Below are 56,685 nucleotides of genomic sequence, written 5' to 3'. Positions count from 1 at the left end.
GCCTTCCCAGTGGACGAGTCGCACGATCTCGGCGTGCCTGCTGTCGAGCGCGTTGATGGCGTCCCTCACGTCGAGTCCAGCGTCGGCTGCGGGTGCCGGGTCGGTGCTGGCAAGAACCGTCCGGACCCGGTCGGCAAGGCGAGTGCGTCTCTGGATACCGCGCCGGTGGTTCAGCAGCGTCTTGTGCGCGACACCGAACAGCCAGGCGCGGGCCTCGCCGGGGTCCTGTGGGAGCACGGGTGTTCGACGCCAGGCGGTCATGAGAGTGTCGGCGAGCAAGTCAGGTGCGTCATCGTCGCCGACTCGCCGCCGGAAGTAGCGCAATAGATCGTCAGCGTTCTCGGTGAGCACGGTGGTAGCGCGGTCAGTCACTTCTTGAACTCCGGCTGCCACGCCGGGATGGCGGGGTCAGGGTTGTCCCCGGTGCACCGGAGTTCGCCGCTGTAGGAAAGTTCGTAGTCCGCGTAGTCGGTGTAGCCCTCGTCCAGCAACTTGGCGTGCACGGCGTCGAAGGTGGCTTGTTGCATCGCGGTGACGTACTCGTAGTCGGCGTCGTAGTTGGAGGTGCCGTAGCCGAAGGTGAGGTCGGAACTTCTGTCCAGTCCACCGAACTGCCAGGCTTGCGGCCCTTCCGCGCGGGTGGTGGCGATGGCGGCGTCGATGTCGGCGATCTCGTTCAGGGTGTGATCGTTCAGCCAGTCGTGGATCATCTCGTTGGCGTCGGGGTTGGCGACCTTGAGGTCACCGATGCGCTGCTCGCAGACGCCGCCGCTAGGAAGGGTGAACGACAACGTTCCAGTCGGGTCATCCGCCCAAAGTGCGTCCCAGTTCCCGAAGATGGAGCCCGACACGGCGGCTGCCGCTCCTCCGCCGAGGAGCACGACAGTGGCCGCGGACGCGGCGAGGATGGCGCGCCGAGGCCGCCTGTTGCGGGCGACAGAGGTGCGAGAACCGCGCCTGGCGGCGTCGCGGGTGGTGGCGACGAGGTCGTCCAGGGCCGCGGTCATCGGCTCGCTGGTTCGGCCGGTGTCGGGTGCGGATTCGTTCAACAGGTCATCGAGAGAACGCACGGTTCCTCCAGTGCTCGCGGTCATGTTCTATCCCGTACATGTCCGGTCCGACGCGAAATGTCCTGAGTACGTCGGGAAACTTCTAGCGGCTAGTGGCCGCTTCGATCTTCGCGCCCCTGGCATCCGGATCCGCGGCGATGAGCGCGGCTCCCAGGCGGTCGTCGAGCAAGGCGTCGCCGCTGGGGCCGAGGCGGGACCAATCAGTCCTCCGGCTCCGGCGGCGCCTCCGCGCCCTCGGCCTCGTCGCGGTCGGCCCACTGCAGGAGCGGGGCGATGTCGAAGGGGTGTGCGTCGATGTCGGCGTGGAGGTCGCCGAGATCGGCAAACCGCTCCGGCATCGTGAAGATCGTGAAGTCGTCCGGCTTGCAGCCGTCGACCTCGTCCCAGCGGATCGGCGCGGAGACCCGCGCCTGCGGCACGCCGCGTACGGAGTACGCCGCTGCGATCGTGTGGTCGCGGGCGTTCTGGTTGTAGTCGACGAAGAGCTGGGCGGGGTCGCGGTCCTTGCGCCACCATGCCGTCGTGACCTCTCCCCCAGCCCGACGCTCGACCTCGCGCGCGAAGGCGAGCGCGCCACGGCGTACGTCCTGGAAGCCGTGGTCGGGCGGGATCCGGACGTAGATGTGCAGCCCCGAGCCGCCGCTGGTCTTGGGGAACCCCGCCGCGCCGAGCTCGTCGAGCACCTCGTGGGCGACGTGGGCGACCCGCTGGACCGTCGGCCAGTCGCACTCCGGTCCGGGGTCGAGGTCGATGCGCCACTCGTCGGGCTTCTCGGTGTCCGCGCGACGGCTGTTCCACGGGTGGAACTCGACGGTCGACATCTGTACGGCCCAGATCACGCTGCCGAGCTCGGTGACGCACAGCTCGTCGGCGGTGCGCTTCCACCGCGGGAAGAACAGCTGCACCGTCTCGATCCACTCCGGCGCCCCGGCGGGCAGCCGCTTCTGGTGCACCTTGTCGCCGGCCAGGCCCTTGGGGAAGCGGTGCAGCATGCAGGGCCGCTCGAACAGCGCGTTGACGATCCCGTCGCCCACGGAGAGGTAGTACTCGACCAGGTCGAGCTTGGTGGCCTCGGGCTGTCCGTCATGCGCAGGGAAGTACACCCGATCAGGGTTGGTCACCTTGACGACGCGGTCGTCGACCTCGATCTCGGTGAACGGTGAGGGCACAGCCAGACCCTAGTCGGGCGTTCTACTTCTTCGACGCACCTGCGGGGGCACCCTCGGGCTTGGTGGCCGGCGCTTCGGTGACGGTCACGGTGACCGGCTCCGACCAGCCCTCGTCGGCATACTGGCTCTCGGGCCGGTGCCAACGGAACTCGGTGGTCTCGGTGACGGGTACGTCGACGCGCGCCACACCGCCCGCGTTGCCGAGGACCATGCCGCCGGTCGAGGTCCACTCGCCGCCCGGGACGCGGGACTCGAGGACGAGCGGGTCGCCGGTGACCCGGCCGCCGGGGTCGGTCACCCGGCCCGTGACGGTGACCTGCTGGCCCGCGTCCACGGCCTGCCGATCGAGCGCCGCGGAGGTGGTGAGGGACGTGCCCTCGAAGTCGAACGTCGAGCCCGAGGCGCGGATGGCGTCGAGGTTGAAGGACGAGCCGTCGCAGCCGAAGCCGGTGATCGCGAATCCGGCGCCGTCACCGTGGGCGGCCGCGAACGCCGCCGTCGTGGCGGCCTCCGGCTCACCGAGCGGCGACAGGGTCGCCAGGTCGACGAGGGTCCAGTCGTAGGTCAGTGCGGCGGCGGACACGGTCGTCCACGAGTCGGCGGCCGCGGAGAGCGGGGCGCGTCCCTGCCAGGCGGTGCCGGGCAGGTTGTCGGGCGTGATGCTCATGACCCACGCCACGCCCTGGCTGCCGGCCGTCGAGGCCACGGACACCGAGGCGTCGAAGGACGCGAGCGAGTCGAACCGGGCGAACGGACCCGAGGCCGTGCCCGCGGCGGGCGGGACGAGGCCGAGCGAACGCCGGCCGAGCGGAGCCGTGTACGGGCCGAGGTTGAGCCGCGACTGCGGGGGCTGCGCGGCACCGAAGAGGTTGTCGCAGCCGACAAAGGTGAGGAACACGTCAGGGTCGCCGGTGCTCGGCCCGGACAGCGTGCTGCTGGCCTCGGCCTGCGCCGGGGCCGTGCCCAGTGCGGTGAGTGTCGTCGCAAGCGCGACGATCGTCATCGTGGTCCGCAACCGCATCCGTGTCCTGCTCCCCATTGACCCGGCGCACCCCCTCGGCGCGCCGCGCTCAACCCATCATGCTTGGTGGTGCGGCACTTGGGAACAGCAGACCCCTCGATGTCGTCGCATTGTTGCCTCGGATTCACCTCCCGGGGTGATGGGTGCGGGCGACTAGGTTGTCGCCATGCCGATGAGGGGTGACGACGTGCCTCGCCACCCCGTACGCCGGGTCGAGGCACGCGCCGGTCACGAGCTCCGGCCCGGCTCCTATCCCGCCTCGATCCCCGCCATCGCGCAGGTGCTCGCCGACGGGCTCGACCTCGGCCCCGGCGTCACGTTCCTCGTCGGCGAGAACGGCTCCGGCAAGTCCACCCTCGTTGGGGCGATCGCCACCGCCTACGGTCTCTCGCCCGAGGGCGGCAGCACCCACAGCATGCACTCGACAAGGCCGACCGAGTCGTCGCTCGGGGACGCGCTCCAGCTCGTCCGCGGTGCTGGGTCGACCAAGTGGGGGTTCTTCCTCCGCGCGGAGACCATGCACGGCTGGTACTCCTACCTCGAGGACCACCCGAAGACGAGCGGCGAGCCCGACCCGGTGTTCCACGAGATGAGCCACGGCGAGTCGTTCCTCGCCCTGCTCGAGTCCCGGTTCGGGGGCAAGGGCTTCTTCTGCCTCGACGAGCCCGAGGCGGCGCTTTCCTTCTCCTCCACCTTGGGACTCGTCGCCACGCTGCAGCGGGTCGTCAAGCGGAGGGGCCAGGTGCTGTGCGCCACCCACTCCCCCGTGCTCGCGGCGATGCCGGGCGCCCGCATCCTCGAGACGGGTGAGTGGGGGCTGCGCGAGGCGGCCTGGGAGGACCTCGACCTCGTCGACCACTGGCGTCGCTACCTCGCCGAGCCGTGGGCGTACCTGCGGCACCTCGCCGACGACTGAGCCCGACCGGGATCAGGCGAGCGGCCGCCGGCGCAGGGTGGCGGCGAACATCGCGTCGGTGCCGTCGCGGTGCGGCCACAGCTGGAACCGGTCGACCTCCTCGGTGTCGCCCCGCCTGCCGAGCACGGCTGCCACGACCTCGGTGGTCTCGGCGAGCACCGGCGAGCACGTCGCGTAGACGACGATCCCGCCGGGCCGCACCGAGTCGATCGCCACGTCGAGCAGCACCTGCTGGAGACCGACCAGCACCTGGACGTCCTCGGGCGTACGCCGCCAGCGCGACTCGGCGCGTCGCCGCAAAGCACCGAGGCCCGAGCACGGAGCGTCGACGAGCACCCGGTCGAAGGTGCCGGGGACCCACGGCGGCCGGGTGCCGTCGCCGGCCAGGACGTGGGCGGTGCCCGCGGGCACCGCTCGCAGCGCCGAGGCGACAAGGGTGGCGCGGTGCGGCTGGCGCTCGTTGGCGACGAGGTGGGCGCCCCGCTGGGCGGCGAGGGCAGCAAGCAGCGCGGCCTTGCCGCCCGGTCCGGCGCACAGGTCGAGCCAGCGCTCGTCGCGGCCCGTCAGGGGTGCCTCGGTCATGGCGATGGCCACCACCTGGGAGCCCTCGTCCTGGACCCCCGCGCGACCCTCCGCCACCGCAGGGATGCCCGCCGGGTCGCCACCCGCGAGCTCGACGGCGTACGGCGACCGGCCGGTGCGCGCGCCGCCCGCAGCCTCCAGCTCGGCGACGTCCGACAGGCCGGGGCGCGCGGCGAGTGTGACGCGCGGGGGCGCGTTGTCGGCGGCGAGCAGGGCCTCGAGGTCGTCGTCGTCGCCCAGCGCCTCGCCCAGCGCGTCGACGACCCAGCGCGGGTGGGAGTGCGCCACGGCGAGGTGGCCGTGGAGGTCCACGGACCGGTCCGGCGTCACCTCCGCGACCCAGTCGGCGAGGGTGCGCCGGCTGATCTTGCGGAGCACGGCGTTGACCAGACCGGCCGGTCCCTGGCCGACGCTGCCGCGGACGAGGTCGACGCTGGTGGAGATCGCGGCGTGGTCGGGGACCCGCATGGACAACAGCTGGTGGGCGCCGAGCCGCAGCACGTCGCGGACGCCGGCCTGGAGCTTCGGCTTCGTCAGGGACGCGTCGATCACCGGGTCGTACAGGCCCTGCATCCGGATCGCGCCGGACGCCAGCTCGGTCGCCAGGGCGGCGTCGCGGCCCTCGAGCCCGTGCTTGCGGAGCACCTGCGGCAGGACGAGGTTGGCGTACGCATCCTCCACGCGCACGGCGGTGAGGACGTCGAGCGCCGCCCGCCGGGGTCGGTCGACCGGGCGGCGGCGCTCACTCACCGAAGTGCTCCCGCACCAGCTTCTTCGGGGCCTTGGCCGCCCACGCCTCGGTGATGACCTCGGCCAGCTCGCTCCGGCTGATCTCGTCGAGCCGGGACTGCTGGACCAGGACGGCGGCGTAGCCCTTGAAGTGGTCGATGGTGAAGAACGGCGTCGAGTCGTCCGCGACCAGCGCGTTCTTCTCGACCTCGGTCGCAGTGGTGACGACGACGAGGTCGTCGTACATCTCCCCCGACTCCGGGTCGATCGCCGTCTTCCCAGGTGCGCGGTAGAGGACGAACCCCTTGCCCTTGTCGCCGCGCGGCACCTTCCAGGTCGGCCGGTCACCCCACGAGGTGCCGAGCTCGGTCTCGGGCAGGCTGCCGCAGATCTCGTCGATGTCCTCCGGGCGGGCCGGGCGGTCGGCAGGGGTGGTCATGGCACCCAACCTAGTCGCCAGAATCGAACCGGACGCCCGACTCCAGGCGTACGCCGCGGGCCCAGTCGGCCGCAGCCATCTGCTTCTTCCCGAACGCCTTCACGTCGCCGAGCCGGACGGGCGTGGTGGCCGTGCCCACGAGGACGGCGTTCTTCGAGACCTGGAGGACACCCGGCTCCAGCGCCGGCTCGTCGGTGTGCGCGACGGCGCCGATCTTGATCCGCTCCCCCTCGAACGTGCTCCAGGCGCCGGGTGCCGGGGTGCAGGCGCGCACCTGCCGATCGATCGCGACCGCGGTGTGCGTCCAGTCGATGCGAGCGTCATCGACCCGGATCTTCGGGGCGAAGGACACCCCGTCCTCCTGCTGCTCGCGCGCCTCCAGCGAACCGTCCTCGATCCCGTCGAGCGTCTGCACCAGCAACCCGGCACCGCCCTCGGCGAGTCGCGCGAGCAGGTCCCCGGCGGTGTCGTCGGCACGGATCCGCTCCGTCATCACCCCGAACACCGGACCGGCGTCCAGCGCCTTCACGATGCGGAAGGTGGTGGCACCGGTGAACTCGTCGCCGGCCCACAGCGCGTGCTGCACCGGGGCGGCGCCGCGCCAGTGCGGCAACACCGAGAAGTGGAGGTTGATCCAGCCGTACTGCACGAGGTCGAGCGCCGACTGCGGCAGGAGCGCGCCGTACGCCACCACCGGGCACGCGTCGGGGCGCAGGTCGGCCAGTGCGGCCCGGAAGTCCGGGTCGCGCGGGTGCTCGGGCTTGAGGACGGGTACGCCGAGCTCGTCGGCCCGCTGCGCGACCGGACTGGCGACCAGCTTGCGGCCGCGACCACTGGGCGCGTCGGGACGCGTCACGACGCCGACCAGCTCGTGGCGGCTGGCGGCGACGGCGTCCAGCGCGGGTACGGCGACCTCGGGGGTGCCGGCGAAGACGACCCGCATCAGAGGCCGAGGCCGTTGGTCGCGTGGGGGCTCACCCGGACGGTCGGCTGCTCGAGGCCGAACCACTCGGACTCGCGGATCTCCTTCATCGCGGCCTTGCGGGCGGCCGTGTCGAGCTTGTCGATGAAGAGGATCCCGTCGAGGTGGTCGGTCTCGTGCTGCATCGCCCGCGCCAGGAGCTCGGACGCCTCGATGCGCTGCGGCTCGCCGTGCATGTCGAAGCCGGTCGCGAGGACGCGCAGCGCGCGCAGGCAGTCGTAGGTGAGCTCAGGCAGGGACAGGCATCCCTCCGCGCCGTCCTGGGTCTCGTCGGAGAGCTCGAGGGACGGATTCACCAGGTGGCCGAGCTCGCCCTCGACGTGCCAGGTGAAGACCCGCAGGCCGACCCCGATCTGCGGTGCCGCCAGCCCGGCGCCGGGCGCAGCGACCATCGTGTCGGTGAGGTCGGTGACGAGCTGGCACAGCTCACGGTCGAAGCTGTCGACCTCGAGCGCTCGCTGGCGGAGCACGGGATCACCGAAGAGGCGGATGGGCTGGACGGCCATGGCGCGAGTCTAGGGATGCGCGAGCAGCCCTCATCCACCGGTCGACGCGGTCGCGCAGCAGGCGAGAGATCGGCGGATGAGGGCTAGACCGTGAGCGGGTCGACCTGGATGCGGACCGGGTCGAGCTTGCGCGCCGAGCGCACTCGTTGGAGGTCGCCCAGGGCGCCGGACAGGCGCTCCCCGCCCGCGCTCGGGACCCGGAGCAGCACCCGGTGTTCGCTCTCGCCCTTGCCGAACGGCACCGGACCGAGGACCTCGGTGCCCTCGGGCAGGTCGAGCAGGTGGAGGACGTCGTCCAGCGCCCCGAGGTCGCCGGTCACTATGGCCATCCGGGCGGCCGGGGGCAGGTGCGCCTGCGACCGCTCCTCCACCTCGCGCCGCGCGAAGCCGGCCGGGTCCCACCGCACGAGCGCCTGCAGCGCCGGGTGGGCGGGGTCGCCCACCGCCACGACGTGCCCGCCCGGCCGCACCAGGGCCCCGGCGTTGAGCCAGCGGCGCAGTGCCTCCTCGGATGCGCGGAGGTCGTCGCGGGCCAACGTCAGCCAGGTGTCGAGGATGAGAACGGCGGCATAGCCCTCGGCGGCCACGGGCTCGGCCCCGACGGTCGCGACGACGATGTCGGGCGTGGCACCGACCCGCTCGAGGACCCGCTCGCCCGAGCTGCTGCGTACGGTCGTGCCCGGGAACATCCGGCCGAGCTCCTCGGCCGTACGGGCCTCGCCCCGGACCGGTGCGCGCAGGCCGCGGCCCCGACAGGCGCTGCACGCCCAGGCCGCCTCCACATGGCCGCACCAGCGGCACTGGGGCGGCACGGTCGGTCCGGACACGACCAGCGGGCCGGTGCAGGCCGAGCATCGGGCGGGCGTACGGCAGGTGTCGCAGGCCAAGGACGCGGCATAGCCCGCGCGGGGCGTCTGGACGAGCACGGGGCCGGACTCCAGCCCGCGCCGGATGGCGTCGTACGCCGCCCGGGGGATGCGGGTGCCGACCTGCCGGTCCTCGGCGGCGACGGCCTCGGCGCGGACCCGTCGCCGGACGACCTCCCGCGAGGCCGCCAGCTCGTGCGCCCACCCCGTGGTGAGGAGCTGCTGCGCCTCGGGTGTGCGGGCCACGCCGCCGAGCAGCGCGGCCGTCGACTGCTGCTCGGCCCGCGCGAGGAGAACCTCGCGGGTGTGCGGATAGGGAGCGCGCGGCTCGGCATGCAGGTCGTCGCCGTCGTCCCACAGCACGACGAGGCCGAGGTCGTGGACGGGCGCGAAAGCCGCCGACCGGGTGCCGACCACGACCCGCCTGGCGCCGCGCGACACCGACAGGAAGTCGCGGTAGCGGGCCGCCGGCCCGCCGTCGGCGGTGAGGCAGACGTGGTGGCCCTCCCCGAGCAGCTCGAGAAGCGCGGCGTCGACCCGGGCGACGTCGCGGTGGTCGGGGACGCAGACCAGTGCGCCGCGCCCGGCGGCGTACGTCGTCGCGACGGCCTCGGCGATCATCCGCGGCCAGTCGTCGGCGGGCGCGGCGGACCACACCGCCCGGGGCGTCTCACCGGCGGCGAGCCGGCGGAGGAAGGGCTCGGCGTGCTCGACCTCACCCCACGACTGCGGCGCCACGTCGGGCGGCGCCGGCGCGGGAACGGAGGGCGCCTTCTCGGCGGTGGCGTGGCGGGGCGGGACGGCCAGCCGCAGCACGTCGGACCGGGCGCCGGCGTACCTCCGGGCGAGCGTGCCGCTCAGCTCGGCGATCTCGGGCGCGAGGACGGGCTCGGGACTCACCACCCGCCGCAGCGGCTGGAGGGTGCCGGTGTGGTCGGTCTCGGCGGCCCGCTCGACGACGTAGCCGAGGACCTCCTGACCGGCGAAGCGCACCTTGACCCGCGCCCCCGGCACCGCCGTGTCGGACATCGTCCGCGGCACGGCGTAGTCGAACGGGCGGTCGAGGTGGGCCAGCGCGAGGTCGACCAGCACCCGCGCCACCGGGTCGACCTCGGCGGGCTCCCAGGCGGCCGCCGTACGGCGGCGGGTCGCCGCGGCCTTGGCCTTCGCATCGTCCACGGCAGCACGAAGCCCCGGGAGCATGTCTGCTTCCGGGGCTTCGTGGGACGTCATGGCCGCGATTGTGTCAGCGGGCTCGGACAGCCGTGCCCGCCGGTGGAGGAGGTGTGCGGACTCCTGCGCGGTTGGGCCGTTGCAACGGCCTACCCGCGCGGGAGTCCCCGCTCAAGCGGTGACTCCTACAGCACAGGATCAGATGCCGACGGCGGCCTTCAGCTTGTCGGCGCGGTCGGTGTTCTCCCAGGTGAAGTCGGGGAGCTCGCGGCCGAAGTGGCCGTAGGCCGAGGTCTGGGCGTAGATCGGGCGCAGCAGGTCGAGGTCGCGGATGATCGCGGCCGGACGGAGGTCGAAGACCTCGAGCACGGCGTCCTGGATCTGCTCGTCCGGGACCACACCGGTGCCGAAGGTCTCGATGAAGACACCGACGGGCGCGGCCTTGCCGATGGCGTACGCCACCTGCGCCTCGCAGCGGCGGGCGAGGCCGGCGGCCACGACGTTCTTGGCCACCCAGCGCATCGCGTACGCCGCGGAGCGGTCGACCTTCGAGGGGTCCTTGCCGGAGAAGGCGCCGCCGCCGTGGCGGGCCATCCCGCCGTAGGTGTCGACGATGATCTTGCGACCGGTGAGGCCGGCGTCGCCCATCGGGCCGCCGATGACGAAGGTGCCGGTCGGGTTGACCAGCATCCGGTAGCCGTCGGAGGGCAGGTCGAAGGCGCTGAGGACCGGGTCGATGACGTGCTGCTTGATGTCGGCCTCGAGCTGCGCGTGCTCGACCTCGGGGCCGTGCTGGGTCGAGAGGACGACGGTGTCGATGCGCACCGGGCGGTCGTCCTCGTCGTACTCGATGGTGACCTGGGTCTTGCCGTCGGGACGGAGGTAGGCGAGCGTGCCGTCCTTGCGGACCTCGGTCAGCCGCTGCGCGAGGCGCTGGGCGATCGTGATCGGGAGCGGCATCAGCTCGGGGGTGTCGTCGCAGGCGTAGCCGAACATCAGGCCCTGGTCGCCGGCGCCGCGCTTGTCGAGCTCGTCCTCGGACGTGCCGACGCGGGACTCGTGGCCGGCGTCGACGCCCGCCGCGATGTCGCTGGACTGGGCGCCGATCGCGACCTGGACGCCGCACGTGGTGCCGTCGAAGCCCTTGTCGGAGGAGTCGTAGCCGATCTCCAGGATCGCCTTGCGCACGATGTCGGCGACGGGGGCGTACGCCGTGGTGCGCACCTCGCCCGCCACGACGACGAGGCCGGTCGTCAGGAGGGTCTCGACGGCCACGCGCAGGTTGGCGCGGTCGGGGTCCTCGGACATGAGGTAGTCCAGGACGGAGTCGCTGATGCGGTCGGCGATCTTGTCCGGGTGACCCTCGGTCACGGACTCCGAGGTGAAGAGGCGTCCTGCCACGTTGCTCTCAATTCTTCCAGACACAGCTGATGGGGATCGGTCGAGTAAAAACTACCTGCTGCCCAGCATCCGGGACGCTGGTCTCAGTCGGCGAATCGCCGGAGGACCTCGTCCCAGATGACGTGGGCGAGCGCCGTCTTGCTGCCGTGGGGCACCTCGACGGACGCGCCGTCGGCGCCGAGGACGACGGCCTCGTTGTCGGAGCTGCCGAAGACCGCTCCCCCGCTGACGTCGTTGACGACGAGCAGGTCGCAGCCCTTGCGGGCGAGCTTGGCGCGGCCGAGCTCGAGCACGGAGCCGGTCGCGTCGCCGGTCTCGGCGGCGAACCCGACGATCACGGCGCCCGGGCGAGCGCGGTCGTGGGAGATCTCGGCGAGGATGTCGGGGTTCTGCTCGAGCTCGATGCCCGGCGCGGAGCCGTCGTCGGCCTTCTTGATCTTGGCGTCGCTCACCGCCGTCGGCCGGAAGTCAGCCGGCGCGGCGGCCATCACCACCGCGTCCGCGGTAGCGGTGGCAGCGACGACGGCCTCCCGCAGCTGCTCGGTCGTCTCGACGCGTACGACGCTCACGCCGGCCGGGTCGGCAAGCGACACGTTGGCGCTCACGAGCGTGACGTGCGCGCCTCGTGAGGCGGCGGCCCGGGCCAGGGCGTACCCCTGGAGCCCGGACGAGCGGTTGCCGAGGAAGCGCACCGGGTCGAGGTACTCGCGGGTTCCGCCGGCGGACACGACCACCTTGCGGCCGGCCAGGTCGGTCGACGACCCGGCGCCGCGGTCGAGCACGCCGCGCACCAGCTCGAAGATCTCGGTGGGGTCGGGCAGCCGGCCCTTGCCCGTGTCGGCGCCGGTGAGCCGGCCCTCGGCGGGCTCGATCACGATCGCGCCGCGCTGGCGCAGCGTCGCGACGTTGGCCTGCGTGGCGGGGTGCTCCCACATCTCGGTGTGCATGGCCGGTGCGAACACGACCGGGCAGCGCGCGGTGAGCAACGTGGTGGTCAGCAGGTCGTCGGCCAGCCCGTGCGCCGCCTTGGCGAGCAGGTTCGCGGTCGCCGGGGCGACGACGACGACGTCGGCGTGCTGCCCGATCTGCACGTGCGGGACGACGTGGACGTCGGTCCAGACCTCCGTGGACACGGGCTTGCCGGAGAGCGCGGCCCACGTGGGGGCGCCGACGAACTCCAGTGCGGAGGCCGTCGGCACCACGGTCACGTCGTGGCCGGACTCGGTGAAGCGACGCAGCAGTTCACACGCCTTGTAGGCCGCGATCCCGCCGGAGACGCCCAGGACGACCCGTGCGGTCATCGTGAGGCTCGCGTCACTCCGTGGCGCCACCGGCAGCGGCCTCAGCGGCAGCGGCCTCGGCGGCGGGGTCGATGTCCTCGCAGGTCAGGAGGTCGTCGTTGATCTCTCGGAGCGCGATCGAGAGCGGCTTCTCCTGCACGTGGGTGTCGACGAGGGGGCCGACGTACTCCAGCAGGCCCTCGCCGAGCTGGGAGTAGTACGCGTTGATCTGACGGGCCCGCTGGGCGCTGTAGAGCACCAGCTTGTACTTGCTGTCGGTCTTGGTGAGCAGGTCGTCGATCGAGGGGTTGGTGACGCCCTCGGCGGCGATGGTGGGAGAAGCCACAGTGATAATGCCTCGCTAGTCAGATGAGGAGGAATTGGATCCAACCATCAAGGATACCAACTGCTCGGCCGCAGCGTGAACTTCGTGGTTCACAATGGTCACGTCGAACTCGCTCTCGGCGGCCAGCTCGGCCCGCGCGGTCTCGAGCCGGCGCTCCCGCTCGGCCTCGCTCTCGGTGCCGCGACCGACGAGGCGGCGTACGAGCTCCTCCCACGATGGCGGCTTGAGGAAGACGAACAGCGCGTCGGGCATCGTCTCGCGCACCTGGCGGGCGCCCTGCAGGTCGATCTCCAGCATCGCGGGGTGTCCGGAGGCCAGGGCGAGGTCGACGGGTCCGCGCGGCGTGCCGTAGCGCGCCGCCTTGTGGACGACCGCCCACTCGAGGAGGTCGCCCTTCGCGATCATCGCGTCGAACTCCTCGTCGGAGACGAACCAGTAGTGGACGCCGTTCTCCTCGCCGGGACGCGGGGGCCGGGTCGTGGCGGAGACGGAGAGCCAGACCTCGGGGTGCGTACGGCGTACGTCGGCCGCGACGGTGCCCTTGCCGACGGCGGTCGGGCCGGCGAGCACGATCAGCCGCGAGCGACGGGTGGGGTTGCCCCGTCCGGACTCGATCACGAGGCGTCGGGGCCGAACTCGCGCTCGAGCGCCGCGACCTGGTTGACGCCCAGGCCACGCACCCGGCGGCTCTCGGCGATGCCGAGGCGCTGCATCACCTGACGGGCGCGTACGCGGCCCAGTCCGGGCACCGACTGGAGCAGCTCGACGACCCGCATCTTGCCGATGACCTCGTTGGTCCGGCCCTCCACGAGGACGTCGAGGATCGAGCCACCGGAGTTCTTGAGTCGGTTCTTGACCTCGGCGCGCTCGCGACGGGAGGCCGCTGCCTTGGCCAGGGCTGCCTGGCGCTGCTCGGGCGTCAGAGGGGGCAGGGCCACGAAGAAGATCCTTATGCAGAGGTGCGGGTGGGTCGTGCAGGTTGGTGCGGGTCAATCTAGTCAGAGCGCGACGCGGTGGGCAATCGCGCCCGCCTCAGCGCGAGAGCGGCGTGCCGCACACGTCGAGCGCGTGCTGCTCGACTGCCCCCATCGCGGTCACCGTCTGCTCGGAGCCGACCTCGCGGGCGGCGGCCTCGATCTCCCGGCGACCTGCGTCGTCGAGGTCGGCGGGCGGCTCGTCGGCGGCGTACGACGACGGGTCGACGCCGTGGTCCGAGAGCACCTGCTCGAGCTCGCGGAGCGGGTCGATCACCGCGTCCCAGTCGTCGGCGATGTCACGCGGCGCTTGCTCGCGCAGCTCGTCGTAGGTGTCGAGGGCGCCGAAGAGGGCACCGGCGTCCTCCGAGGCGGCGATCTCGGAGAGCTCGACCTGGTGCTCGGTGACCGTGTCGCAGTAGTCGGCCTGCGGGTCGTCCGAGCAGCCGGTGAGGACGAGGCAGGCCGGCAGGAGCAGGGGGACGGCTGCGAGGGCTCGGATCACGCGTCCAACCCTCGCACGGCGTCGTTGCCGCGTCGCGCGGCGTCGCGAAGTGCAGTGACGTCGGGGCCGGCGGCCAGCACCTCGCGCGAGGAGCTCGGCAGCGCCCAGCGTGCCGCGCTGCCGAAGATCCGGCGCAGGTCGTCGGTCGTGCCGCCCTGCGCGCCGTAGCCGGGGACGAGGAAGGGGCCGTTGATGTCGAGGTCCTCCTCCGTCGACCCGATCGTGGCGCCGATGACCGCACCGAAGGAGCCGATCGGCCGGGCGTCGGCGTTGAGGCGACGGAGGTGGTCGAGGACCACGCCGGCGACCGTGCCGTCCGCGCCGCGGGCGTGCTGGACCTCCGGGCCCTCCTTGTTGGAGGTGAGCACGAGGACGAACAGGCCGGCGTCGTGGCGGCGGCAGGCCTCGACCATCGGGTCGAGCGAGCCGAACCCGAGGTAGGGGCTCGCGGTGATGGCGTCGGACGCGAGCGGTGACGCGGGGTCGAGGTAGGCGTCGGCGTACGCCTGGCTGGTCGAGCCGATGTCGCCGCGCTTGACGTCGAGCAGCACCAGCGCGCCTGCCGCCCGCGACTCGGCGATCACGCGCTCGAGCACGGCGACGCCGCGGCTGCCGAACCGCTCGTAGAACGCGCTCTGCGGCTTGACCACGCCCACCACCGGCGCGACGGCCTCGACCACGGTCAGCGCGAACCGCTCGAGCGAGGCGACGTCGTCGGACAGGCCCCATTGCTGGAGCAGCGCCACGTGCGGGTCGATGCCCACGCAGAAGCGGCCGCGCTCCTCGATCGCGCGGGCCAGCCGGGTGCCGAAGTCGGTCATCACATCTCCTGGTGGGATCTCGAGAGGTCGGCCCGGAGCCGGGCCACGGTCGTCGGGTCGTGGAGCAGGGCGGTGCCCACCTGGACGCTGGTCGCGCCGGCGTCGAGGTAGGCGTTGGCCGAGCGGAGGTCGTGCACGCCGCCGCAGCCGATGAGGGGCAGGTCGGGCAGCGCGCGGTGCGCCTCGGCAACGCACCGCAGCGCGACGGGCGCGATCGCCGGACCGCTCAGTCCGCCGGAGCGACCGTCGGGGAAGGCGGCCGGGACGGCGTTGCCGATGACGACGGCGGTGGCGCCGGCCTCGTGGCACGAGCGGGCGCCCTCGACGATGCGAGACACGTCGGGGCGCAGCTTGGCGAGCACCGGGCGGTCCGCGGGGAACTCACGGCGTACGGCCGCGATCACGCTGGCCGAGTGGTAGGGCTCGCGGACCTCGAAGAGACCGACGCCCACCTCGTCGGGCGCGCCGACGTTGACCTCGAGCCCCGCGACGCCCGGGGCGCGGCTGAGCCGGCGCGCAAGGTCGGCGTACTCCCCCATCGTCGAGCCGGCGATCGACACGACGACGCGTACGCCCGCGCGCACCAGCCACGGCAGCTCGGTCGCCAGGAAGTGCTCGAGACCCGGGTTGGGCAGGCCGACCGCATTGACCAGCCCGCCGGGGACCTCCTCGACCCGCGGCCCGGGGCCGCCCATCCGGGCGTCGAGGGTGATCGAGCGGGTCACGAAGTCGAGGCCGTCGAGGCCGTCGGGACCGGAGTACGCAGCCAGCTCCCGGCCGGTGCCGCCACAGCCGGCGGCGACCATCACCGGTCCCGGGATCGGGGTGGTCACAGAGCGTCCCAACGCACGCGGTCGCCCCGGACGACGGGTCCCTCGGCGCAGGCGCGGACGACGCGGTCGACGCCGTCCTCCCCCACCACCGACAGCGGGCAGCCGTGGCACAGCCCGGTGCCGCAGGGCGTGGGCACCTCGACCGCGACCTGGCTCCACGCACCCGCACGCTCGGCGGCACCGGCCGCGGCGCGCAGGACGGACGGCGGGCCGGCGGCGTAGACGACGTCGGCCTCGCTGCGGCGTACGAGGTCGTCGAGGTGGTCAGCCGGGGTGCCACGCTGGCCGACGGACCCGTCGGCGGTGAGGACGGTGACCGAGCGCGCCGAGCGCCTTGCCTCCAGCGCGGACAGCAGGCGCGCCTCGTCGGGCGCCGACACGACCATCGAGACCGCGCAGCCGCGCTCCCGGAGCCGTTCGGCCAGCGGGAAGAGCGGCGCGGCGGCGTACCCCTCGCCGACCAGCAGGCACGAGACGGCCTCCTTGGGCAGCGCGAACGCGCGACCCAGCGGCCCGGTGAGGGCGATCCGCGCGCCGACCGGCTGGGCGGCGAGCCACGCGGTGCCGGTGCCGCGCACCTCGACCACGACGTCGAGGGTCGGGCCGAACGCGCTGGACGCGCGGACCCGGTGCACCCACAGGGCGCGTCGGGCGACGTGGCCGTCGACGGTCACCGCCACGAAGTTGCCCGCGCGGAAGCGCTCCGGCACGCCGGGCGCGGTGAGGGTCAGGTGGCGGTAGCCGCCGATGCGCTTGGTGGCGACCACCTCGGCCGCCACGTGCACCGGCCCCTGCACCTCAGACATCACGCGCCTGAGGCAGGGTCAGCCCCCGCACGATGCGTCGCGGCCACAGCGGGCCCTCGTAGACGAACGCGGTGTAGGCCTGCAGGAGGTTCGCGCCCGCCGCGAGGCGCCGGCGCGCGTCGTCGACCGTGGTGATGCCACCCACGCCGACCAGCGTCAGGTCGGGACCGACCCGCCCGCGCATGAGGCGTACGACGTCCTCCGACCGCTGCGTGAGCGGGCGCCCGCTGAGGCCACCGGCGCCGATCGCCTCGACGGCATCCTCCGGGCTGGCCAGGCCGGCGCGGCTGATCGTGGTGTTGGTGGCGATGATCCCGTCGAGGCCGGACGCCAGCGCCAGGTCGGCCACCGCGAGCACGTCGTCGTCGCTGAGGTCGGGCGCGATCTTCACCAGCAGAGGCACCCGGCGCTCGGGACTGGCCTCCTCGGCGCGACGGCGTACGGCGGCCAGCAGGGGCTCGAGCTTCTCGACGGCCTGCAGGTCGCGCAGGCCGGGCGTGTTGGGCGAGGACACGTTGACGACGAGGTAGTCGGCGTGGGGCGCGAGGAGTCCGGCCGACTTCTCGTAGTCGCGGACGGCCTCCTCCTCGGGCACGACCTTGGTCTTGCCGATGTTGACACCGAGAAGGGTCGAACCGCCCTGCGCGCGCCAGCCGGCGAGCCGACGCGCGACCACCTCGGCGCCGTCGTTGTTGAACCCCATCCTGTTGACGATCGCGCGGTCGGCCTTGAGCCGGAAGAGCCGCGGCTGGGGGTTGCCGGGCTGGGCCTCCCCCGTCACCGTCCCGATCTCGACGTGCCCGAAGCCCAGGGCTGCGAGCCCGTCGATGCCGACGGCGTTCTTGTCGAACCCCGCGGCCAGGCCGAGCGGGTGCGGGAAGGCGAGCCCCATCGCCTCGACCAGACCGGTCCGGGGTGCACCGATCAGCCGACTCGTCACGGGCTCGGCGGCCCGGATCGCCCGGAACGCGGCGTGGTGGATCCGCTCCGCGTCGACCCGGGTCAGTGCCTGGTCGAAGAGGAGGTCATAGGCCTTCACGCGTCCCGGGCCTCCGCTGTCAGCGTGGCCCAGTCCTGCAGCGACCGGACCCCGATGTCGCCGCGGCGCATCGCCTCCAACCCCTGCACTGCGGCACCCAGGCCCTGGATGGTCGTGATGCACGGGATGTCGGTGGAGACCGCGGCGGTGCGGATGTCGTAGCCGTCGGCGCGAGGCGAGCCGCCGCTGGTCGCGCCGTGCGGCGTGTTGATGACCAGGTCGACCTCCCGCGCCCAGATCCGCCCGACGATGGTGGGCTCGCCGTCAGGACCCTCGCCCTCGGAGTGCTTGCGCACCACCGTCGACCGGACGCCGTTGCGCCGCAGCACCTCGGCGGTGCCGGCGGTCGCGAGGATCTCGAAGCCCATGTCGGCGATCTGCTTGACCGGGAAGATCATGTGCCGCTTGTCGCGGTTGGCGACCGACACGAAGACCTTGCCCGTCAGCGGCAGCGACCCGTACGCCGCGGCCTGCGCCTTCGCGAACGCGGTGCCGAAGGTGGCGTCGAAGCCCATCACCTCGCCGGTGGAGCGCATCTCCGGTCCCAGCAGCGAGTCGACGGTGCGACCGTCGGCGGTCTTGAAGCGGTCGAAGGGCATCACCGCCTCCTTCACCGCGATCGGCGAGCCGTCGGGCAGGTGGCCACCGTCGCCCTCGGCGGGCAGCAGGCCGATCGCCCGCAGGTCGGCGATCGACTCACCGAGCATCACCCGGGCGGCCGCCTTGGCGAGCGGCGTGGCCGTGGCCTTGGAGACGAACGGCACCGTCCGCGATGCGCGCGGGTTGGCCTCGAGGACGTAGAGCACGTCTGAGGCGAGGGCGAACTGGATGTTGAGCAGCCCCCGCACGTCGAGCCCGCGGGCGATCGCCTCGGTCGAGCTCCGGATCCGGTCGATCTCCTCGCGCCCGAGGGTGATCGGCGGGAGTGCGCACGAGGAGTCCCCGGAGTGGATCCCGGCCTCCTCGATGTGCTCCATCACGCCGCCGAGGAAGAGCTCCTCGCCGTCGAAGATCGCGTCGACGTCGATCTCGACCGCGTCGTCGAGGAACCGGTCGACCAGCACCGGCTGGCGCTCGTTGATCAGCCCGTTGGCGACGTACTTCTCGAGGTAGGCCTCCAGCGCGCCGTCGTCGTACACGATCTCCATGCCGCGTCCACCGAGGACGTACGACGGCCGCACGAGCACCGGATAGCCGATCTCGTGGGCGATCCGCTGCGCCTGGGGGTACGACGTCGCCGTGCCGTGCTTGGGCGCCGGCAGGCCAGCGTCGGCGAGGACGCGACCGAAGGCGCCGCGCTCCTCGGCGAGGTGGATCGACTCCGGCGACGTGCCGACGATCTTCACGCCGGCGTCGGCGAGACCCTGCGCCAGGCCGAGCGGTGTCTGGCCGCCGAGCTGGCACACGACGCCCGCGATCGGGCCGGCGAGCGTCTCGGCGTGGACGATCTCGAGGACGTCCTCGAGGGTCAGCGGCTCGAAGTAGAGCCGGTCGGAGGTGTCGTAGTCGGTGCTGACGGTCTCCGGGTTGCAGTTGACCATGATCGTCTCGTAGCCGGCCTCGGCCAGCGCCATCGAGGCGTGGACGCAGCTGTAGTCGAACTCGATGCCCTGGCCGATGCGGTTGGGCCCGGAGCCGAGGATGATCACGGCCTCCTTGCCCTCGGCCCGCGGCTGCACCTCGGTCTCCTCGTCGTACGACGAGTAGTGGTACGGCGTCTGGGCGGCGAACTCGGCCGCGCAGGTGTCGACGGTCTTGAAGACCGGCCGGATGCCGAGCGCGTGGCGCACGCCGCGGATCACGTCGGAGCTCAAGCCCCGGATCTTGCCGATCTGCTCGTCGGAGAAGCCGTGGCGCTTGGCCCGGCGCAGCAGGTCGGGGGTGAGCTCGGTGGCGTCGATGAGCTGCACCGCGACCTCGTTGATCAGCGCGAGCTGGTCGAGGAACCACGGGTCGATCTTGGTGGCCTCGAAGACCTCCTCCGGCGTCGCGCCGGCCCGGATCGCGTCCATGACCTTCTTGAGCCGGCCGTCGTGCGGCACCGCGATCTCGGCGAGCAGGGCGTCCTTGTCGAGCTCGACGTGCTCCTTGTGCCAGTCGAAGGGCGCGTGCTTGCTCTCCAGCGAGCGCAGCGCCTTCTGCAGCGCCTCGGTGAAGTTGCGGCCGATGGCCATCGCCTCGCCGACCGACTTCATGTGGGTCGTCAGCGTCGGGTCGGCCTCGGGGAACTTCTCGAAGGCGAAGCGCGGGACCTTCACCACGACGTAGTCGAGCGTCGGCTCGAACGACGCCGGCGTCTCCCGCGTGATGTCGTTGGTGATCTCGTCGAGCGTGTAGCCGATGGCGACCTTCGCGGCGATCTTGGCGATCGGGAAGCCGGTCGCCTTGGACGCCAACGCGGAGGATCGCGAGACGCGCGGGTTCATCTCGATGACGATGAGGCGGCCGTCCGCCGGGTTGACGGCGTACTGGATGTTGCAACCGCCGGTGTCGACGCCGACCGCGCGGATGATGCCGATGGCGAGGTCGCGCATCGCCTGGTACTCGCGGTCCGTGAGCGTCATGGCGGGCGCGACGGTGATCGAGTCGCCGGTGTGCACGCCCATCGGGTCGAGGTTCTCGATCGAGCAGACGATCACGCTGTTGTCCATGCGGTCGCGCATGACCTCGAGCTCGTACTCCTTCCAGCCGATGATCGACTCCTCGAGGAGCACCTCGGTGGTCGGGCTGGCGGCCAGGCCGGAGCCGCCGATGCGGCGCAGGTCGGTCTCGTCGTACGCCATCCCGGAGCCGGTGCCGCCCATCGTGAACGAGGGCCGCACGACCATCGGGTAGCCGAGGTCCTCGGCCGCCTCGAGCAGGTCGTCGATCGTGTGGCAGATGGTGCTGCGGGCGCTCTCGCCGCCCAGCTGCTCGACGATCTTCTTGAACTGCTGGCGGTTCTCACCGCGCTCGATCGCCTCGATGGACGCGCCGATTAGCTCGACGCCGTACTTCTCGAGGACGCCGGCCTTGTCGAGCGCCATCGCGCAGTTGAGGGCCGTCTGGCCGCCGAGGGTCGCGAGCAGCGCGTCGGGGCGCTCCTTGGCGATGACCTTCTCGACGTACTCCGGCGTGATCGGCTCGACGTACGTCGCGTCGGCGAACTCGGGGTCGGTCATGATCGTGGCCGGGTTGGAGTTCACCAGGACGACCCGCAGGCCCTCCTCGCGGAGCACCCGGCACGCCTGGGTGCCGGAGTAGTCGAACTCGCAGGCCTGGCCGATGATGATCGGCCCCGAGCCGATGACCATCACGCTCTGGATGTCGGTGCGCTTGGGCATGTCAGGCCACCTTCCGCTCGGACATGAGATCGGCGAAGCGGTCGAAGAGGTACGCCGCATCGTGCGGACCGGCCGCCGCCTCCGGGTGGTACTGCACGGAGAAGCTCGTCAGCGCGCCGTCGGCGTCACGGAGCTCGAGGCCCTCGACGACGTCGTCGTTGAGGCAGACGTGGCTCACGGTCACCTCACCGAACTCGGTCGTGGTGCTGCCCTCGAGCGGCGCGTCGACCGCGAAGCCGTGGTTGTGCGCGGTGACCTCGACCTTGCCCGTGGTGCGGTCCATCACCGGCTGGTTGATGCCGCGGTGGCCGTACTTCAGCTTGTAGGTGCCGAAGCCGAGCGCGCGGCCGAAGAGCTGGTTGCCGAAGCAGATCCCGAAGTAGGGGATGCCGGCGCGCAGGGCGCCCTGGAGCAGCTCGACCTGCGCGGTCGTGGCCGCCGGGTCGCCCGGGCCGTTGGAGAAGAAGAGCCCGTCAGGGCCAATGGCCTGCACCTCGGCGAGCGTGGCGGTCGCCGGGAGCACGTGCACCTCGATACCGCGCTCGCTCATCATGCGGGGCGTGTTGGCCTTGATGCCGAGGTCGATCGCGGCGACGGTGAACCGGCGCTGGCCCTGGGCCGGGACGACGTACGCCTCGGCGGTGGAGACGGCCTCGCTCAGGTTCGCGCCGGCCATCTCGCCCGACTGCAGCACCCGCTGCAGCAGGAGCGTGGGGTCGGCCTCGGTGGTCGAGATGCCGACGCGCATCGCGCCGCGCTCGCGCAGGTGGCGGGTGAGCGCGCGGGTGTCGACGCCGCTGATGCCGACGACGCCCTGGTCGCGGAGCTCGTCGCCGAGCCCGCGGACGCTGCGCCAGTTGGACGGCACGCGGGCGGGGTCGCGGACGACGTAGCCGGCCACCCAGATGCGCGAGGACTCCGGGTCCTCGTCGTTCATGCCGGTGTTGCCGACGTGCGGGGCCGTCATCACGACGACCTGGCGGTGATAGCTGGGGTCCGTCAGCGTCTCCTGGTAGCCGGACATGCCGGTGGAGAAGACCGCTTCGCCGAAGGTCTCGCCCTCGGCACCGAAGGACTCGCCGCGAAAGGTGCGGCCGTCCTCGAGGACCAGCAGTGCTGATCCGGGCGGGGCTGATCGGGACTGGGCTGGGGCAGGCAGAGCCATGCCGTACCTCCTTCTCCGCCTCACGGGACGGATCGTTAAAGGATGTTCGAACCGCCGCCGACCCTACCAGCGGAGCAGCCCCCGGAGGGCATCGTGTCCACCGGCCGGGGTGTGTCGAAGCGCTGACGCGCCCGCTGTCGCGCCCACCTGCTCGGACATGAACGTGGGCGTGCTCCACAACGCGGCACTGCCGTTCCTCGTCGAGTGCTCCGGCGGCACGGGGGCGGGCTCGCCCGACGTCCTCATCGCGTCCTGGCCCACGAAAGGCACCTTGAGCATCGCCCCGGGTGGCACCAGCACGGATGGTTGGGTCGTCTACACACCGGCCCCCGGTCAGTCGGGCCCGGACTCGTTCACCTACCGCGGAATTTCTCCTGGTAGCGGCAGCGGCGGCTCCGACGAGCTCAGCCCCGTCCGGACCGTGTCGATGGTCATCGGCGCGGGCACCGCGCCGACCTGCTGGGCCGACTCCCAGTCCGTGGCGCCCGGCACCTCCACCGTCCTGCGCCTGGTCTGTGATTCGGCAGGTGACCCGATCACGTCCCTCTCGATCACCCAGGCCCCGCAGCACGGGGCGCTCGGGATTGCGGACATCAACAGCGGCCGCGTGACCTATACACCTGGCACGGGATACACCGGACCGGACACCTTTTCCTTCCGCGCCACCAGCGTCTGTGGTGCCGCCTCGTGCCAGGCCGAGGTCGCTCCCTTCGACCTCACCGTGCTCCCAGCCCAGTCCGGGCCGCAGGGACCTGCTGGATCTGCGGGGCCGGCGGGTCCAGCGGGGCCGGCCGGGGAGAACGGCGCTGACGGAGCCACAGGCCCTGCCGGCGCGGCCGGTGCTGTCGGCGCCACCGGCCCGGCCGGGGCAGCGGGCGCGACCGGGCCGGTCGGACCGGCGGGACCCGTCACCCTGGTCGACCGACTCGCCGTCGTCTCGTCGACCGCGCGACTGACTGCCGTTGCCGGGCGCCGCGTCCGGCTGGCGTACGCACTCACCCGCGACGCGGGCGTCGTCCTCGAGGTGCGGCGCAACGGACGGCCGGTGGCCAGGGTCGTTCAGGCTGCGACTGCCGGACGCAGCACCATCACGTGGAACGGCAAGGTGCGCGGCCGACCGGCGCCCGACGGCAGGTACACGCTCGTCCTCACCGCGACAGTTGCTGGACAGCGGTCGAGCGACCAGGTCCTGCTCGTGGTGCGCCGCCTCTGACGTCGGCACGTGTCCCCCCGGCAGTCATCACCATTGAGTCAGGCCCAGCTCTGGTCCCTCCCAGCGGCGCCGCAGCCACCGGTCGTGGGAGGCCAGCACGACCCCGCCGGGTGCTGCGCCGAGTGCTTCCTCGAGCTCGCCGGCGAGGGCGAGCGAGACGTGGTTGGTCGGCTCGTCGAGCAGGAGCAGGTCGGGCGCGGCGGCGATCGCGACCGCCAGCTGCAGCCGCCGCCGCTGGCCGACCGACAGGCTGCCGACAGGCGTGCGGTGGTCGCGTGGGTGCAGCAGTCCGAGCTCGCGGAGGCGCGGCGGGTCGGCGAGGTCGCGGACAGCAGCGTCGTACGTCGCCAGCGCGGAGCGCGCCGGGTCGGAGGGACTCGGGTCCTGGGTGAGCTCGCGGACCGTGCGGGCGGAGACGTCGACCGAGCCGCGGGTGGCGGCCAGCCGCCCGGACAGGGCGCCCAGCAGGGTGGACTTGCCCGACCCGTTGGCTCCGGTGAGGAGCAGGTGCTCCCCCGCCGCGAGGTCGAGCCGGTCGACGCGCATCCGACCCGCGACCTCCACGTCGCGCGCCTGGACGAGCCGCCCGGACGCGGTGGTCGTCAGCTCACCTCGGAACCGTAGCGGCGCCGGTGGCTTGCCCAGCTGTTCGCGCTCGGCGATGTCGAGCCGTCGCTGCGCGTCCTTCTTGCGGCGGGCCAGGGTCTGGTCGACCCGACCGCCCTTCCACGAGTAGATGTACTTGTCGCCGTCGGTCGGGCCCCGATCGTGCGCGATCGCGCCGGTGCCGATCCGGGTGGCGGCGCGCAGGCGGGTGAGCTCCTCCTGCTGCTCGGCGTACGTCTGCTCCCAGCGCCGACGGGCCTCGGCGCGCGCGGCCTCGTACGCGCTCCAGCTGCCGCCGAACCGGCGCCCGCCGCTCCCGTCCGTGCCGAGCTCGCCGGCGTCGAGGTCGACGAGGTCCGTGCAGACGTCGTCGAGCAGCACCCGGTCGTGGCTCGCCAGCAGCACGACTCCCGGGAGTTCGAGCAGGAAGCCGGTCAGCACCTCGATCGCCTCGTCGTCGAGATGGTTGGTGGGCTCGTCGAGCAGCAGGCACGTCGGCCGGGTGGTCATGATCGTGGCGAGCGCGAGACGGGTGCGCTGACCTCCGGACAGCGTCCCCACGGCCCGCTCGGGATCGAGGTGGTCGAGCCCGAGCCGAGCGGCCGCGACGGACGCCCGGCGGTCGGCGTCCCACGCGTCGTGGGCGACCGCGAGCTCGAGGGCGCGCCCGTACGCCGCGGCGCCGACCGCGCTGCCCACCCCGGCCGCGAGCCGCTCGACGTCGGCCACCGCCGTGCGCAGGGGCGCGAGGGTCATCGCGAGGACCTCGGCGACGGTGGCCCGGTCCCGAAAGGGCGGCTCCTGCCCCAGCAGCACGAGGTCTGCGGGCGCCTCGATCGTCCCCGAGACCTGCGCGCGGTCGGGCAGCCGGCCAGCCACGGCCCGGAGCAGGGTGGACTTGCCGACGCCGTTCTCCCCGACGAGCCCGATCCGGCGGCCGGGCTGGGCGAGCAGGTCGATCCCGGTCAGGACGGCGCGGTCGGGGAAGGTGACGGACAGCCCGGCTACGACGAGCGGCGCGAGCGTGGTGGTCGGTTCGGACATGCGGTGGTCCTTCGGCGTCAGGAGGGTGACTCGCCGGGCAGGAGGGCGCACTGGTGCGCCGCCGCGGACGCGAGTCGGTTCAGTCCTGGATCCACATGGTGCGACCAGCCTAGGACCGAGGGCCCGAACGGCCCATTCATTTTGTGGCGCGTGCTGACACGCTGGGTCCATGCGTGTCGTCGAGCTCGAGCAGGGAGTCCGTGAGGTGCGGGAGCACTGCGGTGCGCTCGACCACGACCCGCGGGTGGTGACGAGCGGCAACTTCGCCTCCCCCGTGGCCCTGCTCGGTCCCTTGCTGACGGAGCTCCCTGCAGCCCGCCTCCACGCCCTCAACGCCCAGCCTGACCTGCCGATGCACGACGGGGTCGTGCCGGAGACGACGTTCGTCGGACCAGGCTTCCGGCGCCACCCCCGCCTGGCGTACGTCCCCTGCCGGCTGTCCATGGTGCCGCGGCTCTTCCACGGCCCACTGGCACCCGACGTGGTCGTCGTGCACACCACGACGCCGCGCAACGGACTGGTCTCGCTCGGGCTCGAGGTCAACGTCCTGCCCGCCGCCATCGAGGCCGCCCGCGAGCGGGGCGCGCTGGTGGTCGCGATGCTCAACCCCCGCATGCCGTGGACCTTCGGTGACGCGGAGGTGTCGGTCGAGGACCTCGACCTCGGTGTCGAGGTGGACGCACCCCTCACCACCCACACCGGTCGGGTGCCGGGCGACGACGCCCGGCTCATCGGGTCCCGGGTGGCCGCCGAGATCGGTGACGGGGCGACGCTGCAGGCGGGCATCGGCGAGGTCCCCGACGCGACGATCGCCGGAGTCCTCGAGCGCCGCGGACTGAAGATCTGGACCGAGATGTTCAGCGACGGTGTCCTCGTCCTCGAGGAGGCGGGGGCGCTCGACCGCGGCACCCCCGTGCGTACGTCGTTCGTCTTCGGCAGTCAGGAGCTCTACGACTGGGTCGACAACAACCCGCGGGTCCGGATGCTGCGGACCGAGACGACGAACTCGCCGGCCGAGATCGCGCAGCAGCCGGCGATGACCTCGATCAACACGGCCCTCCAGGTCGACCTGTTCGACCAGGCCAACGCGTCCCGGATCGGGGCACGCATCTACAGCGGGTTCGGCGGGCAGACCGACTTCACGGTCGGCGCGAGCCACTCGCCGGGTGGTCGGGCGTTCATGGCGCTGCGCAGCTGGCACCCGCGCGCCGACGTGTCGACGATCGTGCCGCTGGTCGACGAGCCGGTGACGTCGTTCCAGCACGGAGCGGTGGTGACCGAGCAGGGCATCGCATGGATGTGGGGGCGCAGCGAGCGCGAGCAGGCGCGCAACCTCATCCAGTACGCCGCCCACCCGAGCGTGCGCGAGGACCTGTGGGAGGAGGCGCGGGCGCTCGGCCTGGCCTAGGTCCAGCTCGCCCGCATCACGTCGTACGGCCCCGCCGGGCCGCCCTGGCCCTCCGGCACGACGTTGCGCATGACCATCGAGATGGTCGCCTCGCCGACGGTGACGTCGACCTCCCACCGCCACCCCGGTGCGTAGTCGTAGCCCACCGATCCTGAGGTCGTGTCGCCCGTCCCGGTCAGCAGCACGACGTCCGGCTGGTGCCAGCTGTCGACCCAGGACGCGGTGACGGTGCCATCGTCGCCGGCGACGCCGAGCACGAGGGTGCCCGTCTGCTCACCGTCCCGCGGGTGCCACCAGGTGTACGTCAGCAGCGTCGCCCGGCCGGCCGCCACCTCGTCGACGACCAGGCTGGACGGCGCCTCGGCGAGCTCGTCGGTCGGCATCAGCCGGAACGAGCACGTCCCCGTTCGCGTACGACGCGCGGCGCCGGGCGCCGTGGGTGCCACGAAGACGCAGAAGACGTGGCCGGCGGGACTGGCGTACGCCCGCAGCGGCTCGGCGGGGTCGTCGGTACGGTCGAGGCGGAGCTCGCCGCCCAGCGCGAGGACGCGCTCGTGGGCGGCGTCGAGGGCCTCGCGGTCGGGCACGGTGGTGTCGAGGTGGCTCACCGACGGGTGTCCAGGTTCCGGCCAGCTGCTCTCGGGCAGCGACTCGACCTCCTGGATCGCGAGGCAGCGGCGCCCGTCGTCGTGGATCAGCACCAGCCAGTCGGCATCCCCCGGCGCCTCGTCGCCGGGTCGGTAGACCAGGCGGAGCAACGTGCGCCAGAAATCCGCCTCCTGCCGCACGTCGCGGGCGTCGAGGACCGTGTGCAGCAGCAGCGGGACGTCGCTCATCCGTCGAACCTACGAGGTGTCAGGATCGATGTCATGACCCCTCTGCCGTGGATCCAGGTCTTCCTCGACTCACCGGTCGTCACCTTCGAGGAGGCCGTCGCCTTCTGGTCGGCCGCCACCGGGTGGCGCGTCTCCGAGCGACGCGGCGAGGACGGCCAGTTCCTCACGCTGCTGCCGGCGGCTGGGTCGGCGTACGTCAAGATGCAGGCCGTCGACGGTCCCGCGGGGCTCCACCTCGACCTCGACTCGGTCGACCGGCCGGCGACCATCGAGCAGGCGCGCGAGCTCGGCGCCACGACCGCCTGGACCTACCACGACGTCGAGGTGATGCGCTCCCCCGGCGGCTTCACGTTCTGCCAGACACTGCTCGCCGACCATCTCGACGACAGGCCCGTCCTGGTCCGCGACGGGTCCACGATCCTCGACCAGGTCTGCCTCGACATCCCGTCGTCGTCGTGGGACACGGAGGTTGCTTTCTGGCGCGACCTGACCGGCCGCGAGCTGCAGGAGGCGACCGCTCCCGGCTTTGCCCGTCTCGTGGCACCGGACCAGCCGCGCATCCTGCTCCAGCGCCTCGACGATCCCGACGGACCGGGCCGGGCGCACCCGGACCTCGCCACCGCCGACCGCGCCGCCGACACCGACCGCCATGTCCGGCTGGGCGCGACGGTGCGGGCGGTGCACGCCTACTGGTCCGTGCTGATGGCGCCCGGCGGCCAGGTCTACTGCCTCACCGACCGCGACCCGCGGACCGGTACGGTCACCCGGACGGTGTGACGCGACGCACGGCCCGCGGCCCGGTGAACATGCGTACTCTCGGTATGTGTCCTTCCACCGGAATGCCCTGTCCGCGCTCCTCGTCCTGACCCCCGTCGCCGTCGGCGCCGCCGCGGTACCGGCCCAGGCGGCGGGTCTCGTCATCCCCGTGCAGTGCGAGCTCGGGTCGGAGACCGTCCTGGCCTGGGACGACGTCGAGTACGACCTGCGCGGCCCCTGCGGCGTGGTCCGGCTGACCGGCGACGGGATGACCGTGACGATGCCGGGCGCGACGCGGCTGCTCGTGGACGGCGCCGGCAACACGGTGACCGCCAAGCCCCTGACCGAGGTACAGGTCGGCGGTGCCGACACCAGCATCACCGCCCCGAGCATCCGGTCGTTGGCGCTCAGTGGCGCCGGGTCGACGGTCACCGTCGCCGGGCTGGTCGAGCGCGCGGAGCTCACCAGCAGCTCCTCGTCGCTGACGGCGGACACGATCAACGCGCTCCGCGTGCGCGGGGCCGACACGGTCACGGCGCGCAAGGCGTACCGCACCCGGATCACCGGTGCCGGCAGCAGCGTCGCGCTCACCCGCGCCGTCCGCGTCGTCCTCACCGGGGACGGGAACACCGTCACCGTCACGCGAGGACGTACGACGGTCCGCGACCGCGGGGTCGACAACGTCCTCGACCTCCGGCCGCGCCGGGACTGACGAGGGTCAGTAGTCCGTCCCGCCCCGCAGCGGGCCGGGACGACCGTCGGGGTCGTGCACGTGTGACAGCGGGAGCTGCGCCAGCCGTGCCTGCCACGGACCGAGCTCCTCCAGCGGCAGCGTCCGCAGCCGCCCGGGCGGTCGCTCCCCCGTCCGTCCACCGTCGTGCCAGGCGTCGAGCGCGGCTGCCGAATGCTCGTAGGCGTCGTACATCGCGTACGGGTCGCGCAGGTCGTCGGTGTCGCCGGGCTCGCGGTCGAGGTGCTCGGCGGCCAGCTCGAGGCGCAGCGAGGTGGCGTAGTCCTCGTCGAGGACGACGCAGGACAGCTCGGAGTCGTGGGTCCAGGAGCGGCGGTTGAAGTTGTCCGAGCCGACGCTCGCCCAGACGTCGTCCATCACGCACACCTTGGCGTGGACGTAGACCGGCGTGCCGGCGTGGTTCTCGATGCCGTACGCCGCCACCCGACCGGGAGCGGCCTCGATCAGGGCCTTCAGCGCGCGGGTGCGTCCGAGGAGCTCGGCGGGCCGGGACAGCCTGCCGGCGACGTCGGGGTAGAGCGGGATCACCACGACCACGCGCAGCTCCGGGTGCTCGCGCAGCGCGGGCAGGAACGTGCCTGCGACGTCGTCGCCCCAGAAGTACTGGTCCTCGACGTAGACCAGCCGTCGCGCCCGGCGTACGGCCTTGGTGTAGCCGCGGGCCACGGAGCGCTCGCCGCCCCGGGCGAAGGGGTAGTCGCGCCCGTGCCGGAGGTTCGGGTAGGTGCGCAACAGCTGCACGCGGTGCGCCCCGGCCACGGGCGGCGGAGGCGACTGCGGAGGCAGCGGGTCCGGGCTGGTGTCGAGGCGGCGCAGCCGGTCGGCCCACTGCCGCAGCGGGCTGCGGCTCAGGGGCGTCGGGTCCTCCCACCGCTCGCGGAAGACGGTCTCGACGGCATGCACGGCGGGGCCCTGCACCCGGACCTGGACGTCGTGCCACGGCGGGCGGTCGCCGTACTCGTCGGCGAGGGGGTCGGACTGCGGGTCACCCCGGTGCTCGGCGTCGTCGCGCCGGCTGTGGGCGAGGTCGATCCCGCCGATCCAGGCGACGTCGCGCGACGGGTCGTCGCGGTGGCGGATCACCACGAACTTCTGGTGGTGCGAGCCGCCGGCGCGCACCCGCATGTCGAGGAGCACCTCGGCGCCGCGCTGCTGCAGGCGCTCCCCGAGGTGGCGGTTCTCGGCGGCGAAGAACCCGGTCTGGTCGAGGTGCGAGCGCCAGACCAGGCCGCGGACGTCGACCCCGCGCTCGTCGGCCGAGCCCAGCACCTCGAGCACCTCGCTGCCAGGCTCGCCGGTGAGCCGCTCGTCGGCGTCACCCTGCCAGTCGGTGAAGAGGACCAGGTCACCGGGCTCGGTGGCCAGGAGCCGGGCGTGGAGGTCGGCGAAGTACGCCGAGCCGTGCACCAGCGGCGTGACGAGGTTGCCGTCGAGCCAGGCGGTGCCGTCGTCGCACTGCTGGTCGATCACCGTGTCTGCGTTGGCACGTTCGCTCGCGGTGAGCAGCCAGTCCGCGGGGTCGGTCACCCTCGGAGCATGTCAGGCCAGGGCGCCGTCGCGCACCGTCACCCGGCCGGCGTACACCGTGTGCACGACCCGCGAGGTCAGCCCGCGGCCGTGCCAGGGGTTGTTGCGTGACAGCGAGGCGGACGCGTCCCGGTCGACCGTGACAGCCGCATCGGGGTCGACCAGCACGACGTGCGCGGGCGACCCGGCGGCCAGCGGTCGGCCCTGGTCGGCCAGCCCCGCGATCCGGGCCGGGGTCGTCGACATGACCCGCGCGACGTCGCTCCACGACAGGTCCGGAAGCGCCGTACGGACGACGCCCAGTGCGGTCTCGAGGCCGACCATCCCGAAGGCCGCGTCGACGAAGGCGTGCTCCTTGTCGTGGCGGGCGTGCGGCGCGTGGTCGGTCGCGACCGCGTCGATCGTGCCGTCGCGCAGCGCTTCGCGCAGGGCGTCGACGTCCTCCTGCGGGCGCAGCGGCGGGTTGACCTTGTAGGTCGGGTCGTAGCCGGTGAGCAGGTCGGTGGTGAGCAGCAGGTGGTGCGGCGTGACCTCGGCGGTGACATCGATCTTCTGCGCCTTGGCCCAGCGGAGCACCTCGACGGAGCCGGCCGTCGAGACGTGCGCGACGTGGACGCGCGAGCCGGTGTGGCGGGCGAGCATCACGTCGCGGGCCACGATGACCTCCTCCGCGATGCCGGGCCAGCCGGGAAGTCCGAGCCGGCCGGAGAGCTCACCCTCGTGGCAGCAGGCCGCCGGACCGGCGAGCGACGGGTCCTGGGAGTGCTGGGACACCACGCCGCCGAACGCCTTGACGTACTCCAGCGCTCGGCGCATCACCCGGGCGTCGTGGACGCACTTGCCGTCGTCGGAGAAGACGGTCACGCCGGCGCGCGAGCGGTGCATCAGACCGAGCTCGGCGAGCTCCTCGCCGGCCAGACCGCGAGTCACCGCGCCGACGGGCTCCACGTGCACCAGCCCCGCCTCGCGGCCGAGCTCCCAGACCCGGGTCGCTGCCTCGGCGGTGTCGGTCACGGGCGAGGTGTTGGCCATCGCCAGGATCGCGGTGTAGCCGCCGAGTGCGGCTGCCTGCGACCCGGTGAGCACGGTCTCGGCGTCCTCGCGGCCGGGCTCGCGCAGGTGGGTGTGCAGGTCCACGAGCCCGGGCAGGGCGACCAGCCCGTCGGCGTCGATCGTCTCGGCGCCGTCCAGCGCCGAGTCGACGAACATCCCGCTGTCATCGACGTACAGGTCGCAAGCCTGCTCACCGAGGAGCGCGGCTCCCTTGATCACCAGAGACATCAGGCTTCCTCTCCTGCCAGCAAGTGGTAGAGCACGGCCATCCGGATCGCCAGCCCGCTGGAGACCTGCTCCAGCACGACCGACTGGGCTGCGTCGGCGGCGTCGGCGGCGATCTCGAGGCCGCGGTTCATCGGTCCGGGGTGGCAGATCGGCACGTCCGGCTTGAGCAGCGCCAGCCGGTTGCGGGTCAGGCCGTAGCCGACGGTGTACTCCCGCGCGCTGGGGAAGAACGCGCCCGACATCCGCTCGCGCTGCACCCTCAGCATCATCACGGCGTCCGCCTCGGGCAGCACGGCGTCGAGGTCGTACGACGTCTCGAACCCGGCCGCGGCCGACCACGCGGCGATGCCGCTGGGCATCAGCGTCGGGGGCGCCACGACGGTGACGCGGGCCCCGAGCTTGGTCAGGCACTGGACGTTGGAGCGGAAGACCCGGCTGTGGGTCAGGTCGCCGATGATCGCGACGTGCCGGCCCTCGAGTGAGCCGAGCCGGCGCTGCAGCGTGTAGGCGTCGAGCAGTGCCTGGGTGGGGTGCTCATGCGTGCCGTCGCCGGCGTTGACCACCGAGGCGTCGACCCACTCGCTGACCTGGACCGCGGCACCGCTGGCCGGGTGGCGGATGACGAGTCCGTCGACGCCCATCGCGCAGACGGTGAGCACGGTGTCGCGCAGGCTCTCGCCCTTCGACGTGCTCGAGCCCTTGGCGCTGACGTTGATCACGTCGGCGGAGAGCCACTTCCCCGCGATCTCGAACGACGAGCGGGTGCGGGTGGAGTCCTCGAAGAACATGTTCACGACCGTGCGGCCGCGGAGCGCGGGCAGCTTCTTGACCTCGCGGCGCTGCACGTCGTGCATGTCGGCGGCGGTGGCGAACAGGGACTCGATCTCGTCGACCGAGAGGTCGTCGATGGACAGCAGGTGCTTCACGAGATCGTCACCTCGTCGGTGCCGTCGATCTCGGCAAGCCGTACGCTCACGCGCTCGGCGAGGGCGCTGGGCAGGTTCTTGCCGACGTGGTCGGCGCGGATCGGGAGCTCGCGGTGGCCGCGGTCGACCAGGACCGCGAGGCGTACGGCGGAGGGGCGGCCGAGGTCGGCGAGCGCGTCCAGCGCGGCGCGGATGGTGCGTCCGGAGAAGAGCACGTCGTCGACGAGCACGACCACCTTGCGATCGATGCCGCCGGGCGGGAGCGCGGTCTTGTGCGCGCGCCGGGTCGGCTGCGAGCGGAGATCGTCGCGGTACATCGTGACGTCGAGCTCGCCCACCGCGACGGGAGCGCCCTCGACGGCGGCGATCTTGTCCGCGATGCGCCGCGCGAGCGGTACCCCGCGGGTGTGGAGGCCGAGCAGCACCAGGTCGGTGGCGCCCTTGTTGCGCTCGAGCAGCTCGTGGGAGATCCGGGTCAGCGCCCGGGAGATGTCACGGGCGTCGAGGACGGTGCGGTCCGACCTCGTCGGGTCGGTGTCAGGGTCAGCCATCTGCTCGCCGGACCTCCTTCTCCGCCTCACGGGACGGCTCGTTAAAGGATGTCGATCGACGCAGACCCTACAGGTGACCGGGCGCTTCGTGCCGGTCAGGCAGATCGACCGGGCACTTCGTGCCCGTCATGCGGAACGAAGTGCCCGGTCAGCCGCCGAGACGGGCACGAAGCGCCCGGTCAGCGCTCGAGGATCGCCACGACTCCCTGGCCGCCGGCGGCGCAGATGGTGATCAGGGCACGGCCCCCCTTGCCGGTCGACTCAGCCTTCTGAGCGAGCAGCTTGGCGGCGACGGGGACGATCCGGCCGCCGGTGGCGGCGAACGGGTGCGCGGCGGCGAGCGAGGAGCCGTTGACGTTGAGCTTGTCGCGGTCGATCGTGCCCAGCGGCGCGTCGAGGCCGAGGCGCTCCCGGCAGAACACCGGGTCCTCCCAGGCGGCGAGGGTCGAGAGCACCTGCGAGGCGAACGCCTCGTGGATCTCGTAGTAGTCGAAGTCCTGCAGCGTCAGCCCGTTGCGCGCCAGCATCCGCGGAACCGCGTACGCCGGAGCCATCAGGAGGCCCTCGTGACCGTTGACGTAGTCGACGGCTGCGGTCTCGGCGTCGACGAGGTGTGCCAGCACGGGCAGGCCGCGCTCCTCGGCCCACTCGTCGCTCGAGAGCAGCACCGCGGAGGCGCCGTCGGAGAGCGGCGTGCTGTTGCCTGCGGTCATCGTCGCCGCGGCTCCCTTGCCGAAGACCGGCTTGAGGGTGGCGAGCTTCTCGACCGACGAGTCCGGGCGCATGTTGTTGTCGCGCTCGACGCCGCGGAACGGCGTGATCAGGTCGTCGTGGAAGCCCTCGTCGTAGGACCGGGCGAGGTTGTGGTGCGACCGCGCGGCCAGCTCGTCCTGCGCCTCGCGGGTGATCCGCCACTCCAGCGCCGTGAGGGCCGCGTGCTCGCCCATCGAGAGGCGCGTACGGGGCTCGCCGTTCTGCGGGATGTCGAGGCCGATGTCGCCGGGCCGGATGGCGCCCAGCGCCTTGAGCCGGCTGGCGGTGTCCTTGGCCGAGTTCACCTTCATCAGCTTCTTGCGGAGCTTGTCGCTGATCGCCACGGGAGCGTCGGACGTGGTGTCGGTGCCACCGGCGACGCCGACGTCGATGACGCCCAGCGCGATCTTGTTGGCCACCTGGATGGCCGCCTGCAGCCCGGTGCCGCAGGCCTGCTGGATGTCGGTGGCAGGCGTCTCGGGCGCGAGCTTCGAGCCGAGCACCGACTCGCGGGTGAGGTTGAAGTCGCGCGAGTGCTTGAGCACGGCGCCGGCGACGACCTCGCCGAGGCGCTCGCCCTGGAGGTCGAAGCGGTCCGCGAGGCCGTCGATCGCCGCGGTGAGCATCTCCTGGTTGGAGACCCCGGCGTACACCGAGTTGGACCGGGCGAACGGGATGCGGTTGCCGCCGATGACGGCGACGGGACGGGTGGTGGGCTGCATGTTCCTATCCTTGCCGGGTGGGGTGCCCCGCGCCAACGGGGTGAGGGGCACGTCACGAAATGTGGACTCGCAGTTGCACAGTGAGTTACATCCATCACCGCCAGATTTCCGACCATCCGTCGAAGAGGGATCCCCGTCACCATGAGCGACCGCTACCAGGGCTTCGTGTCCACCTCGATCGGCCAGCTGTTCGTCAAGAACCTCGGCCTCCCCAACCCGACCGAGCTCGAGCGCTGGACCGACGGCGCGCCGCTGGTCGACGGCGTCGTGGTGCTCGGCGGCACCGGACGCCTCGCCGAGGTGCTGCCCACCACGCTCGACGGGCTCGGCATCGCCTCGACCACGTCCCTCGCCGACGGCGGCCGCGCCAAGGCCCTCGTCCTCGACGCCACCGGCATCGTCGACACCGCCGGTCTGAGCGCGCTGCAGGAGTTCTTCACGCCCCTCATGCGCCGCCTCGACACCTGCCCGCGGGTCGTCGTCATCGGTACGCCGCCGGAGCTGACGTCGGGCTCCGAGCGGGTCGCGCAGCGCGCGCTCGAGGGCTTCACCCGCTCGCTCGGCAAGGAGATCGGCCGCGGCGGGGCCGTCCAGCTCGTGTACGTCGCGCCGGCCGCCGACGGTGCGATCAGCTCGACCCTCGCGTTCCTCCTCTCCCCCAAGTCGGCGTACGTCTCGGGCCAAGTCGTCCGCATCGGCGCGCACGGCTCGACCTCGACCGACCAGGTCGACGACTGGACCCGGCCCCTCGCCGGGAAGATCGCCCTCGTCACCGGCGCCAGCCGCGGCATCGGCGAGGAGATCGCCCGGGTGCTGCACCGCGACGGCGCGACCGTCGTCGGCGTCGACGTGCCGCAGGCCGCGAGCGAGCTCCAGACCCTCATGGCCGAGCTCGAGGGCGACCACCTCGTCCTCGACATCACCGCCATGGACGCGCCGCAGCGCATCGCCCACCACCTCCGCGAGCACCACGGCGGCGTCGACGTGGTCGTGCACAACGCCGGCATCACCCGCGACAAGAAGCTCGCCAACATGGCCGAGGACCGCTGGAGCAGCGTCATCGCGGTCAACCTCACCGCGCCCGAGCTGATCACCCGCGAGCTCCTCGATGCCGGCGTGATCAACACCGGCGGCCGCGTCATCGGCGTCGCGTCGATCGCCGGCATCGCCGGCAACGTCGGCCAGACGAACTACGCGACCTCGAAGGCCGGCGTCATCGGCCTGGTCGAGAGCCTGCGCGACGAGCTCACCGACGGCATCACCGTCAACGCGGTAGCACCCGGGTTCATCATCACCCAGATGACCGCGGCCGTTCCGTTCGCGACCCGTGAGGTCGGCCAGCGCCTCAACGCGATGTCGCAGGGCGGCCTGCCGGTCGACGTGGCCGAGACCATCGCCTGGTTCGCCAGTGCCGGCTCGGGCGCGGTCAACGGCAACGTCGTGCGCGTCTGCGGTCAGATGATGCTGGGCGCCTGATGGCCACGACTCCGAAGGTCCTCGACGGCGAGCCCGGTGGGCTCAGCACGCTGGTGCGCGCAGCCCTGCCCGTGGTGCCCGGTCTCAACCAGCTGCCCGGTGTACGCAAGGGATCGGCGGCCGACTTCACCGGGCTCGCCTTCCGCCGCGAGGGTGTGGTCGCCGAGCGGCCCCGCGTCGATGCGTACGCGGCCGTGTGCGGCTTCCCCCGCAAGGACGTCGTCCCCCTCACCTATCCGCACATGCTGGCGTTCCCGCTGCACATGGCGATCATGAGCGACCCGGGCTTCCCCTATCCCGCGATCGGCATGGTGCACGTCGAGAACACGATCACCGCGCACCGCGCGATCGGCGTCGGCGAGGTGCTCGACGTCGTGACCGAGGTCGGGGCAGCGCGACCCCACGCCAAGGGCGTGCTGCTCGACTTCGTCACCACTGTCGCCGCCGGCACCGACATCGTGTGGGAGTCGACGTCGACCTACCTGCGCCGCGGCCGCACCGTCGACGGCGACGCCGCCGTCGGCCTGGTGATCACCGACCCGCCGTCCGGTGGCGTCGAGTGGCGGCTGCCCGCCAACCTCGGGCGCACGTACGCCTCGGTGTCGGGGGACGCCAACCCGATCCACCTCTACCCGCTGACGGCCAAGGCGCTCGGCTTCCCGCGCCAGATCGCCCACGGCATGTGGACCAAGGCGCGCTCGATCGCCGCGATCGAGAACCGGCTGCCCGAGGCGGTGACCGTCGAGGTCGCCTTCAAGAAGCCGGTCTTCCTCCCCGGCACGGTCGCCTTCGCGGCGCGCCAGGGCGACGCCGGCTGGACATTCGCGCTGACCAGCCCCAAGGACGGCTCGCCGCACCTGGTCGGACGTACGTCGACCCCGTGATACCTGAGGACGTTATGGACGGGATCGACCCCGAGATCCGTTCACCACGTCCTCAGATATCTGGGTCGAGGCGATAAATGCGTTGAACTACACGCCGCGCTCGCGCTAGGGGCGGGGTTCGCGCACCCGGATGAGGCCCTCCTGGGCCACCGTCGCGACCAGCTCGCCCGTACGGGAGAAGACCCGCGCGAGCGCCAGACCGCGACCGCCACCCGCAAACGGGGAGAACTGGTCGTAGAGCCACCAGTCGTCGACGCGGAACGGCCGGTGGAACCAGATGGTGTGGTCGAGCGAGGCCGGCTGCAGGCGCGGCGAGGCGATGTGGATGCCGTGCGGCACGAGTGCCGCGCCGAGCAGCGTCAGGTCGCTGGCATAGGTGAACGCCGCGGTCTGGACCGTCGGGTCGTCCGACAGGGTGCCGTCGACCTTGATCCAGAGCCGGGCGCGCGCCGGGTGCTCGGGGTCGTCGGGGATGCCGCGGCCGGTCACGCCGACGTGGCGGATGTCGAGCGCCGCCCACTCGCGCTCCCAGTGCTCGGCCGCCTCGGGTCCGCGCTCGCGGGCCAGCTCGACCAGCGGCATGCCGTGCTCGGGACCCACCACGTCGGGCATCTGGTCCTGGTGCTCGAGGCCCGGCTCGGGGATCTGGAAGTTGGCGGTCATGTAGTAGATCGGACGGCCGTGCTGGCGGGCGGACACCCGTCGTGTTGCGAAGCTCCGCCCGTCGCGGATGCGCTCGACGTCGTACACGATCGGCACCGTGGTGTCGCCTGGCCGGAGGAAGTAGGAGTGCAGCGAGTGGAGGACGAACTCGCCCTCGACGCTGCGGGTGGCGGCCACCACGGCCTGCGCGGCCACCTGGCCCCCGAACACGCGCTGCCGCTCCGTACGCGCCTGCGCGCCCCGGAACAGGTCGACCTCCAGCTGCTCGAGCTCGAGCAGCGTGACGAGCTCAGCGGCCGACCCGGCCATCAGCGGCCGTCCCAGCCGGCGCCCGAGTCGTCGCCGTCCTTGGACTGGTCGTCGAGCTCGGCGAGGAACGCCTCGAAATCGCGGCCGATCTCTTCGCCCGTGGGCAGGGTGCCGTCGCTGGCGAGCAGCGACGTGCCCGCGGCCTCGGCCTCGCGGAAGGAGTCGTACTGCTGCTCCAGTCCGCGTACGACGTCGCCGACCTCGTCGTGGGAGGAGAGATAGCGGTCGACCTCGGTCTCCGTGATCTCCGCGGCCTCGCGGAGCTCACCCAGGTCGATGGTGAGCCGGGCGCCGATCTCGAGGTGCTCGAGCAGCACCAGCGCGGCCTGGGGGTACTCCATCTGCGCGAGGTAGTGCGGGATGTGGGCGACGAAGCCGAGCGCGTCGTGACCCCACTCCCCCAGCCGGATCTCGAGCAGCGCCTGGGCGCTCGCCGGGACCCGCAGCTCGCCCTGCCACGGGCTCTCGCCGGGGACCAGCTCGGGCCGGTTGGCGTGGGGCGTGATCGCGATCGGACGGGTGTGCGGCACGGCCATCGGCACGGCACCGAGGCTGACGACCCGCGAGACGCCGAAGTGCTCGACCACCTCGCGCACGGCCCGCGCGAAGGCCTCCCACCGGATGTCGGGCTCGGGTCCGGTCAGCAGCAGGTACGGAGTGCCGCCGGCGTCGCGAAGCGCGCGCACCACCAGCCGCGGTGCCTCGTAGTCGGTGTAGTGGTCGCGTACGAACGTCATCGGCGGGCGGCGGGCGCGGTAGTCGTGCAGCGCGTCGACGTCGAAGGTGGCCACGACCTTGCCGCCGCCGTCGGAGCCCCCGGCGAGGTGGTTCGCGGCGAGCTCGGCGGACTTGCCCGCGTCGAGGAATCCGGTGAGCACACTGACGAGCGTCAGGTCACCGGCCTCCGCCAGTACCTCGGCGTCGTCGACGATGTGCACGAGTCTGTCGGCCATGCCTCAACCCTAGTGACTGATCTCGAGGACCCGGCCACCAGTGACCCGACACACACCGGCGGTGCTGGGCAGGCGTTGTTACCGAGGGGTAACCTGACGGCGTCCCGTCACCGCCAGCCCAGGAGTGTCCGTGCCCCGTCCCCAGCGTGAGGTCGTCTTCGTCGACGGCGTGCGCACACCGTTCGGCAAGGCCAAGGGCCAGTACGCCGAGACCCGTGCCGATGATCTCGTCATCAAGTGCATCACCGACCTGATGCGCCGCAACCCGTCGCTGCCGCCCGAGCGCATCGACGAGGTCGCCCTCGCGGCCACGACCCAGATCGGCGACCAGGGCCTCACCCTCGGGCGCACCGCCGCGCTGCTGGCCGGACTGCCGCAGAGCGTCCCTGGCTACTCCATCGACCGCATGTGCGCCGGCGCGATGACCGCGGTGACCAACGTCGCGTCGGGCATCGCCTTCGGGGCGTACGACGTCGCGATCGCCGGCGGCGTCGAGCACATGGGCCGCCACCCGATGGGCGAGGGCGTCGACCCCAACCCGCGCATCCTGTCCGAGCGGATCGTCAACCCTGACGCGCTCGTGATGGGCAAGACGGCCGAGAACCTGCACGACCGTTACCCCACGATCACCAAGCAGCGGGTCGACGCGTACGCCGTCCGCAGCCAGCAGAAGACCAAGGCGGCGTACGACGCCGGCAAGATCCAGCCCGACCTGGTGCCCGTCGCGACCCGCTCGGCCGAGGCCGGCTGGGGCCTGGCCACGCTCGACGAGCCGATGCGCCCCGAGACGACCATGGAGTCGCTCGCCGGCCTCAAGACGCCGTTCCGCTCGCACGGCAACGTGACCGCGGGCAACGCCGCCGGCATCAACGACGGCGCCACCGCCGCGCTGCTCGCCGACGAGGAGACCGCCCGCGAGCTCGGCCTGCCGGTCAAGATGCGCCTGGTCACCTACGCCTTCGTGGGGGTCGAGCCCGAGGTGATGGGTGCGGGCCCGATCCCCGCCACGGAGAAGGCGCTGCGCCTCGCCGGCCTGACGATCGACGACATCGGGGCCTTCGAGGTCAACGAGGCGTTCGCCGTGCAGGTGCTGGCGTTCCTCGAGCACTACGGCATCGCCGACGACGACGCCCGGGTGAACCCCTACGGCGGCGCGATCGCGATGGGCCACCCGCTGGCCTCGTCCGGCGTACGCCTGATGAACCAGCTCGCGGCCGCGTTCGAGGAGCGCCCCGAGGTCCGCTACGGCCTCACCACCATGTGCATCGGCATCGGCATGGGCGGCACCGTGATCTGGGAGAACCCCCACTGGACCGGCACCTCGGACGGAGAGACCAAGTGAGCACCATCTTTGAGCGCGCGCAGGCGATCGTCGCGGGCGGCGAGCGTGTGACACAGGCCCACCTGCGCCGCGTCAGCCTCCCCGGCGCCACGATCGGGCTGATCACCCTCGACAACGGCGAGGACCACACCAGGCCCAACACGTTCGGCCCGGCCGGGCTGCTGTCCCTGAACACGGCGATCGACGCGGCCTTGGCCGACGAGACGATCGACGCGATCGCGGTCACCGGCAAGCCGTTCATCCTCGCTGCGGGCGCCGACCTCACGTCCATCCAGGGCGGTGGCCCCGACGCCGTACGCATCGTGGCCGAGCTCGGCCACGCGGTCTTCCGCAAGCTGGGCGAGGGCGGCAAGCCGTCGTTCGGCCTGGTCAACGGCCTCGCGCTCGGTGGAGGGCTCGAGGTGGCGCTGCACTGCACCTACCGCACCGTCATGGACTCCGCGCCCGCGCTCGGGCTGCCCGAGGTGATGCTCGGCCTCGTCCCCGGCTGGGGCGGCGCATGGCTCGTGCCCAACCTCGTCGGCGCCGACAAGGCCGTCACCCTGATCCTCGAGAACCCGCTCAACCAGGGCAAGACCCTCGGCGGGCAGGCGGCGTACGACCTCGGGCTCGCCGACGCGGTGTTCAACGGAGCCGACTTCCTGGAGCAGTCGCTGCTCTGGGCCGCCTCCGTGCTGCGGGGCGACGTCGTCGTCGAGCGGCCCGAGGTGGACCGCGGCGAGGCGTGGGACGCAGCCGTCGTACGTGCCGAGGGCATCGTCGCCGCTCGGACCGGTGGCGGCTCGCCGGCCGCGACGAAGGCCGTCGAGCTGATCGCCGCAGCACGCGACACCGACCGTGACACGGGCTTCGCGGCCGAGGACGACGCGCTGCACGCGCTGTCGCAGACGGCCGCGCTGCTCGCCTCCCTTTACTCCTTCGACCTCGTGCAGAAGCGGGCCAAGCGGCCCGCCGGTGCTCCGGACAAGGCGCTCGCGCGACCGGTCACCAAAGTCGGCATCGTGGGCGCGGGCCTGATGGCCAGCCAGCTGGCGCTGCTCTTCGTACGCCGCCTCGAGGTCCCCGTCGTGCTCACCGACCTCGACCAGGAGCGCGCCGACAAGGGCGTGGGCTACGTGCACGCCGAGATCGACAAGCTGCTCGCCAAGGGCAGGATCAACCAGGACAAGGCCAACCGCCACAAGGCGCTGGTGTCGGGCGAGACCGACAAGCAGGTCGCCTTCGGCGACGCCGACTTCGTGATTGAGGCCGTCTTCGAGGAGATGTCGGTGAAGAAGACCGTCTTCGCCGACGTGGAGAAGGTCGTCTCGGCCGAGTGCGTGCTGGCGACCAACACGTCGTCGCTGTCGATCACCGAGATGGCCGCCGACCTCCAGCACCCGGAGCGGGTCGTGGGCTTCCACTTCTTCAACCCGGTCGCGGTGATGCCGCTGCTGGAGATCGTCACGGGCGAGCAGACCGACGACGCGACCCTGGCGACGGCGTTCGCGACCAGTCGCACGCTCAAGAAGACGAGCATCCTGGTCAAGGACAGCCCGTCGTTCATCGTGAACCGACTGCTCGGCCGCTTCATGAGCGAGGTCGGCCGCATCGTCGACGAGGGCACGCCGGTCCAGGTGGCCGACAACGCGTTCGCCGGCATCGCGCCGATGCCGCCGTTCGTGCTGCTCTCGCTCGTCGGACCGGCGATCGCGCTGCACAACAACGAGGCGCTCAAGGGTGCGTTCCCCGACCGCTTCTACGTCTCCCCCGCCCTCGAGCGGATGGTCGCGGCTCGCAAGACCAGCTACTACGGCCCGGACGGGTCGCTCGACCCTGAGGTCGAGGCGCTGCTGGAGAAGCCGACGTCGCCGGTGGTGCTCACCGCTGAGGAGGTCCGCGAGAAGACCCTCGCCGGGCTCGCCGAGGAAGCGCGCCTGATGCTGGACGAGGGCGTCGTCGCGGCTCCCCAGGACATCGACCTGGCGATGATCACCGGCGCCGGCTTCTCGTTCTGGAACGGAGGCCTGACCTTCATGCTCGATGTCCAGGGCATCTCGGAGAAGGCGACCGGCCGCCGCTTCCACTGACCGCTGCGCCCGAGGTTCACGTCCCAAACTGGAGCCTCACCCCCGAAACTTCGGGGGTGAGGCTCCAGTTTCCCCGGGTACCCGGGGATCGCGACATGGGCGAAGCAGACCCGCGAGCGTCAGATCGCCCGGTCGCCGACCGGGATGTGCTTGTCGTACTCGCCCCGCCCGAGCCGGCTGTGGGAGCGGCCGTAGGCGAAGTAGACGACCAGGCCGATCAGCATCCAGACCCCGAACCGCACCCAGGTCTCGCCGATCAGGTTCAGCATCAGGTAGAAGCAGAGCAGCACCGAGAGCGTCGCGACGACCGGTGCGGCGGGCGTACGGAAGGCGCGTGGCAGCTCGGGACGCGTACGACGCAGGACGAGCACACCCACGCTGACCAGCATGAAGGCGAACAGGGTGCCGATGCTGACCAGGTCGCCCAGGGTGGCGAAGTCGACGAAGCCCGACAGGAGCGCGACGCCGACGCCGGTGATGGCCGTGAGCCGGTAGGGCGTGCCGAAGGTGGGGTGCACCTTGGCCAGCGACGTCGGCAGCAGGCCGTCGCGCGCCATGGCGAAGGCAACGCGGGTCTGCCCCATCATCAGGATCAGCACCACGACGGTCAGTCCGATCGTCGCGCCGACGGCGATGATGTTGGCGATCCACTCGACCCCCGCCTTGTCGAAGGCGGTGGCGAGGGGCGCCGGGTCATTGGGGTCGATGGTGTCGTAGGACTGCATGCCGGTGATGACGAAGCAGACGGCGATGTAGAGCACGGTCACGATCGCGAGCGAGCCGAGGATGCCGATGGGCACGTCGCGCTGCGGGTTCTTCGTCTCCTCCGCGGTCGTCGCGACCACGTCGAAGCCGATGAAGGCGAAGAAGACGATCGCTGCTCCCGCGATCACGCCGCCGATGCCGAAGACCGCCGGTTCCATGCCGAAGATCGACGTGATCAGCGGCGACTTCCAGAATGACGCCTCGCCGCCGCCGGAGGGCTGGCTCGGCGGGATGAACGGCGTGTAGTTGGCGGTCTTGATGTAGCCGATGCCCATCACGATGACGAGGCCGACGACCGTCAGCTTGATCGCGACGATGACCTGGTTGATCCGGCTCGACAGCTTGATGCCACCGATCAGCACGGCGGCGACGAGCAGCGAGATCACCACAGCGGGCAGGTTGACGATCCCGTCGCTGGCCGAGGCGAGCGACGCGGGGATCTCGAGCGGCGTGCCCTCGAGGACGTTCTGGAGGTAGCCCGAGAACCCGGCGGCGAGCGCGGACGCGCCGACGGTGAACTCCAGCACCAGGTCCCAGCCGATGATCCAGGCGATCAGCTCGCCGAAGGTGGCGTAGGAGAACGTGTACGCGCTGCCGGCGACCGGGACCGTCGAGGCGAACTCGGCGTAGCAGAGGGCCGCGAGAGCGCACGCCAGTCCGGCGACGAGGAACGACAGCGCGATGGCCGGGCCGGCGTTCGTCGCGGCGACCAGCCCGGTGTAGACGAAGATCCCGGCCCCGATGATGACGCCGACGCCGAAGATGGTGAGGTCGAGCGCGCCCAGGTTCTTCTTCAGGCGATGCTCGGGCTCCTCGGTCTCGGCGATCGACTGCTCGACTGACTTCGTGCGGAAGACGCTCATCCCAGCAACCTAGAACCGGCACGCGGCGTACGTCGAGCCGGGGTGCGGGTTCAGAGCGTGGCGGCGAGCCAGGCGGACGTACGCTCCCACGCGAGACGCGAGGCCTCGGCGTCGTAGAGGAAGAAGTCGGGGTTGTCGAAGGCGTGGTCGGCCGTCTCGTAGCCGTGCCACGTGACGTTGGGCAGCGGCTCGAGGAGGCCCTGGATCTGCTCCACGACCGGCCTGGTGAGGAACTGGTCGGTCATGCCGAACTGGTGCAGCGACGGAGCGGTGACCGCCTCGGGGCCGACGACCGTCACGCGCGGGTCGGCCTCGACGACGCCGAGCAGGTCGGGCAGTGCGGAGCCGTAGTAGCTGACGAGTGCATCGACCTGGGTCCGGGCTGCCACGTCGAAGGCGAGCCCGCCCCCGAAGCAGAAGCCCATGACTCCGACCCCACCCGTCACCTCGTCGCGCTGCCGGAGGACGTCGAGGCCGGCGATGCTGTCTCCCACGGCCGCCGCCCAGTCCACGTCGTTGAGGAGACCGAAGGCGATGTCCATGGCGTCGGGACCTTCCGCGACACGCGAGACGCCCTGCCGCCACCAGATCTCGGGCGCGACCACGACGTAGCCGAGGTCGGCGAGGTCCTGGGCGCGCCGCTCGATGTAGGGGCTGATGCCGAAGATCTCCTGCAGCAGCAGGACTCCCGGACCGGAGCCCGACGCTGGGAGCCACAGGTGGGCGGGCATCGCGCCGCCGGAGGTCGGGACCGTCAGTCGAGTGCTCGTCACGTCGCCAACCTAGCGGCGTACGACCGCGGCGTCAGCCCACCGACGCGGAGCGCGTGTCGCCGTCCGACAGGGCCGAGAAGTCCTCGACGATCCCGCGCGCCAGTGTCTCGGCGGTCAGGCCGATGCGGGTGAGGATCGCGTCGCGCTTCGCGTGGTCGAGGAACTCCTGCGGGATCCCGTGGAGGCGGAACGGCGTGTGCACCCCGGCGTCGTTGAGGGTCTGGAGCAGCACCGCACCGCAGCCGCCGACGCGGCCGTTGTCCTCGACGCTGACGACCAGGCGGTGCCTGCGCGCCAGCTCGACGATCGCCGGGTCGACCGGCTTGACCCATCGGGGGTCGACCACGGTCACGCCGATGCCCTGCGCGGTCAGCCGCTCGGCGACCTCGACAGCCGTCGTGGCCATCGAGCCGACGGCGACGATGAGCACGTCGTGGTCACCCTCGCGGACCAGCACGTCAGCGCCGCCGGCGCGATCGATCGCCGGCACGTCCGCCGGGGGCGGGCCCTTGGGGAAGCGCACCACGGTGGGTGCGTCGTCGACCTCGACGGCCTCGTCGAGGAGCTCGCGGAGGCGGGTGACGTCGCGCGGCGCCGCCAGCCGCAGGCCCGGCACCACCTGGAGGATCGACATGTCCCACATGCCGTTGTGGCTGGCGCCGTCGTCGCCGGTGACCCCGGAGCGGTCCAGGACGAAGGTGACGCCGCACTTGTGCAACGCGACGTCCATCAGCACCTGGTCGAAGGCCCGGTTGAGGAAGGTGGCGTACACCGCGAAGACCGGGTGGAGCCCACCCATCGCGAGGCCGGCTGCCGACGTCACGGCGTGCTGCTCGGCGATGCCGACGTCGAAGGTGCGCTCGGGGTACTTCTGCGCGAAGACGTCGAGGCCGACGGGGTGCATCATCGCGGCGGTGATCGCCACGACGTCGGTGCGACGGGCGCCCAGGTCGACGATCGCCTCGGAGAAGTGGTCGGTCCAGATCTTGCCCTTGGGCTTCTCCGCACCGGTCTGCACGTCGAAGGGACCGGGCGCGTGGAACTGGTCGGCCTCGTGGCGCAGGGCCGGGTCGTAGCCCTGGCCCTTGCGGGTGATGGCGTGGACGATGACCGGCCCGCCGAAGCGCTTGGCCTGCGCCAGCGCCTGCTCCATCGCCGCGCGGTCGTGGCCGTCGACCGGCCCGACGTACTTGAGGCCGAGGTCCTCGAAGAGGCCCTGCGGCGCGAGCGCGTCCTTCATGCCCTTCTTGACCGCGTGGAGCGCGTCGTACGCCGCGTGGCCGACGCCCGGCACCGCGTTGAGCCGCTTCTTGACCAGGTCGAGGACCTGCTCGTAGCGCGGGTTGGTGCGCAGCGCCGTGAGCGCGGTCGCGAGGCCGCCGATCGTGGGCGTGTAGGACCGCTCGTTGTCGTTGACCACGATCACGAGCCGGCTCGACCGGGCGATCGCGATGTTGTTGAGCGCCTCCCACGCCATCCCGCCGGTCAGCGCGCCATCACCGATCACGGCCACGACGTGGCGGTCGTCGCCGCGGATGGCGTACGCCTTGGCGAGCCCGTCGGCGTAGGACAGCGATGTGGACGCGTGGGAGTTCTCCACGATGTCGTGGTCGGACTCGGCCTGGCTGGGGTAGCCGCTGACGCCGCCCTCCTTGCGGAGCGTGTCGAAGCGCGGGTGCCGGCCGGTGACGAGCTTGTGGACGTACGACTGGTGGCCGGTGTCGAAGACGACCCGGTCGCGCGGGGACTCGAAGACGCGGTGGATCGCGAGGGTCAGCTCGACCACGCCGAGGTTGGGGCCGAGGTGCCCGGAGTTCGTGGCGACGGTGCGGATCATCACGTCGCGGATCTCGGCGGCCAGCTCGGCCAGCTGCTCCTCCGACAGCCCGCGGAGGTCGCGCGGGGAGGAGATCGAGTCGAGGAGTGCCATGTCGACCGAGTCTATTTCATGCCAGGTCGTGGACGGCCACCGCAGGCTCGTGGAGGCTGCCCAGCCAGACCTGCCCGTCGTGCTCCCGCACGCCGGTGACCATGTGGAAGCCGGGGTGGTCGATGTCGACGTCGTGCACCAGCCGGCCGTCGAGGTCGTACGCCTGCGCACGGATCGTGCGCTTCGGTGCGGGTTGCAGGCGCTCGGGGATCCTGGTGACCAGCTTGCGGAGCGCCAGCGGGGCGGAGCCGAGGCGCTCGACGAGCCCGTCGAGCGGGCTGCCGATCGTCACCCAGATGAGCCCGTCGCTGCCGCGGCTGATGTTGTCCGGATAGCCCGGCAGGTCCTGCGCGAGATGGTCGCGCTCACCGGCGCGCGGCCCGGTCAGCCAGAGGCGTACGACGGTGCGCGCGCGGGTCTCGGCGACGCACACGAACGACTCGTCCTGGGCCAGGGCCACCCCGTTGGCGAAGGCCAGGCCGTCGAGCACGACCGTGACCGTGCCGTCGGGATCGCGCCGCGCAAGGCGGCCGGTGCGGGTGTCCTGGATGAAGTCGTCCTTCCACTGCTCGATGCCGTAGTGACGGGAGGAGTCCGAGAACCAGATCGTCCCGTCCGCGGCGACGGCGGCGTTGTTGCAGAACCTCATCGGGCGGCCCTCGAGCCGGTCGAGCAGCACCTCGACCGCGCCCGAGCGGGGGTCGACCCGCAGCAGGCCGCGCCTGGCGTCGCACACCAGCAGGTCACCGCCGTCCAGGAGCTCGAGGCCGAGCGGGCGACCGCCCGTGTCGGCCACGCGCCGGGCGCTGCCGGTCGCCGCGTCGATCGCCCAGATCGCACCGTCCTCGGTGCCCGTCCAGACGATGCCGTCGGGGCCGACGAGCACGTCCTCGGCGCCCATCGACGGGACGGGGTGCACGGTGAAGGTCATGCTCGCTCCTGGCGTGTGAGTGCGGTGTAGGTCGGTGAGTCGAGGAAGGCGGGGACGATGTCGGTCGTACCGGCTGTCAGGTCCAGTCCGCGCGCGACGTCCGGGTCGACGAACACGATCTGTCGGCCCTCGCGGCAGTCGATGTCGCTGTCGGTCAGGTCGGTCGCGGCGACGTAGACCTGCATCAGGTCCCAGGTGCCGTAGGCCTCGCGGTGGTCGACGACGAACTCGCCGAAGAACGTGAGGTCGCCGGGTGGGAGGCGTACGCCGGTCTCCTCCTCGAGCTCGCGGTGGGCCGCGGGCTCGAACTCCTCGCCCGGATCGACGTGGCCTCCGGCGAGGCCCCACTTCTCGGGGTCGATGCGCGGGTGCTCGTCGCGCTCCTGCAGGAGGATCCAGCCCCTCCGGTCGACCAGGATGACGCCGGAGAAGCGGTGCTGGTCGGCTGCGGGCACGAACGGGTGCGCCGCGGTCCACGCGCGGAGCACCGGTGCCACCATCGCGGTCGACCGCACGAGGTCGAGGTCGGGCAGCGGGTCCGCGTCGACGAAGACCATCTGGCGGCCCTCGTGGCACTCCACGTCGCGGTCGCTGAGGGCGGTCCGCGCCACGTACGCGTGGAAGTGGAAGGTGCCGTGGTCGTCGGTGACCAGCTCGAACTGCCCGAGGTCGGTCAGGTCCTCCGGCGCGAGGACGACACCGGTCTCCTCGGCAAGCTCGCGTACGGCGCCCGCGGCCGGCTCCTCGCCGTCCTCGAGGCCACCGCCGGGGAAGCACCACATGTCCGGCCACACCGGCGCGTGCTCGTCGCGCTCCTGCATCAGCACCCGCCCGCGTGGATCGATCAGGGTCACCTGGACGAAGTCGGTGCGGACGGCGCTCCCGCTCGCTGGCTGCATCCGCCGACCCTAGCCACATCCCACGAGGTCGGAGCTCACATCCGCACCCGGTAGCGCCGCCCGCGCAGCGCGTCCTCGACCAGGCCGACCTCGCGGCGTACGCCGAGCAGGCGGGCGTCCTCGAGCTGGAAGGTCTGCACCGCCGCCGTCACGACCGCCTCGTCGGCCACGTCCCTGAGGTCGCCCCGGATCTCGCTCAGTCCGCGCCGGGTGGCCAGCTGCTGCGCCTCGACGTGCAGCACCGCGAACCTCGCCAGCACGACGACGTGCCGGCGCAGGCCGGAGAACCGGCGGTAGTCCGGCGGGCACTGGTCCAGCAGCCAGCTCGCCGCGGTCACCTCCCAGTCGGGTGCATCGGGCGGGCGCACCTGGCGCGGCCAGCCCGGCGGCGCGACGCCCCGGTGGCCCTGCGGTGGCGTGGGGCGCTGCCGGGGCTGGGGGGTGGGGAACACGTAGCCACTCTATCGAACACCTGTTCGTTTGTGACAGGGTTCAGGCCAGCCCGAGCGCCGCCTCGACGTCGGCCAGGTCGGGGTCGCGCAGCCCGGTCGAGTCGTGCCGCCACCACACCTCGGGATAGACCACCCGACCCGTCATCCACTCCTCGAGGGCGAAGGGAACGACCTGGAACGCCGGTGGCGGCACCCGAGTCGTCGGCGCCTCGATGCCGTACGTCGCCGCCGGCTCGAAGCAGCGGGCGGAGTAGAACGACGGACTGCCCTCGAGGAATAGGGCCGGCCGGCCGAGTCCGCGGGCCGCGTGGATCGCTGCGGCCACGAGGGCCGTGCCGATCCCCCGCTCCTGGTGTGCGGGCGACGTGCTCAGCGGCGACAGCATGCAGGCCGCGACCAGCTCACGCCTCGCGTCGATCCAGCAGTGGCTGATCCCGACGTGGCCGACGACCTCGCCCTCGACGACGGCCACCCGTTCCGCCAGCAGGTGCTCCCCCGCGCGGACGTCGGACCACAGGTCCCCGACCTGGTCGCCGTGGGCGGGGTCGGCGGCCCCGAACGCGGCTCGGATCACGGCATCGATGCCGGCCGTGTCGGCTGCGGAGGCGGACCGGATCTCGACGTCTGGCTGCTGGCTCATCGACACCACGCTAGCGCCCGACGCGTTCGCGGAGCCCGGCCGCGAGACCGATGATCGTGAGCGCGTCGAAGGCCCCGCCGACCGTGCCGGCCAGCCGCTGGTGGCGGACCGGTCCGAGCCGCAGCCGCAGGTGCACGCGGGTGCCAGTGGTCCCGATCGGCGCCAGGTGCAGGCACCAGGTGAGGTCGGTGCGCCCGCGTCGAGAGGTGTAGACCAGCGTCCGCGGTTCCTCGATCGCAGCCAGCGTGAAGGTCGCGTCGGACCCACCCCAGTCCGGGATCACGTCGCCGACCTCGTGGTCCAGCCACCGGGGCTCGATGCGCCGCAGGGCCCGGCGCGACCGCGGCACGAGCCGCTCGACGGACCCGGGCAGGTACCACCCCGCGCGACGCTTGCCCAGCTGGACGAGCCACGGCCAGACCTCGTCGGGCGGCGCAGGCAGGTCGAACGCGCGGTCCATCACGACATCGGCTGCCACGAGCTCGTCGCCGGGCAGCGGGGCGTGCCGCTCCGCGCCGGTGGCGCGCGCCCGGTCCACCGGGTCATCCCTCCAGGAAGGACCAGCGGACCTCGCGCCGGTCGTTGTCGACGTTGAGGTCAACGAGGCAGATGCTCTGCCAGGTGCCGAGCGCGAGCCGACCCGCCAGCACCGGCACCGTGCAGTGCGGCGGCACGATCGCCGGCATCACGTGCGAGCGACCGTGCCCCGGCGAGCCGTGGCGGTGCCGCCACCGGTCGTCGGCGGGCAACAGGTCGGCGAGCGCGGCGAGCAGGTCGTCGTCCGACCCCGCGCCCGTCTCGACGATCGCGAGACCCGCCGTGGCGTGGGGCACGAAGACGTGCAGCAGGCCGTCACCGCGATCGGCGACGAAGTCGGCCGCGTCGGCGGTCAGGTCGAGCACCACCTCGTCGCCGCCGGTGCGATAGGTGCGGGTCTCGCTGTGCATGCGCGCCACGCTAGCGCCGCGTCCCTCCTCGTGCAGGATGGGCGCATGTCGATCCGCGTACGGCTGGGGGCGGGCTCCGGCATCGAGCTGCTGATGTCGGCGGTCTCGGTCGCCGATGCCGACTGGCGCGGGGTCTTCGAGCGCGGGCCTGCGTCGTACGCCGCCGCGAGGGCCGCCGGCGGCAGCGACCTCGTGCGCGACGTCGCCCGCTTCGGCCGGTTCGGCTGGATCAACCTGGCCGGCCCCCTCACCGGGACGCGTGCCGCGTGGACGGTCGATGCGCTGCGGGAGTGGGTGGACGGGTCGGACCCCGACGAGCTCCGTCTCGTCCTGACCGGTGCCCGCCGCCACCAGCTGCGGTCGCGTCTCGACGACGCGACCATCGCCGCCGCGGTGGGCGGGGACCGCGCAGCGCGTACGACCTGGCGCCGCGCGCTCGGCGACACTTTGCTCCAGGTGTCGCCCTGGTTGCTGAGCGCGGACGCCGCCACCATCCGGCGTACGTGCCTCTCCGTGATCGACCGGCTGCCCCACGAGCCGCGCGCCACTCCCCTGCCCCGGATGCGCCGCCGCCTCGAGGAGGTGGGACCCGAGGCGCTGCTGGCCGAGGTCGCTCCCGGGGTCGCCTACGGGTCCGGCGTCCTGGCGGACGTGGTGCTGGTGAGCTCGCCCGGCGTCGCGCCGATCCTGGTCGTCGTCGACGAGGCCGAACGCAGCGTGATCCTCCACCCGCCGCTCGCGGAGGACGGTCCCGACGACGCCGGCGCCAGGCTGCGCGAGCTGGGCCGAGCCCTCGGGGACGACACCCGGATCCGGCTGCTCCACACCCTCCGGCTCTCCCCCCGGACGCTGCCCGAGCTCTGCGAGTCCCTGGACAGCCCCCGCACCACACTGCTGCACCACCTCGCGCTGCTGCGGTCGTCGGGCCTGATCGAGATCGAGGTCCTGGCGGGCGAGGCCAACCTCTACGCACTGCGGCCGGCCGGCTTCGACGACCTCGCCCACGCGGCCCGCGCGTTCCCGCACGTCTAACCCAGTGTCGAAATATCTCGACACCTTGCTCTTGCGGGCCTAGCCTTCGGTCCATGGCGCGACTCCCCGGCTCGGTGGCTGCCCTGGTCCTGCTGGCCGGCCTCGGTGCCTGCGGCGGCACGGAACCGTTGCCGGAGCCGGATCCAGACACGGCGTCGCGGACGGCCGAGCCGACGACACCCGCGACGTCCGAGACGGAGATCGCGCCCTTCGTCGAGGTCGGGACCGCTCCGATAGGCCTCGCGGCCGACGGGGACGCCGCCGTGTGGGTCGTGCTGAGCGGTGACGACGCCGTGGGGCGGATCCCGGTCGGCGCGGACGAGCCCGACCTGACGGTCGACGTGCCCGGCACTCCGCTCCGTGCCGTCGCCGTCGACGGCGCACTCTGGGTCACGTCGTTCCGCGGCGAGCAGCTGCTGCGCATCGACACCGCCACCGGCACGGTCACCGACACGCTCCCGACCGGAGCCGGACCCGAGGGCGTCACCGCCGGCTTCGGCTCCGTCTGGTTCGTCGAGCAGGACTCCGGCACGCTCGTCCGGGTCGACCCCGGATCGGCGGAGGTGACGTCCCGGACTGACATCGGCGTGGGCGCGCGGCTCCCCCACGCCGGCCGGACGGCCGTCTACGTCGCCGCCTTTGCCGACGATCGGGTGCTGCGCGTCGATCCCCGCACCCTCGACGTACGCCGTTCCGCGAAGGTGTGCAGCGGCCCGCAGGGGATGGCGGAGGCGGCCGGACAGCTCTGGGTCGCGTGCACCTTCTCCGACGAGGTGGTCTCGCTCGACCCGGTGACGCTCGAGCGCACGTCACGGATCCCGGTCGAGGGCCTGCCCGACTCGGTCGTCGCCGAGGGCGGCCGGCTCCTCGTGGTGGCCGAGGAAGGTCCGCGGCTGGTGTCGATCGATCCCGCCTCCGGCGAGGTCACCGACGACGTGCTGCTGGGCGAGGAGACCGCGCTCTACGACAGCGCCAACCTCGACCTGGCCGTCGCCGGCGGCGAGGCCTGGGTGTCGTCCTTCAAGGCCGACCGGGTCTACCGCGTGCCCCTGCCCTAGGGGGCGTTCTTGCGGAGGTAGTCCAGCTGCTCCGGCGGAAGGGGCGGCACAGCGGGGATGTGGTTCACGCCCCGCTTCACGTAGGACTCCTTGTCGTGCGCCTTGAGGAAGTCGCTCAGCGAGCGCGAGACGACGCTGTGGTTGTTGACCTTGAACCCACCGAACGCGTTGATCTCGAACTCGCCCTCGAACTCCCACTTGCCGTTGCCGACCGGGTCGAAGGACCCCTCGTAGCGGTAGGTGATCGGCCAGGTCCGCGGGTCCGTCCCCGCAGCCGGGATCGGGCTGACCTTGATGACCGTGACCTTGCCCTCCGCCTTGGTCCAGTCCGTGGAGGTCGCGAGGTCCTTCTTCATCACGACGGTGGAGATCTCCCCGAAGGCATTGCCCTCCCACGTGACCACTAGGTCCGCGTTGGCCATCCCCGGCTTCATCGCGTCCAGGCTGAGGAACCGGTGCTTGTACGACTGCTTGGTCGCCGCCGCACCTGGCATCTGGAGCCTGGCCTGCGTCGTCAGCAGCCGCTCGACCTGCTGGTAGGTGAAGTCGAGGCCACCGCCCCCGGCCTGGAGCGCGCTCTGGGCGATGGACGCGCTGCCGAGCCCGATCTGGATGGCGTCCGCGATCGCGATCCCCGCGAGGGGGTTCTGCGCATACGAGTACGCCGTCATCGGCACCGCGAGCGTGCCGCCGCTCTCGTACACGGACTTCGCCAGCGCCGGCACCGCGTCATCGGACGGCACACCGGGCGGTCGGGCGTACAGGTCGGCCTCTGCCTGACGACGGCGGAGCAGCTCGTCGAGCTGGACGATGTCCGCACCGCGACGGGCCTGGACCCACTTCTTCATCTCCGCGGGGACCTGGCCGTGGGCGCCGTCCCGCAGCATCCGCAGCAGCGTCGAGCGGCGGAATGGATCCTCCCCGATGCCGCAGATGAAGCACGCCAGCGCGTCGACCTGGTTCTGGTTGAGGGAGACGGACGCGGTCTCGTCCAGCGTCCGCAGGGCAGCCGCCACACGTTGCTCCACGTCCGCGCCCTGCTCCCACTGTCGGATGAGCTCCATCCCTGCCCGGGAGACGCTGCGCGCGGCCCCGCTCGACCGGCTGCCGAGCTGGGAGACGTCGGACATCGGGACGACGACGGTGACCATCGACGTGTGCCCGAGCGACGTGGCGAAGGTGAGGGCGTCGGAGCTGATGGTGAGCGAGCCCTCCCCCTTGACCACGGGGGCACTCGACTTGATGGCCGCGATGGTGCCCACGTCGATGCTTGCGGCCAGCTGGTCGCCGACGACGGGGACGGCACCGACCACGGCCCGGACGGCGGCGTTCATCAGGCCGACGGTCCGGGTGTACGCACCCGTGATCGCGGTGTCGAAGCCCTGGCCGTCCTTCCAGTTGTTCCAGAAGAAGTACGTCGTCGGCTCGGGCAGCACGTTGAGGCCGACCGATCCGGACACGACCTTCGCCCCGGCGTCGAGCCAGGCCTGGTTCAGCGTCGACGCCTCGCAGTTCATCATGTAGACGCTCCGCAGGGGCAACGCCGAGCCGTACTCCGTCTTCCACCCTCGGATCGTCGTGTCGGTGATGTCGGCACCGCCGTCGTTGATCGCGATGGACTTGTCGCTCCCGTGGGTCAGGACGTAGACGTCGATGATCTTCCCGGCCCGCCCGAGGGCGAAGAGCTTCGCCTTCATGTCGTCGGCCAGGGACGCGCTGTTCCGCAGCACCGTCACGTCCGCATACTGACCGGGTTTGGCCTTCTCGTACCTGGCGAGTGCCAGCTCGGCGCTCTCCAGCAGGTTGTCGGTCACCTCCCTGAGCTTGCGCTCCACCGCAGAGACGATGTCCCGCTTGACCGAGCTCGGGATCATGCTCGACCCGGGCAGCGCGTCGAGGATCTTGTCGACGAGGGCGGGCAGGCCGAGGTCCACTCCCCCGTTGTCCAACAGGACCACGAGTGCCCGGTCGGTCGCCGCCATCGACCGGGACACGCTCTGGGCGCTCGCGTAGCCGTGGGGCCTGCTCAGCACCGGCCGGCTGGCGCCGCGACCCGGTGGCGGGGCGCACCTCAGGTAGTTGTGCATCTCGACAAAACGGTTCTGGGTCATGACGTCCTCCTGGACGAGCTGGACGAGCCCCTCAGGCCTTCTTGAGCTTCTTCTGGTCGAGGAGCTCCTTGATCAGGCTGTTGACGTTGCCGGAGAGGATCTCCGCGGCAGCGTTCACCAACCGGTCGGAGTCGGTGTTGGTGTACTCGTGCGCCAACCGGACGATGTCCTTGACGGACGCCGGCGTCGGTTGGGGCGTGTGACGCCACACCTTGGCGTGGAGCGCAGCCACGTCGATCCCGCTGACCCGGATGGCCGGGTCGGTGATCGTGGCCGCCGACTCCCCGACCGCGACCTGCATGATCGCCTTGGTCTCGGCCGTCAGGTGCCCGTCGCCCTTGAGGTGCCAGCTCCTGCCCGCCGCGTTGCTCACCATGTAGCCGCGCTCGTTGAGGTCGTCGTGCAGCGCCTTGACGACGAGGTTGGAGATCTTGTCGGGCTGCTGGGTGGCCGCCGCCTTGAGCAACGAGGCGAACCGGTCGGCGGAGTTGATGTCCGGGTGCCACTTGAGGCACAGGCCCCACACGCACACCGGGTAGTCGGCCGTCTCGAGGGCGCTGAACTTCTGGGCCACCTCACCGACGAACGCCTTCTTGGCCATCCGCTCGAAGAACCTCTCGCCGCCGGGGTTGAGGGCGGCCCCGAGATAGAAGTTCTGCCGGAACATCGACTTGAGCACTTCCTTGTTGAACAGGTGCCCGGCGGAGAAAGCGTCGGTCAGGAAGTGGTCGGCGAACGCGTTGCGGATGAGTGCCTGCTCGGGGAACGTGCCCGACGGGTTGGCGAGGTAGTAGCGCTGCGCCTCCTCGATCGCGGACCCGTGGAAGAACTCCCAGGCGGCCTTGTGGTTCGTGTGGGGGTTGTTCGGCGCGAACGGCAGCGGCAGCGTGTGCGGCGCGAAGTGGTCGTCGTTCTTGTCCGCGAGCACGAGGTACTGGCCGTGCGTGGCGTCGTCCCACTCCGAGTTCGAGACGTCGAGGCGCTTGTCTGACTTCTTCCCCTCGTAGTACTTCGTGCTGCGCTCGACGAGCGACTTCAACCTCAGCAGGTCGGCCGCCGGCATCGACATCATCGTCTCGGGCGCGCTGACCAGGTCCCCGCCCATCGCGACGACCTGCCCGTAGGAGAGCAGAACGCCCGGCGCGGCACCCACCCGGAGGGCGTCCGGGTAGAGGTTCCCGGCGGCGAGGACGCGCTCGCCGGTGTCGTACATCGCCACGCTGTGCGGATCGTCGTCGTCGCTCAGGCTCAGCGTCGTCGGCGCGCAGGCGGTGTTCCAGCCGGGCAGGTCCGACCAGCGGCCCTTGGGGTCGTCGGCGACGCCGTACGCCATCGGGACCGAGTGGGCAGCCGAGATCGCGTCGAGGTCGCGGATGAACTCGGCGCTGCCCACCAGCGGGTCGCCGTCGCGCACCGTCGACGGAGAGGCGGTGGGCGCTGCCGGGCGTGGCGCGGCGACGCTGAACGCCGCGGCCGAGGGCGGCAGCGAAGCGGCCTGTTGCTTCAGCGTCGCCATCCGGTCGAAGTCGCCGAACTTCTGCTGCTGCAGCTCGAGGGTGCCCAGGTCGTACGCATTGGCGTACTCCATGCTGGCGGCGAGCTGGTCGAAGAACGCGTGCTCGCTGGACATCGGCAGCCCGCTGGGCACCGGCGGCGCGTCGTCGGAGGGCAGCCGCCGTGGCGGGGTGTCGGTCACCTTCCGGGCCTCGGGGTCCCAGCTGGCCTGACCGGACAGGATGCGCTGCATGTCGGCGAGCAGCTCGGTCTCGCTCAGCGGGCCGGAGGCCTCGTCCGTGCGGTCGGGTCCGGACGCGAGTGGCGGGAGCTCCGGCTCGGGCGGCCGGGGGGTCTCGGGCGCCTCCGGGATGCGCAGCGCGGTCGGCTCCGGCGCGACCGGTGACACGGGGAGTGCCGGACGCGCGGGAGGCTCGACCGGCGCTGCAGGGGGCGCGCCGACCGGCTGCGGGGAGCTCACGACGTACTCGGGCGTGTCCGTCGCACCTCCGGGCGCGACGAGCACCTCGCCGTCGTCCATGCTCAGGGACAGGGCGGTCGGAACCGGCCGCTTGGCGTCAGGTTGCGTCGAGTAGCCGCTCCGCCTGCGTCGGTGCCGGCGGTGGGCGGGCCCACCGCCGTAGTAGGACGACAGCAGGGCGTCATAGTCGCTGAGGATCGAAGTCTTCCTGTCCATGCTCACTGGTGCACCATCTTCCTGTCGGCGGTCACCTGATCGCTGATGCACCCGAGGTGCCGTTGGGTCACTGCCCC

General features: G+C 72.0%; 52 protein-coding genes (1 of these 52 only partly in view). 11 read left to right on the top strand and 41 right to left on the bottom strand.

What is annotated here, in order from left to right:
- The 4 genes from EUA94_RS20115 to EUA94_RS20100 form a co-directional block, all read right to left on the bottom strand.
- A protein-coding gene (locus EUA94_RS20115; RefSeq protein WP_207210660.1) for an RNA polymerase sigma factor crosses the window boundary here: on the bottom strand, nt 1-351 show its 5' portion. 117 nt of this gene lie to the left of the window's left edge; only the first 351 of its 468 coding nucleotides appear in the window; it begins with the start codon at nt 349-351; the stop codon falls past the left edge of the window.
- A gap of 17 nt (nt 352-368) precedes the next feature.
- Nucleotides 369-851 (bottom strand): hypothetical protein, encoded by a 483-nt coding sequence (locus tag EUA94_RS20110; RefSeq protein WP_129428633.1) that lies wholly within the window; start codon nt 849-851, stop codon nt 369-371.
- A 419-nt stretch (nt 852-1,270) separates the two neighbouring features.
- Complete coding sequence (ligD, locus tag EUA94_RS20105; RefSeq protein ID WP_207210658.1) at nt 1,271-2,239, bottom strand: non-homologous end-joining DNA ligase; 969 nt, start codon at nt 2,237-2,239, stop codon at nt 1,271-1,273.
- A 22-nt stretch (nt 2,240-2,261) separates the two neighbouring features.
- Entirely contained in the window at nt 2,262-3,260 is a 999-nt protein-coding gene (locus tag EUA94_RS20100) for a hypothetical protein (protein ID WP_129428631.1), read from the bottom strand.
- A gap of 166 nt (nt 3,261-3,426) precedes the next feature.
- On the opposite strand from EUA94_RS20100, the gene EUA94_RS20095 reads away from it, so the two are divergent.
- Entirely contained in the window at nt 3,427-4,176 is a 750-nt protein-coding gene (locus EUA94_RS20095; protein WP_129428630.1) for an AAA family ATPase, read from the top strand.
- Between the two features lie 12 nt (nt 4,177-4,188).
- Here EUA94_RS20095 and EUA94_RS20090 read toward each other — a convergent pair whose 3' ends face one another.
- The 17 genes from EUA94_RS20090 to carA form a co-directional block, all read right to left on the bottom strand.
- Nucleotides 4,189-5,508 carry an RsmB/NOP family class I SAM-dependent RNA methyltransferase gene (locus EUA94_RS20090; protein WP_129428629.1) on the bottom strand — a complete coding sequence of 440 codons (1,320 nt, stop codon included), beginning with the start codon at nt 5,506-5,508 and terminating at the stop codon, nt 4,189-4,191.
- Nucleotides 5,501-5,926, bottom strand: a complete 426-nt coding sequence (locus tag EUA94_RS20085) for an MmcQ/YjbR family DNA-binding protein (RefSeq protein WP_129428628.1) — start codon at nt 5,924-5,926, stop codon at nt 5,501-5,503. The genes EUA94_RS20090 and EUA94_RS20085 overlap by 8 nt, the downstream gene beginning before the upstream one ends.
- Nucleotides 5,927-5,936: 10 nt before the next feature.
- Nucleotides 5,937-6,869, bottom strand: coding sequence for a methionyl-tRNA formyltransferase (gene fmt, locus EUA94_RS20080; protein ID WP_129428627.1), 933 nt, complete (start codon nt 6,867-6,869; stop codon nt 5,937-5,939).
- Nucleotides 6,869-7,414 (bottom strand): peptide deformylase, encoded by a 546-nt coding sequence (gene def / locus EUA94_RS20075; protein WP_129428626.1) that lies wholly within the window; start codon nt 7,412-7,414, stop codon nt 6,869-6,871. The genes fmt and def overlap by 1 nt, the downstream gene beginning before the upstream one ends.
- An 83-nt stretch (nt 7,415-7,497) precedes the next feature.
- Nucleotides 7,498-9,513, bottom strand: coding sequence for a primosomal protein N' (locus EUA94_RS20070; RefSeq protein ID WP_165357067.1), 2,016 nt, complete (start codon nt 9,511-9,513; stop codon nt 7,498-7,500).
- A gap of 138 nt (nt 9,514-9,651) precedes the next feature.
- The gene (gene metK / locus EUA94_RS20065) at nt 9,652-10,854 is read right to left on the bottom strand and encodes a methionine adenosyltransferase (protein WP_129428625.1); all 1,203 of its coding nucleotides are present in this window, start codon (nt 10,852-10,854) and stop codon (nt 9,652-9,654) included.
- Nucleotides 10,855-10,937: 83 nt separating this feature from the next.
- Nucleotides 10,938-12,155, bottom strand: coding sequence for a bifunctional phosphopantothenoylcysteine decarboxylase/phosphopantothenate--cysteine ligase CoaBC (coaBC, locus tag EUA94_RS20060; protein WP_129428624.1), 1,218 nt, complete (start codon nt 12,153-12,155; stop codon nt 10,938-10,940).
- A 13-nt stretch (nt 12,156-12,168) separates the two neighbouring features.
- Nucleotides 12,169-12,480 carry a DNA-directed RNA polymerase subunit omega gene (rpoZ, locus tag EUA94_RS20055; RefSeq protein WP_129428623.1) on the bottom strand — a complete coding sequence of 104 codons (312 nt, stop codon included), beginning with the start codon at nt 12,478-12,480 and terminating at the stop codon, nt 12,169-12,171.
- Nucleotides 12,481-12,495: 15 nt separating this feature from the next.
- Nucleotides 12,496-13,098 carry a guanylate kinase gene (gene gmk, locus EUA94_RS20050; protein WP_129428622.1) on the bottom strand — a complete coding sequence of 201 codons (603 nt, stop codon included), beginning with the start codon at nt 13,096-13,098 and terminating at the stop codon, nt 12,496-12,498.
- Nucleotides 13,095-13,418, bottom strand: a complete 324-nt coding sequence (gene mihF, locus EUA94_RS20045; protein WP_129428621.1) for an integration host factor, actinobacterial type — start codon at nt 13,416-13,418, stop codon at nt 13,095-13,097. The genes gmk and mihF overlap by 4 nt, the downstream gene beginning before the upstream one ends.
- Before the next feature lie 94 nt (nt 13,419-13,512).
- On the bottom strand, nt 13,513-13,959 hold the full coding sequence (locus tag EUA94_RS20040; RefSeq protein WP_129428620.1) for a hypothetical protein: 447 nt from the start codon (nt 13,957-13,959) through the stop codon (nt 13,513-13,515).
- Nucleotides 13,956-14,780, bottom strand: coding sequence for an orotidine-5'-phosphate decarboxylase (gene pyrF, locus EUA94_RS20035; protein WP_129428619.1), 825 nt, complete (start codon nt 14,778-14,780; stop codon nt 13,956-13,958). The genes EUA94_RS20040 and pyrF overlap by 4 nt, the downstream gene beginning before the upstream one ends.
- Nucleotides 14,780-15,613 carry a beta/alpha barrel domain-containing protein gene (locus EUA94_RS20030; protein WP_129428618.1) on the bottom strand — a complete coding sequence of 278 codons (834 nt, stop codon included), beginning with the start codon at nt 15,611-15,613 and terminating at the stop codon, nt 14,780-14,782. Before EUA94_RS20030 ends, pyrF begins: the two co-directional genes overlap by 1 nt.
- On the bottom strand, nt 15,610-16,419 hold the full coding sequence (locus EUA94_RS20025; protein ID WP_129428617.1) for an iron-sulfur cluster-binding protein: 810 nt from the start codon (nt 16,417-16,419) through the stop codon (nt 15,610-15,612). Before EUA94_RS20025 ends, EUA94_RS20030 begins: the two co-directional genes overlap by 4 nt.
- Nucleotides 16,412-17,458 (bottom strand): quinone-dependent dihydroorotate dehydrogenase, encoded by a 1,047-nt coding sequence (locus EUA94_RS20020; protein ID WP_129428616.1) that lies wholly within the window; start codon nt 17,456-17,458, stop codon nt 16,412-16,414. The genes EUA94_RS20025 and EUA94_RS20020 overlap by 8 nt, the downstream gene beginning before the upstream one ends.
- Nucleotides 17,455-20,781: a carbamoyl-phosphate synthase large subunit gene (gene carB / locus EUA94_RS20015; protein ID WP_129428615.1), complete on the bottom strand. Its 3,327-nt coding sequence runs from the start codon at nt 20,779-20,781 to the stop codon at nt 17,455-17,457. The genes EUA94_RS20020 and carB overlap by 4 nt, the downstream gene beginning before the upstream one ends.
- Before the next feature lies 1 nt (nt 20,782).
- Nucleotides 20,783-21,946, bottom strand: a complete 1,164-nt coding sequence (carA, locus tag EUA94_RS20010; protein WP_129428614.1) for a glutamine-hydrolyzing carbamoyl-phosphate synthase small subunit — start codon at nt 21,944-21,946, stop codon at nt 20,783-20,785.
- 169 nt (nt 21,947-22,115) lie between these two features.
- On the opposite strand from carA, the gene EUA94_RS20005 reads away from it, so the two are divergent.
- On the top strand, nt 22,116-23,159 hold the full coding sequence (locus EUA94_RS20005; protein ID WP_129428613.1) for an Ig-like domain-containing protein: 1,044 nt from the start codon (nt 22,116-22,118) through the stop codon (nt 23,157-23,159).
- A gap of 27 nt (nt 23,160-23,186) precedes the next feature.
- Here the strand turns inward: EUA94_RS20005 and EUA94_RS20000 are convergent, their stop codons facing one another.
- Nucleotides 23,187-24,809 carry an ABC-F family ATP-binding cassette domain-containing protein gene (locus EUA94_RS20000; RefSeq protein ID WP_129428612.1) on the bottom strand — a complete coding sequence of 541 codons (1,623 nt, stop codon included), beginning with the start codon at nt 24,807-24,809 and terminating at the stop codon, nt 23,187-23,189.
- A gap of 244 nt (nt 24,810-25,053) precedes the next feature.
- Here EUA94_RS20000 and EUA94_RS19995 point away from each other — a divergent pair, with 244 nt between their 5' ends.
- Nucleotides 25,054-26,217 carry an acetyl-CoA hydrolase/transferase family protein gene (locus EUA94_RS19995; protein WP_242495057.1) on the top strand — a complete coding sequence of 388 codons (1,164 nt, stop codon included), beginning with the start codon at nt 25,054-25,056 and terminating at the stop codon, nt 26,215-26,217.
- On the opposite strand, the gene EUA94_RS22290 is transcribed toward EUA94_RS19995, so the two are convergent.
- Entirely contained in the window at nt 26,214-27,053 is an 840-nt protein-coding gene (locus EUA94_RS22290) for a VOC family protein (RefSeq protein ID WP_165357063.1), read from the bottom strand. The genes EUA94_RS19995 and EUA94_RS22290 overlap by 4 nt on opposite strands.
- 33 nt (nt 27,054-27,086) lie before the next feature.
- On the opposite strand from EUA94_RS22290, the gene EUA94_RS19985 reads away from it, so the two are divergent.
- Complete coding sequence (locus EUA94_RS19985; protein ID WP_129428610.1) at nt 27,087-27,830, top strand: VOC family protein; 744 nt, start codon at nt 27,087-27,089, stop codon at nt 27,828-27,830.
- 46 nt (nt 27,831-27,876) lie between these two features.
- On the top strand, nt 27,877-28,521 hold the full coding sequence (locus EUA94_RS19980; RefSeq protein WP_129428609.1) for a DUF3060 domain-containing protein: 645 nt from the start codon (nt 27,877-27,879) through the stop codon (nt 28,519-28,521).
- Nucleotides 28,522-28,527: 6 nt separating this feature from the next.
- Here the strand turns inward: EUA94_RS19980 and EUA94_RS19975 are convergent, their stop codons facing one another.
- The 5 genes from EUA94_RS19975 to EUA94_RS19955 form a co-directional block, all read right to left on the bottom strand.
- Nucleotides 28,528-30,087 carry a phospholipase D family protein gene (locus EUA94_RS19975; RefSeq protein ID WP_129428608.1) on the bottom strand — a complete coding sequence of 520 codons (1,560 nt, stop codon included), beginning with the start codon at nt 30,085-30,087 and terminating at the stop codon, nt 28,528-28,530.
- 12 nt (nt 30,088-30,099) lie between these two features.
- Nucleotides 30,100-31,368 carry a dihydroorotase gene (locus EUA94_RS19970; RefSeq protein WP_129428607.1) on the bottom strand — a complete coding sequence of 423 codons (1,269 nt, stop codon included), beginning with the start codon at nt 31,366-31,368 and terminating at the stop codon, nt 30,100-30,102.
- Nucleotides 31,368-32,294, bottom strand: a complete 927-nt coding sequence (locus tag EUA94_RS19965) for an aspartate carbamoyltransferase catalytic subunit (protein WP_129428606.1) — start codon at nt 32,292-32,294, stop codon at nt 31,368-31,370. Before EUA94_RS19965 ends, EUA94_RS19970 begins: the two co-directional genes overlap by 1 nt.
- A complete protein-coding gene (pyrR, locus tag EUA94_RS19960; RefSeq protein WP_129428605.1) occupies nt 32,291-32,845 on the bottom strand; it encodes a bifunctional pyr operon transcriptional regulator/uracil phosphoribosyltransferase PyrR in 555 nt (184 codons plus the stop codon). Before pyrR ends, EUA94_RS19965 begins: the two co-directional genes overlap by 4 nt.
- A gap of 179 nt (nt 32,846-33,024) precedes the next feature.
- On the bottom strand, nt 33,025-34,320 hold the full coding sequence (locus EUA94_RS19955; RefSeq protein WP_129428604.1) for an acetyl-CoA C-acetyltransferase: 1,296 nt from the start codon (nt 34,318-34,320) through the stop codon (nt 33,025-33,027).
- Between the two features lie 141 nt (nt 34,321-34,461).
- On the opposite strand from EUA94_RS19955, the gene EUA94_RS19950 reads away from it, so the two are divergent.
- Together EUA94_RS19950 and EUA94_RS19945 are read left to right on the top strand one after the other, a co-directional pair.
- Entirely contained in the window at nt 34,462-35,796 is a 1,335-nt protein-coding gene (locus EUA94_RS19950) for a 3-oxoacyl-ACP reductase (RefSeq protein ID WP_129428603.1), read from the top strand.
- Nucleotides 35,796-36,680, top strand: a complete 885-nt coding sequence (locus EUA94_RS19945; protein ID WP_129428602.1) for a MaoC/PaaZ C-terminal domain-containing protein — start codon at nt 35,796-35,798, stop codon at nt 36,678-36,680. The genes EUA94_RS19950 and EUA94_RS19945 overlap by 1 nt, the downstream gene beginning before the upstream one ends.
- 105 nt (nt 36,681-36,785) lie before the next feature.
- On the opposite strand, the gene EUA94_RS19940 is transcribed toward EUA94_RS19945, so the two are convergent.
- Both EUA94_RS19940 and EUA94_RS19935 read right to left on the bottom strand, forming a co-directional pair.
- Complete coding sequence (locus EUA94_RS19940) at nt 36,786-37,652, bottom strand: acyl-CoA thioesterase (protein WP_129428601.1); 867 nt, start codon at nt 37,650-37,652, stop codon at nt 36,786-36,788.
- Entirely contained in the window at nt 37,652-38,605 is a 954-nt protein-coding gene (locus tag EUA94_RS19935) for a PAC2 family protein (protein ID WP_129428600.1), read from the bottom strand. Before EUA94_RS19935 ends, EUA94_RS19940 begins: the two co-directional genes overlap by 1 nt.
- Before the next feature lie 130 nt (nt 38,606-38,735).
- Here EUA94_RS19935 and EUA94_RS19930 point away from each other — a divergent pair, with 130 nt between their 5' ends.
- Nucleotides 38,736-39,947, top strand: coding sequence for a thiolase family protein (locus tag EUA94_RS19930; RefSeq protein ID WP_129428599.1), 1,212 nt, complete (start codon nt 38,736-38,738; stop codon nt 39,945-39,947).
- Entirely contained in the window at nt 39,944-42,016 is a 2,073-nt protein-coding gene (locus tag EUA94_RS19925; RefSeq protein WP_207210656.1) for a 3-hydroxyacyl-CoA dehydrogenase NAD-binding domain-containing protein, read from the top strand. The genes EUA94_RS19930 and EUA94_RS19925 overlap by 4 nt, the downstream gene beginning before the upstream one ends.
- Nucleotides 42,017-42,135: 119 nt before the next feature.
- Here the strand turns inward: EUA94_RS19925 and EUA94_RS19920 are convergent, their stop codons facing one another.
- Genes EUA94_RS19920 through EUA94_RS19880 form a run of 9 tightly spaced genes read right to left on the bottom strand, consistent with a single transcriptional unit; the run spans nt 42,136 to nt 50,216 of the window.
- The gene (locus tag EUA94_RS19920; RefSeq protein ID WP_129428598.1) at nt 42,136-43,644 is read right to left on the bottom strand and encodes an amino acid permease; all 1,509 of its coding nucleotides are present in this window, start codon (nt 43,642-43,644) and stop codon (nt 42,136-42,138) included.
- A gap of 50 nt (nt 43,645-43,694) precedes the next feature.
- A complete protein-coding gene (locus EUA94_RS19915) occupies nt 43,695-44,417 on the bottom strand; it encodes a dienelactone hydrolase family protein (RefSeq protein WP_242495055.1) in 723 nt (240 codons plus the stop codon).
- 31 nt (nt 44,418-44,448) lie between these two features.
- Entirely contained in the window at nt 44,449-46,347 is a 1,899-nt protein-coding gene (dxs, locus tag EUA94_RS19910) for a 1-deoxy-D-xylulose-5-phosphate synthase (protein WP_129428597.1), read from the bottom strand.
- A 16-nt stretch (nt 46,348-46,363) separates the two neighbouring features.
- A complete protein-coding gene (locus EUA94_RS19905) occupies nt 46,364-47,278 on the bottom strand; it encodes an SMP-30/gluconolactonase/LRE family protein (RefSeq protein ID WP_129428596.1) in 915 nt (304 codons plus the stop codon).
- Complete coding sequence (locus tag EUA94_RS19900; protein WP_129428595.1) at nt 47,275-48,177, bottom strand: NUDIX domain-containing protein; 903 nt, start codon at nt 48,175-48,177, stop codon at nt 47,275-47,277. The genes EUA94_RS19905 and EUA94_RS19900 overlap by 4 nt, the downstream gene beginning before the upstream one ends.
- A 35-nt stretch (nt 48,178-48,212) precedes the next feature.
- Nucleotides 48,213-48,629: a hypothetical protein gene (locus tag EUA94_RS19895; protein WP_129428594.1), complete on the bottom strand. Its 417-nt coding sequence runs from the start codon at nt 48,627-48,629 to the stop codon at nt 48,213-48,215.
- A gap of 40 nt (nt 48,630-48,669) precedes the next feature.
- Nucleotides 48,670-49,269, bottom strand: a complete 600-nt coding sequence (locus EUA94_RS19890; protein WP_129428593.1) for a GNAT family N-acetyltransferase — start codon at nt 49,267-49,269, stop codon at nt 48,670-48,672.
- A 10-nt stretch (nt 49,270-49,279) separates the two neighbouring features.
- On the bottom strand, nt 49,280-49,807 hold the full coding sequence (locus EUA94_RS19885) for an SRPBCC family protein (protein ID WP_129428592.1): 528 nt from the start codon (nt 49,805-49,807) through the stop codon (nt 49,280-49,282).
- A 4-nt stretch (nt 49,808-49,811) separates the two neighbouring features.
- Nucleotides 49,812-50,216, bottom strand: coding sequence for a YjbQ family protein (locus EUA94_RS19880; protein WP_207210654.1), 405 nt, complete (start codon nt 50,214-50,216; stop codon nt 49,812-49,814).
- Nucleotides 50,217-50,261: 45 nt separating this feature from the next.
- Here EUA94_RS19880 and EUA94_RS19875 point away from each other — a divergent pair, with 45 nt between their 5' ends.
- The gene (locus EUA94_RS19875; RefSeq protein WP_129428590.1) at nt 50,262-51,248 is read left to right on the top strand and encodes a helix-turn-helix domain-containing protein; all 987 of its coding nucleotides are present in this window, start codon (nt 50,262-50,264) and stop codon (nt 51,246-51,248) included.
- 53 nt (nt 51,249-51,301) lie between these two features.
- Nucleotides 51,302-52,306 carry a virginiamycin B lyase family protein gene (locus EUA94_RS19870; RefSeq protein WP_129428589.1) on the top strand — a complete coding sequence of 335 codons (1,005 nt, stop codon included), beginning with the start codon at nt 51,302-51,304 and terminating at the stop codon, nt 52,304-52,306.
- Here EUA94_RS19870 and EUA94_RS19865 read toward each other — a convergent pair.
- Together EUA94_RS19865 and EUA94_RS19860 are read right to left on the bottom strand one after the other, a co-directional pair.
- A complete protein-coding gene (locus tag EUA94_RS19865; RefSeq protein WP_129428588.1) occupies nt 52,303-54,417 on the bottom strand; it encodes a glycoside hydrolase family protein in 2,115 nt (704 codons plus the stop codon). The two genes, EUA94_RS19870 and EUA94_RS19865, sit on opposite strands and share 4 nt — an antisense overlap.
- A 31-nt stretch (nt 54,418-54,448) precedes the next feature.
- Nucleotides 54,449-56,608, bottom strand: a complete 2,160-nt coding sequence (locus tag EUA94_RS19860) for a hypothetical protein (RefSeq protein WP_129428587.1) — start codon at nt 56,606-56,608, stop codon at nt 54,449-54,451.
- Nucleotides 56,609-56,685: the final 77 nt, after the last annotated feature.

This window comes from Nocardioides zhouii, from assembly GCF_004137345.1.
Taxonomy (GTDB): Bacteria; Actinomycetota; Actinomycetes; order Propionibacteriales; family Nocardioidaceae; genus Nocardioides; species Nocardioides zhouii.
The sequence above is the reverse complement of the archived record's forward strand: the minus strand, read 5'-3'. Positions and strand labels throughout refer to the sequence as shown.

What these genes read in the sequence shown, in the direction of transcription:
- EUA94_RS19920 (WP_129428598.1), bottom strand. Translation starts at nt 43,644, where the DNA reads ATGAGCGTCTTCCGCACGAAGTCAGTCGAGCAGTCGATCGCCGAGACC.
- EUA94_RS19955 (WP_129428604.1), bottom strand. Translation starts at nt 34,320, where the DNA reads ATGCAGCCCACCACCCGTCCCGTCGCCGTCATCGGCGGCAACCGCATC.
- EUA94_RS19890 (WP_129428593.1), bottom strand. Translation starts at nt 49,269, where the DNA reads ATGAGCCAGCAGCCAGACGTCGAGATCCGGTCCGCCTCCGCAGCCGAC.
- EUA94_RS20025 (WP_129428617.1), bottom strand. Translation starts at nt 16,419, where the DNA reads ATGTCTGAGGTGCAGGGGCCGGTGCACGTGGCGGCCGAGGTGGTCGCC.
- EUA94_RS20070 (WP_165357067.1), bottom strand. Translation starts at nt 9,513, where the DNA reads ATGACGTCCCACGAAGCCCCGGAAGCAGACATGCTCCCGGGGCTTCGT.
- EUA94_RS19950 (WP_129428603.1), top strand. Translation starts at nt 34,462, where the DNA reads ATGAGCGACCGCTACCAGGGCTTCGTGTCCACCTCGATCGGCCAGCTG.
- EUA94_RS20085 (WP_129428628.1), bottom strand. Translation starts at nt 5,926, where the DNA reads ATGACCACCCCTGCCGACCGCCCGGCCCGCCCGGAGGACATCGACGAG.
- EUA94_RS19880 (WP_207210654.1), bottom strand. Translation starts at nt 50,216, where the DNA reads ATGCACAGCGAGACCCGCACCTATCGCACCGGCGGCGACGAGGTGGTG.
- dxs (WP_129428597.1), bottom strand. Translation starts at nt 46,347, where the DNA reads ATGGCACTCCTCGACTCGATCTCCTCCCCGCGCGACCTCCGCGGGCTG.
- EUA94_RS19870 (WP_129428589.1), top strand. Translation starts at nt 51,302, where the DNA reads ATGGCGCGACTCCCCGGCTCGGTGGCTGCCCTGGTCCTGCTGGCCGGC.
- pyrF (WP_129428619.1), bottom strand. Translation starts at nt 14,780, where the DNA reads ATGACCGACTTCGGCACCCGGCTGGCCCGCGCGATCGAGGAGCGCGGC.
- carA (WP_129428614.1), bottom strand. Translation starts at nt 21,946, where the DNA reads ATGGCTCTGCCTGCCCCAGCCCAGTCCCGATCAGCCCCGCCCGGATCA.
- EUA94_RS20100 (WP_129428631.1), bottom strand. Translation starts at nt 3,260, where the DNA reads ATGCGGTTGCGGACCACGATGACGATCGTCGCGCTTGCGACGACACTC.
- carB (WP_129428615.1), bottom strand. Translation starts at nt 20,781, where the DNA reads ATGCCCAAGCGCACCGACATCCAGAGCGTGATGGTCATCGGCTCGGGG.
- pyrR (WP_129428605.1), bottom strand. Translation starts at nt 32,845, where the DNA reads ATGGCTGACCCTGACACCGACCCGACGAGGTCGGACCGCACCGTCCTC.
- EUA94_RS19905 (WP_129428596.1), bottom strand. Translation starts at nt 47,278, where the DNA reads ATGACCTTCACCGTGCACCCCGTCCCGTCGATGGGCGCCGAGGACGTG.
- EUA94_RS19970 (WP_129428607.1), bottom strand. Translation starts at nt 31,368, where the DNA reads ATGTCTCTGGTGATCAAGGGAGCCGCGCTCCTCGGTGAGCAGGCTTGC.
- coaBC (WP_129428624.1), bottom strand. Translation starts at nt 12,155, where the DNA reads ATGACCGCACGGGTCGTCCTGGGCGTCTCCGGCGGGATCGCGGCCTAC.
- EUA94_RS19860 (WP_129428587.1), bottom strand. Translation starts at nt 56,608, where the DNA reads ATGGACAGGAAGACTTCGATCCTCAGCGACTATGACGCCCTGCTGTCG.
- EUA94_RS20000 (WP_129428612.1), bottom strand. Translation starts at nt 24,809, where the DNA reads ATGTCCGAACCGACCACCACGCTCGCGCCGCTCGTCGTAGCCGGGCTG.
- EUA94_RS22290 (WP_165357063.1), bottom strand. Translation starts at nt 27,053, where the DNA reads ATGAGCGACGTCCCGCTGCTGCTGCACACGGTCCTCGACGCCCGCGAC.
- EUA94_RS19865 (WP_129428588.1), bottom strand. Translation starts at nt 54,417, where the DNA reads ATGACCCAGAACCGTTTTGTCGAGATGCACAACTACCTGAGGTGCGCC.
- EUA94_RS19935 (WP_129428600.1), bottom strand. Translation starts at nt 38,605, where the DNA reads ATGGCCGACAGACTCGTGCACATCGTCGACGACGCCGAGGTACTGGCG.
- EUA94_RS19985 (WP_129428610.1), top strand. Translation starts at nt 27,087, where the DNA reads ATGACCCCTCTGCCGTGGATCCAGGTCTTCCTCGACTCACCGGTCGTC.
- EUA94_RS20095 (WP_129428630.1), top strand. Translation starts at nt 3,427, where the DNA reads ATGCCGATGAGGGGTGACGACGTGCCTCGCCACCCCGTACGCCGGGTC.
- EUA94_RS19945 (WP_129428602.1), top strand. Translation starts at nt 35,796, where the DNA reads ATGGCCACGACTCCGAAGGTCCTCGACGGCGAGCCCGGTGGGCTCAGC.
- fmt (WP_129428627.1), bottom strand. Translation starts at nt 6,869, where the DNA reads ATGCGGGTCGTCTTCGCCGGCACCCCCGAGGTCGCCGTACCCGCGCTG.
- EUA94_RS19900 (WP_129428595.1), bottom strand. Translation starts at nt 48,177, where the DNA reads ATGCAGCCAGCGAGCGGGAGCGCCGTCCGCACCGACTTCGTCCAGGTG.
- def (WP_129428626.1), bottom strand. Translation starts at nt 7,414, where the DNA reads ATGGCCGTCCAGCCCATCCGCCTCTTCGGTGATCCCGTGCTCCGCCAG.
- EUA94_RS19875 (WP_129428590.1), top strand. Translation starts at nt 50,262, where the DNA reads ATGTCGATCCGCGTACGGCTGGGGGCGGGCTCCGGCATCGAGCTGCTG.
- EUA94_RS19940 (WP_129428601.1), bottom strand. Translation starts at nt 37,652, where the DNA reads ATGGCCGGGTCGGCCGCTGAGCTCGTCACGCTGCTCGAGCTCGAGCAG.